This is a genomic window from Citrobacter sp. Cpo071, from assembly GCF_030332765.1.
GTDB classification, from domain to species: domain Bacteria; phylum Pseudomonadota; class Gammaproteobacteria; order Enterobacterales; family Enterobacteriaceae; genus Citrobacter; species Citrobacter portucalensis.
This window is the reverse complement of record NZ_JAOWHE010000008.1, coordinates 1-41,669: the sequence shown is the minus strand read 5'-3', so window position 1 is coordinate 41,669 and position 41,669 is coordinate 1. Positions and strand designations below refer to the sequence as shown.

Sequence of the window (41,669 nt, the reverse complement as noted above, 5' to 3'; positions counted from 1 at the left end):
GTCAGTGGAGGCGCATTATAGGGAGTTATTTCAGGCTGACAAGGGGAAATTTAAAATAATCTTCCGAGTGCGTATTTTTTCATCAAAACCACTTAAACTGACAGTTTTTCGAGCGTTTTAAAGCCATAGCGCTGTAGCACAGGCAATAATTGTTCAGCTTCTGTCGTCATTGCCATACAAAATGCAACGTTCTCATCGGTTGATTTCGCATCTGGCGCTTCATGCTCTAACAACCAGGCCGTGCGGCGCGCTATCGCGGCACCAGAATCCACCAGCCTCGTCCCCTCGGGAAGGACCTGTAAAAGTTCTTCCTGTAATAGAGGGAAATGAGTGCAACCGAGCACTACTGTGTCAGGTGGTTCAGACATCCGCAGCCATGGACGCAGAATACGCCGCAGTTCTTCCAGAGAAACTGTTTCACCGTGCAGCTTCGCTTCCGCCAGTTCCACCAGCTCAGCAGAACCCAACATTGCAATTTGGCATTCGTTAGCGAATCGCGCAATCAGCTCATGGGTATACGAGCGCTTCACCGTTGCACGTGTAGCCAGTAGCCCCACAACACCGTTCGCCGTGAGTCGCGCTGCCGGTTTAATCGCAGGCACCACGCCCACAACCGGGAAAGCAAATTTCTCACGTAACGCAGGGAGCGACACCGTGCTTGCTGTATTACACGCGATGACCGCAAGAGAAAGGGGATAGCGCTGCTGGACCGCAGTCACAATCTCAACAACACGCTCGACGATAAACTCCTCGCTCTTCTCTCCATAAGGAAAGGCGACGTTGTCAAAAGCGTAGATATAGTGGAGATCCGGCAGAAGACGCCGGATCTCGTCATAGACCGACAACCCACCGACGCCGGAATCAAACACCAGCACGGTGGGACGGGGATCAGAAGGTGTAGCTGCCAGACAAGGTGTATTCCCGTCCTGCAGTTGCGTAGCCATAAACTGTCTCGTAATCTTTATCGAACAGGTTGGCGATTTTACCACGAACTGTCAGCTGTGAGGTGATTGGATATGACACTCCGATATCCCACAAGCTGACGCCGCCCAATTTAACATCACGATTATTGTCGTAATCATTATCGTAACGTTCACCTATATATTGATAAGCAACGTTCCACCCCAAGTCCTGAACCTGCCCAGTTAACTCATACTTAACCTGCTGTTTTGCTCGGCGATAGAGTACCTTATTCGTATCATCATCCCGCGGGTCAACATACTGTAGCGTCAGGTGATGATCTACCGGGCCAGTCGTAACATTCCCAGTCCATTCCAGCCCTTTAATCGTGGCTGACTTAACGTTGACGTACTGGTTATTCTTGTAATCGATCAGGTTTTGAATTTCATAATGATATGCAGAAAGACGCCAATCAAGCGGCCCTGTCAATCCATCAATCCCTGCTTCCCACTGTTTAGATTCTTCCGGTTTCAAATTCGGGTTGGCTGCAATACCCGGCCCATAGGAAGAGGCAAAACGCGTAGCCCCGTATTGCTGACCAAGTGAAGGAGCCAGGAAACCTGTGCCATAAGAGAGCGTTGCACGGTAGCCATCAACAAACTCCCAGCCTGCAGCAGTCTGCCAGGTGCCATGCCAGCCGAATTGTTCATCATGATCTTCACGGCCTGAGGCTTCCAGCGTGACGCTATCAATTTGTTGTTGCCCAGTTAGATAAAGTCCGGTCGTATCACGTTTATAAGCGTCCGATTTCGTGGTACTACTGGAAGTCAGCTTTTCTTGTTTCCAGTCGACACCACCGCTAATCGCTCCATGCCCAACCTCAACGTTATTTCCCCACTGAATATAGCGCTGTTCCATATTATCCAGCGTAGCATCCCCTGCATAACGACCGAGTTGATTGCTATAGTTGTAATCTTTGAGATGCTGGTAGTTAGCAATCAGTTGGGCGGAATAGATACCTGAGCTGTAACGAAGGCCGGAATCCCAGGACTGAGTGTAATTCTGAGCTTCGTCATTACCGCCAGCATAGCCATAAGAGCCCTGATCGTAATCGCTATTCGCCGTGTAGCCGTAACCACGGAAGAAACCGGAGAAGTTATCGTTAAACTTGTGCTGCAAGCCGCCCCAGAACAGTTTGTTGCGATAACCATCGCGATCGCTGTCGCCGCTGTAAGGGGAATCAGGTTGAATGTTAAAACCTTTGGTCGTCTGGTAAGCGCCAGCCGCCGTCACCATCGTGTCACCAAATCGTTTATTTATCGTGCCGTCGTAGGTCTGATAACCATCAGTCCCCATACCTGCGTTGATCTGTGATTTCTCTTCATTACTCATCGTAATGATGTTCATCACACCACCGATCGCACCAGATCCGTACACAGCTGAACGCGGCCCGCGAATATATTCAACACGCTGCACCAACGATACCGGAATCTGACCAATATCAATCGCATTACCGATGCCCGCACGCGCCATCGGCACGCCATCAATCAATACCAGGACATGCCGGGACTCAGTACCGCGAACATACAGCGAGGAGCTTTTCCCCATACCGCCGCTTTGCGAAATATCTACGCCCGGCAATCGGCGCATGACATCATTGAGATCTTTTGACTGCCAGCGCTGAATATCTTCACGCGTCACCACATCAGTGGGGGCAAGGACAGTATTAACAGGCTGCTGAAAACGGTTGGCAGTAACGACGAGAGTATCTGGGCTAGTATCCTGTGCCCAACCAGAAAATGCCGTGACGGAAAGTGCCGTGCACAGCAACGATTTTTTAATCATTGTAAAGCATCCACAATATAAGAAGGATGCCGCAGGTCCCACCGATAGTACGCGATGATGAAAGCCAGATGCGACGTTAGCCGGCAGGTCTTCGGGCTTGGAGGCAACTTAAAGAGACGATGACTTCCCACGGCATGCCGCAGTGTCTGCACCAGGTGCGCTCATCCCCTACCTTCCTTACCGCTGCGCGTCAGCTCCAGATTCACACTGGATTCCCTTTTAACTCACAGGACCGGAAAACGGATGCTACAGTTTGTTACAACCCACTGTCCAGACTGCGTATCACAATATCGGAAATCATCAATGACTGGACATCTGATGAGCAATCCCTACAATCCCCGCGTACTTTTATTTTTCAGGACGCATCATGACCCCCGAACACCTTCCGACAGAACAGTACGACGCACAGTTAGCTGAAAAAGTGGTGCGTCTGCAGAGCTTAATGACGCCATTTTATGCACAGGCTCCGGAAGTGTTTCGCTCACCGGTCAGCCACTACCGTATGCGCGCGGAATTCCGTTTGTGGCATGACGGTGATGATCTGTACCACATCATGTTCGACAGCCAGACCAAAAACCGTATCCGTGTCGACAGCTTCCCGGCAGCCAGTGAGCTTATCAACACGCTAATGACGGCAATGATCGAAGGCGTTCGCAACAACCACGTCCTGCGTCACAAACTGTTTCAGATTGATTACCTCACAACCCTGAGCGGTCAGGCGGTGGTATCGATGCTGTACCATAAAAAGCTGGATGATGAATGGCGTCAGGAAGCTGAAGCGCTGCGGGATGCGCTACGGGCGAAAAACCTGAATGTGCATCTGATTGGCCGGGCAACCAAAACCAAAATCGAGCTGGATCAGGACTACATTGACGAACGCTTGCCGGTTGCGGGTAAAGAGATTATCTATCGCCAGGTTGAGAACAGCTTCACCCAGCCGAACGCCGCCATGAATATTCAGATGCTGGAGTGGGCGATTGATGTCACCAGGGGCTCAAAAGGCGACCTGCTGGAGCTGTATTGCGGCAATGGCAATTTCTCGTTAGCCCTGGCACAAAACTTCAACCGCGTACTGGCGACGGAAATCGCCAAGCCGTCCGTTGCTGCTGCACAGTACAACATTGCGGCTAACCAGATTGAAAACGTACAAATAATCCGCATGGCGGCCGAAGAGTTTACTCAGGCGATGAACGGCGTTCGCGAGTTCAACCGTTTGCAGGGAATCGATCTAAAGAGTTACCAGTGTGAAACTATCTTCGTTGACCCACCGCGCAGCGGTCTGGACAGCGAAACGGAGAAAATGGTGCAGGCGTATCCGCGCATTCTGTACATCTCCTGCAATCCGGAGACGCTGTGTAAAAACCTGGAAACGTTAAGCCAGACGCACAATGTTTCACGTCTGGCGCTATTCGATCAGTTCCCGTATACGCACCATATGGAGTGCGGCGTACTGTTAACCAAGAAGTAAGACAGAACGTAGGCTGGATAAGCACTACCTGTTCAGATTGCCGGATAGCGGCTTTGCCTTATCCGGCCTACCGCTACAACTGTTACTCCGCAATTTCCTGTTTACGGTTACGGACTTTAAAGCCGATCCAGAACACCAGAATCACCGACAGTACCGCCGGGAAGAAGTTAGAGCCGATATCCGGATATTCAGCGCGTACCACGGTGCTGTACAGCAAAACGCCGAGGATAAAGCAGGCGGCAGCCAGGCCCGGCAATCCCACAGGCATGGTGCGGTTCTGATAGCGTTGATGCAGACAATACACCGTCAGTACCAGCGAAATGATCGGGAATACTGAGAATGGCACAATGGAGCTAAACAGCGCCGCAAATGTACCATTGATCGATAAGCCAGCAACCAGCGCCAGCAGCAGCGTACCTTTATCTTGACCTGACTGTTTCATTGCTTGTCCTTCTCGTTACTCGGAGTGGTGCGTCATCTTCTCTTGTTCACGGCGGTACCAATAAAATGCGCCTTTCGCGATCATGCGTAGTTGCAATACCAGCCGCTCTTCCAGCTGTCGGCGCTGCTCAGCGCCAACATCCAGTGCTTCTGCCCCGGCGCTGAACACAATGGTTACCATGGCTTCGGCTTGTGCTTCAGTAAACGCACGAGGCATATGGTTTTCGAGTTCCAGATAGTCCGCAAGTTCCGCGATGAAGTGCTGAATTTCACGAGCGACCGCTGCACGAAACGCTGCGGATGTCCCCGAACGCTCGCGCAATAATAAACGGAAGGCGTTGGGATTGTTGCCGATGAACTCCATAAATGTTGAGACCGAGGTGCGGATCACACTCCCGCCCTTCGCGATACGCTGGCGCGCCTGGCGCATCAACTGACGCAGCATCAGACCGCTCTCGTCCACCATCGTCAGGCCGAGTTCATCCACATCGCGGAAATGGCGATAAAACGAGGTTGGCGCAATGCCCGCTTCACGAGCGACTTCGCGTAAACTGAGGCTGGCAAAACTACGCTCAGCGCTGAGTTGACTAAATGCGGCTTCTACCAGCGAACGCCGGGTTTTCTCTTTTTGTTGCGCTCTAACGCCCATCACGATGTCTGAATCCTTCCACATACCTTGCTGGCACTATACCAGAGATTAGGCGGTTGGCATGGCTTTGTGAATGATTGTTTACGCGCAGTTTGTGCTTCGACTTCGCAAAAAAGCACAACGATAATTGGGTTATCTCAACAACGATGTTACTATTCTGTTGCTTTTATGTATAAGAACAGGTAAGCCTGACCATGTCACATTCTTACGATTACGATGCAATAGTAATAGGTTCCGGTCCCGGCGGCGAAGGCGCGGCAATGGGTCTGGTTAAGCAAGGAGCGCGCGTCGCGGTAATTGAGCGCTATCATAATGTCGGCGGAGGTTGTACCCACTGGGGCACCATCCCGTCGAAAGCTCTCCGCCACGCCGTCAGCCGCATTATTGAATTCAATCAGAACCCACTGTACAGCGACCACTCCCGACTCCTTCGTTCTTCTTTCGCCGATATTCTCAACCACGCTGATAACGTTATTAATCAGCAAACGCGTATGCGGCAAGGATTTTACGAGCGCAACCACTGCGAAATTTTGCAGGGAAATGCCCGTTTTGTTGATGAACACACGATCGCCCTGGAATGTCACGACGGTACGGTGGAAACGCTGACTGCGGATAAGTTTGTTATTGCCTGCGGTTCGCGTCCTTATCGCCCTGTTGATGTCGACTTTTCGCATCCCCGGGTTTACGACAGTGACTCTATCCTGAGCCTGCACCACGAACCCCGTCATGTGCTGATTTATGGCGCAGGGGTCATTGGCTGTGAATATGCGTCGATCTTCCGTGGAATGGACGTCAAAGTTGATTTAATCAACACCCGCGATCGTCTGCTGGCATTCCTCGATCAGGAGATGTCCGACTCGCTCTCTTACCACTTCTGGAACAGCGGTGTGGTCATTCGCCACAACGAAGAGTATGAGAAGATTGAAGGTTGCGATGACGGCGTCATCATGCACCTGAAGTCCGGTAAGAAACTGAAGGCCGACTGCCTGCTGTACGCCAATGGCCGTACCGGTAATACCGATTCGCTGGCGCTGGAAAACATTGGTCTGAAAACCGACAGCCGCGGGCAGCTCAAAGTGAATAGTATGTACCAGACGGCGCTGCCGCATGTGTACGCCGTAGGGGATGTGATTGGTTATCCGAGCCTGGCATCGGCGGCCTACGACCAGGGACGCATTGCCGCCCAGGCACTGGTAAAAGGCGAGGCTACCGCGCATCTGATCGAAGATATCCCAACTGGGATTTATACCATTCCGGAAATCAGCTCCGTTGGTAAAACCGAACAGCAGCTCACGGCAATGAAAGTTCCATACGAGGTCGGCCGCGCCCAGTTTAAGCATCTGGCACGTGCGCAAATCGTGGGTATGAGTGTCGGAACGCTGAAGATCCTGTTCCATCGCGAAACCAAAGAGATTTTGGGGATCCACTGCTTTGGGGAGCGCGCGGCCGAAATTATTCACATCGGACAAGCGATAATGGAGCAAAAAGGTGGTGGTAACACTATCGAGTACTTCGTTAACACCACCTTTAACTACCCAACCATGGCAGAAGCCTATCGGGTAGCGGCGCTAAATGGCTTAAACCGCCTGTTTTAACGCACTGTCGAAATGGCCATCCATTGATCCACGGATGGCCTCTGCCAGCTGTTCATAACGGCTGCGCAGCGGCGAACCAGGACGGTACACCAGACCAATCGTACGACGCGGTTCGGGTTTAATGCATGGCAGATAAACGACACCATCACGCTTACGCTCCGGTGGAACGGCCAGCGCAGGCAGTAAGGTAATACCACTGCCTGCCGCCACCATGTTACGCAGCGTTTCCAGACTGGTTGCCCGAAAATGGGTATCTTCATCAGCACCCGCTTCAAAGCAGAAACCCATCGCCTGATCGCGCAGACAGTGGCCATCTTCCAGCATCAGCAGTTTTTCACCCGCCAGATCGGACATCGGTACACAGTCACGGTTTGCCCATGGGTGATCTTCATAGATCGCCAGCATCATAGGCTCATCAAATAACGGTACTTCGATGAACGCCTCACTCTCTTTGACCAGCGCCAGAATGACGCAGTCGAGCTTGCCGCTATCCAGTTGCGCCAACAGCTGATGTGTCTGCGCTTCATGGAGATACATCTCCAGTTTTGGGAAGGTCTGGTGCAACATCGGAATAATATGCGGCAGCAGGTATGGCCCCACCGTTGGGATCAAACCAATATGCAGCGGGCCAGACATTGTCTCGCCTTGTTGGCTTGCCATCTCCTTGAGCACTTTGACCTCGCGCAGCACGGTGCGCGCCTGATCCACCAGCAGCAAACCGGCCTGGGTGAACAGCACCTTGCGACTCGTACGCTCCAGCAACATGACGCCAAGCTCATCTTCCAGCTTGCGGATCTGCCCGCTCAGCGTGGGTTGGCTAACGTGACAGGAGTCTGCCGCTCGTCGGAAGTGACGATGTTCGGCTAGTGCCACCAGGTATTCAAGATCACGAATATTCATTATTCATCCTCCATCGCCACGATAGTTCGTAGCGATAGGTAGCATAGCAACGAACGATTATCCCTATCAAGCTTTCTGTTTAATAATGCACCACAGAAACGGAACGGTACCCCTTTAACCCTTGAAGCTACTGTCCGTTTGAGAGTTTCTCTCATACTCGAAATAACTAAAGCCAACGTGAACTTTTGCGGACCTTGAGTCCGCATTTTTTTTTGCATAAAAAAAGCCCGGCGTCGCAAAGCTCGGCCGGGTTATGGTTTGGTAGGCCTGATAAGCGTAGCGCCATCAGGCAGAACGGCGCACAGCGCCGGATGGCGGCTTCGCCTTATCCGACCTACAGGCGTGCCTTCGCGTAGTCGATCGCCTGCGCAACCTGCTGCGGCGACACGCCACCTTTCGCTGCACGTTTATCCAAACACGATTGCAACGAGAGGATCGGGTAAACGTCATCGCCAATCACCTGGCTGAACTTTTGTAAGTCGGCAAGCGACAGCGCTTCCAGCGGTTTGCCCTGACGAATCGCCTCGACCACCGTTTCCCCCACAATATGGTGCGCTTCGCGGAACGGGACGCCCTTCGCCACCAGATAATCCGCCAGCTCAGTGGCGTTAGCATAACCCTGCTGCGCCGCTTCCTGACAACGCGGACGTTTCACCTGGATTCCATCCAGCACCAGCGCGGCCATATGCAGACAGTCCAGCCAGGTGTCGAGCGCGTCGAACAGCCCTTCTTTGTCTTCCTGCATATCTTTGTTGTATGCCAGTGGAAGGCCTTTTAAAGTCATCATCATGCCGGTCAGCGCACCCTGCACGCGACCGCATTTGCCACGGATCAGCTCCAGCGCATCCGGGTTTTTCTTCTGCGGCATCAGAGATGAACCGGAAGTCACACGGTCGGAGAGTTCAACAAAGCCCGCTTCGCCGGTGTTAAAGAAAATCAGATCTTCAGCAAAACGCGACAGGTGTACCATGCCGATAGAGGCGTCGGAGAGTAACTCCAGCACGTGGTCACGGTCAGAAACGCTGTCCAGGCTGTTGCGCGTTGCCGAGGCAAAGCCCAACCAACCCGCCAACTGCTCGCGATCGATTTCATACGCCGTACCCGCCAGCGCGCCGCAGCCTAACGGACTGACGTCCAGGCGTTTGAGCGCATCCTGCAAACGGCTCTCGTCACGCGCCAACATTTCAACATAGGCCAGACACCAGTGAGCAAACGTCACCGGCTGCGCACGTTGCAGGTGGGTGTAACCCGGCATGACGGCGTCCTGGTTATTCTCCGCCGTCACCACCAGCGCAGTTTGCAACTGACGATTGGCCGACAGTAATTCGATAACCGTGTCTTTACACCACAGCTTAAGGTCGGTCGCGACCTGGTCATTACGGCTACGCCCGGTATGCAGTTTTTTACCAAGCTGGCCGACTTTATCAATCAGCTTACCTTCCACCCAACTGTGAATATCTTCGGCATCGCTTTGCAAAATCTGCTGAGGATTCGCGCGAACTTCTTCCAGCAGGTTATTCAGCGCCTCTTCCAACTGCAGCTGTTCATCGGCAGTCAGTACACCTACCGTTACCAACGCTTTGGACCAGGCCACAGAGCCAACAATATCCTGTTCTGCCAGGCGGTAGTCAAAACGCAACGAGTCGTTGAACTGTTTGAACCGCTGATCTGCTGCCTGTGTAAAACGCCCACCCCAAAGTGCCATAACGAATTTCCTTAATATGATATTTTTGCCCGGTGGCGCTGCGCTTACCGGGCCTACAAAACCCACGTAGGCCGGATAAGGCGAAGCCGCCATCCGGCACATTAATAGTTAAGCCAGAATACGCGTACCAATTGGCGTGCCGTTAAACAGCGCCGGAAGCTGCTCTGCATGACGCCAGGAGGCGATATCCACCGGACGGCCCAGCGTACGCGCGGCATCCAGCGCCGCATTCACCTTCACGATCATGCCATCGGTAATAATGCCCTGTTCAATCAGCTGTTCCGCTTTCGCTGCGGTCATTTCGGCAATGCGCTGGCCTTTGCCATCCAGAATACCGCTCACATCAGAGAGCAGGATCAGATCCGCACCCAGCGTTGCCGCCAGCGCCGTTGCAGCCTGATCGGCATTCACGTTCATCAGCAGACCATCATCAGTGACACCAATAGAGCTCACTACCGGCAGAAAACCGCTTTCCAGCAGCGTGTTAATCAGCTTAGGCGAACCCGGCTGCGCCAGTCCAACATGACCCAGTTCTTTATCGAGCGGCGTCACTTTTACGCTGTCGCCATCGCCAAGATACAGACCCACAGACGCGATGTGATGCTTTTTCGCCCAGGCCAGCAAGGTTTTATTCGCCGTTCCCGCCAGGGCACCGGTAATAATGTCAATTTGATCGGCAGGCGTGACGCGCAGACCATTTTTCTTTTTCACCGGCAGATTCAGCTGCTTCATCAGCTCGTCGACCACGCAGCCGCCACCGTGCACAATGACCAGCGGACGCTGGTGCGACTCACGATAATTCACCAGTGCGGTAAACAAGCGCTCCAGCGCCTCTTCACTATCCAGTAAAACGCCGCCCAGCTTGATAATTAATGGATTCATTGTTGCACCCTTAAATAAGAGACTGCGTTTGGGCAAAGCCAAAACGAATATTTGCGCACTGCATCGCCTGTGCCGCCGCGCCTTTCAATAAGTTGTCTTCCGTCGCCACAACGATCAGATGCTCACCCTGCACAGCAAACCCGATATCACAGAATGGTAATCCAACCACATTCTTCAGCGCTGGAACCCCTTTGTCATACAGACGCACCAGCGGTTTATCGCCATACGCCTGTTGCAGCGTCTGCGCTACCTGAGCATGAGTTACACCCGCTTTAAGGCGGCAAGTGATAGTTTCCAGAATTCCGCGCGGGAAGTTGCCCAGATGTGGGGTGAAAATCACTTCAGCCCCCAGATGAGTAGCGATTTCCGGCTGATGACGATGGGTAAACACGCCATATGGTTGCAGGCTTACTTCGCAAAAACTATTAGAGATAGCCGCTTTACGGCCCGCGCCGCTTACGCCGCTGGTCGCATTAATTACCGGCCACTGGCTGAGATCCAACAGCCCGGCGTCAATCAGTGGTTTCAGCGAAAGCTGCGCCGCCGTCGGGTAACAACCCGGCACAGCAATCAGATTCGCTTCTTTCAGTTGGTCTTCTTTCCATTCCGCCAGCCCGTAAACTGCCTGCTCCAGCAGATCGGGATGCTGATGGGTAAAACCATAATATTTTTCATAGAACGCGCCGTCATTTACGCGAAACGCGCCAGAGAGGTCAAACACCACGCAACCGGCCTGCAAAAACTGCGGAGCCAGGTCATGACTTACCTCATGAGCCGTTGCGAGGAACACAACATCCACCCCTGCGCTAAACTCGCTGATATCTGACATTGGCTGCAACGGTAAATCGACAATGCCTTTCAACTGCGGATGTAAATCGGAGATTAATTTTCCTGCATCATTGCTTTGCGCTGAGACGGTCAAAGCGGTTATGGTCATATCAGGATGGCGATTTACATAGGTCACAAGCTCTGCGCCGGCATAGCCACTGGCGCCCACAATCAGCGTATTCAACATCGGGGCTGCTCACCTTCTTAGATTCTGTTGCCAGGTATAAGCCTTTATCACCTCACCTTACACTTGGTGGGTTTTATTACGCTCAACGTTAATGTATTTTTATTCATAAATACTGCATGAATATTGATACTATCATGACCCGAGGTGTGTCAACAATGAAAAACAATTTACCGCCATTTATCGAGATTTACCGCGCTCTGATTGCCACGCCATCGATTAGCGCTACCGAAGAAGCGCTCGATCAAAGCAATGCAGGTTTAATCACTCTGTTGGCGGGCTGGTTTAAAGATTTAGGCTTCAATGTGGAGGTCCAGCCGGTTCCCGATACGCGGAATAAATTCAATATGCTGGCGAGCATTGGACAGGGCGCTGGTGGTCTGTTGTTGGCGGGCCATACCGATACCGTACCCTTTGACGACGGACGCTGGACGCGCGATCCGTTCACCCTGACCGAGCATGACAATAAGCTCTATGGTTTGGGTACGGCGGACATGAAAGGCTTCTTCGCCTTTATCCTCGACGCGTTGCGTGATGTCGACGTCACGAAGCTGAAAAAGCCCCTCTACATTCTGGCCACTGCTGACGAAGAGACCAGCATGGCGGGAGCTCGCTACTTCTCTGAAACCACTGCTCTGCGCCCAGACTGCGCGATTATTGGCGAACCCACTTCACTGCAACCGGTTCGCGCACACAAAGGTCATATCTCTAATGCGATACGCATTCTGGGACAATCGGGTCATTCAAGCGATCCGGCGCGTGGCGTTAATGCGATTGAACTGATGCATGATGCCATCGGCCATATCATGCATCTGCGCGATGACCTGAAAGCGCGCTATCACCATGATGCCTTTACCGTTCCGTATCCAACGTTAAATTTGGGCCACATCCACGGCGGCGACGCCGCCAACCGAATCTGCGCCTGCTGCGAACTGCATATGGATATTCGCCCGCTACCGGGTATGACGCTAAACGATCTCAATGGGTTACTTAACGAAGCGCTGGCCCCTGTCAGCGAACGCTGGCCGGGCCGCCTGACCGTATCGGAACTGCATCCACCGATTCCAGGCTATGAGTGTCCGCCTGACCATCAACTGGTTAAGGTGGTTGAGAAACTGCTGGGCGCACAGACTGAAGTGGTGAACTACTGCACCGAAGCGCCATTTATCCAGACGCTTTGCCCGACGCTGGTATTGGGTCCAGGTTCTATTAATCAGGCGCATCAGCCGGATGAATATCTGGAAACACGCTTTATTAAGCCAACTCGCGAATTAATCACCCAGGTTGTGCATCATTTCTGCTGGCATTAACTGCTTGTCACCCTACTAATCCTTTAGTGGTAAGCGGGGTGATTTTTTAACATTTCCATAAGCAACGCTTATTTGATTGGATGTGAATTAAATAACGTAAATTCACGGCATTTATTCGTTTGCTGAACCGATTTCGCAGCAATTGACGTCACGTGTTTTACGTGGCTTTATAAAAGACGGCTAAAAAGTTAAGTCCGCAAGATTTCGCGTGATAGTCAGGCGCGAAAGATACAGGACATATTCAAAATAGATGGGGTGTCTGGGTTAATATGAACGAACAATATTCCGCGTTGCGTAGTAATGTCAGTATGCTCGGCAAAGTGCTGGGAGAGACCATCAAGGATGCGCTGGGAGAGAACATTCTTGATCGCGTAGAAACAATTCGTAAGCTGTCCAAATCATCTCGCGCTGGCAATGAAGTTAATCGCCAGGAATTGCTCACCACACTGCAAAATCTGTCTAACGACGAGCTGCTGCCGGTTGCCCGCGCATTTAGCCAGTTCCTGAACCTGGCCAACACCGCCGAGCAATACCACAGCATTTCGCCAAAAGGCGAAGCAGCCAGCAACCCGGAAGTGATTGCTCGCACTCTGCGTAAACTGAAAGAGCAGCCCAACCTCAATGACGCCACCATCAAGAAAGCCGTAGAATCACTCTCTCTGGAGCTGGTACTCACCGCCCACCCGACCGAGATCACTCGTCGTACGCTGATCCATAAAATGGGTGAAGTGAACGCCTGCCTCAAGCAGCTTGATAACAAAGACCTCGTCGATTATGAACGCAACCAACTGATGCGCCGTCTGCGTCAGCTCATTGCCCAGTCCTGGCATACGGATGAGATCCGCAAACTGCGCCCGAGCCCGGTTGATGAAGCCAAATGGGGTTTCGCGGTAGTTGAAAACAGCCTGTGGGAAGGTGTACCGAACTACCTGCGTGAGCTGAATGAACAACTGGAAGAGCATCTGGGTTATAAGCTGCCGGTTGATTTTGTCCCGGTTCGATTTACTTCCTGGATGGGCGGCGACCGTGATGGTAACCCGAACGTAACGGCAGATATCACCCGTCACGTGCTATTACTCAGCCGCTGGAAAGCGACAGACCTGTTCCTGAAAGACATCCAGTTTCTGATTTCTGAGCTGTCGATGGTGGATGCCACGCCGGAGCTGATGGCGCTGGTAGGCGAAGAAGGTGCAGCTGAACCTTATCGCTATCTGATGAAAACCCTGCGTTCTCGTCTGATGGCAACCCAGGCCTGGCTTGAAGCCCGTCTGAAAGGCGAGAAATTGCCGAAACCTGCGGGACTTCTCACCCAAAACGAACAGCTTTGGGACCCGCTTTACGCGTGCTACCAGTCTCTGCAGGCCTGTGGCATGGGTATTATCGCCAATGGCGAATTGCTCGACACCCTTAGGCGCGTGAAGTGTTTCGGTGTACCGCTGGTGCGTATTGATATTCGTCAGGAAAGCACCCGTCATACTGAAGCCCTGGGCGAACTGACCCGTTATCTGGGTATTGGCGACTACGAAAACTGGTCGGAAGCGGATAAACAGGCTTTCCTGATCCGCGAACTGAATTCCAAGCGTCCGCTCCTGCCGCGTAACTGGGAACCGAGCAACGACACCCGCGAAGTGCTCGACACCTGTCGGGTCATTGCCGAAGCCCCATATGGCTCCATTGCCGCCTATGTTATCTCGATGGCGAAAACTCCGTCGGATGTGCTGGCCGTGCATCTGCTGCTGAAAGAAGCCGGAATTGGTTTTGCTATGCCGGTCGCTCCGCTATTTGAAACGCTGGACGACCTCAACAATGCCGATGACGTCATGTCTCAACTTTTAAATATCGACTGGTACCGCGGCTTTATTCAGGGCAAACAGATGGTCATGATTGGCTACTCTGATTCCGCAAAAGACGCGGGCGTGATGGCGGCCTCCTGGGCGCAATACCAGGCTCAGGACGCGCTAATCAAAACCTGCGAAAAAGCCGGTATCGAACTGACGCTTTTCCACGGTCGCGGTGGTTCCATTGGTCGCGGCGGCGCGCCTGCACATGCGGCGCTACTCTCTCAACCGCCGGGCAGCCTGAAAGGCGGTCTGCGCGTGACAGAACAAGGGGAGATGATCCGCTTTAAGTACGGCCTGCCGGAAGTGACCATCAGCAGCCTGTCGCTGTACACCGGAGCAATTCTGGAGGCCAACCTGTTACCACCGCCAGAACCGAAAGATAGCTGGCGTCATATCATGGATGAGCTTTCCGATATTTCCTGCGAGCTCTATCGTGGATATGTGCGTGAAAACAAAGACTTCGTCCCTTATTTCCGCTCAGCGACACCGGAGCAGGAACTGGGTAAACTCCCGCTCGGTTCACGTCCGGCAAAACGCCGTCCGACCGGCGGGGTAGAGTCTCTGCGCGCCATTCCGTGGATCTTTGCCTGGACGCAGAACCGCCTGATGCTCCCGGCCTGGCTGGGTGCAGGTACCGCGCTGCAAAAAGTGGTTGAAGACGGCAAGCAAAGCGAACTTGAAGCCATGTGCCGCGACTGGCCATTCTTCTCCACACGCCTTGGCATGCTGGAAATGGTTTTCGCGAAAGCAGACCTGTGGCTGGCAGAGTATTACGATCAGCGCCTGGTCAAAAAAGATCTGTGGCCGTTGGGTGCAGAGCTACGCCAACGCCTGGCAGCAGATATCGATGTCGTACTGGCGATTGCCAACGACTCACATTTGATGGCCGACCTGCCGTGGATTGCCGAGTCCATTCAGTTAAGAAATATTTATACTGACCCGCTAAACGTATTACAGGCAGAGCTGTTACACCGCTCACGCCTGGCGGAAGAGCAAGGCAATGCACCGGACCCACGCGTAGAACAAGCATTGATGGTCACAATCGCTGGTGTCGCCGCTGGTATGCGCAATACAGGCTAACGTCCCTCCCCCGTCGCCTTCGTGCTATTATTCGGAGGCGACGGCAAAAACCGCTGTTACAACCACTTCATTTTCAATATATTCCCCCTCGAATATATTCACCAAATGAATATAAAGATGGCAAAACACGATCCTAAGATCGTGATGCTTCAGTTCCTCTTAATGTTTAAGTGCTACTCTTGGCGCTACAATTAAAGACAGGCTTACATTATGCAATCCTTACACCCCCAGTCTAAACCTAAATTTAGCTGGAAAGCCCTGGGCTGGGCGCTCCTCTATTTTTGTTTTTTTTCCAGTTTACTCCAGGTCGTTATTCTCTTATCCGGCTATAGCGGAACTAATGGTTTACGCGACTCCTTGCTGTTCAGTTCGCTGTGGTTGATTCCGGTATTCTTATTTCCAAACCGTATCCGCGTTATTGCTGCCGTCATTGGCGTAATGCTATGGGCGGCCTCGCTGGCTGCTCTAAGCTATTACGTCATTTACGGACAAGAGTTCTCGCAAAGCGTTCTGTACGTAATGTTTGAAACCAATGCGAACGAAGCCAGCGAATATCTGAGCCAGTATTTCAGTCTGAAGATTGTCTTGATTGCGCTGGCCTATACAGCTGTGGCAATTCTGCTATGGACACGTCTGCGTCCTGTGCATATTCCATCGCCCTGGCGCTATCTGGTGTCGTTTGCACTGTTATACGGTTTGATTCTGCATCCGATGACGGTGAACACGTTTATCAAACATAAACCATTTGAAAAAACGTTGAATGGTCTCGCCTCACGCATGGAACCAGCTGCGCCATGGCAATTCATCTCCGGTTATTATCAGTATCGTCAGCAGTTGACCGCGCTGAACAGCCTGCTGAATGAGAACAATGCCCTGCCGCCGTTGGCCAACTTTAAAGACAGCTCAGGTGATGCACCGCGTACGCTGGTACTGGTGATTGGCGAATCAACGCAACGTGGCCGCATGAGCCTGTACGGTTACCCACGCGAAACAACGCCGGAACTGGATGCACTGCATAAATCCGATCCTAACTTCACCGTGTTCAATAATGTCGTGACCTCCCGTCCGTACACCATTGAAATCCTGCAGCAGGCGCTGACCTTTGCCAACGAGAAGAACCCGGATCTGTATCTGACTCAGCCGTCCCTGATGAACATGATGAAACAGGCAGGTTATAAAACCTTCTGGATCACCAATCAGCAGACGATGACCGCCCGCAACACCATGCTGACGGTGTTCTCTAAGCAGACGGATAAACAGTTCTATATGAACCAGCAGCGTACGCAAAGTGCGCGCGAATATGACAGCAACGTGCTGGCACCGTTTAAAGAAGTACTGGCCGACCCTGCACCGAAAAAGTTCATCATCGTGCACCTGCTGGGAACGCATATTAAGTACAAATTCCGCTATCCGGATGGTCAGGGTAAGTTCGACAATAATGTCGACAATGTGCCCGCAGGCCTGAGTGACGATGAGCTGGAAGCCTACAACGATTACGACAGCGCGAATGTCTACAATGACCATATCATTGCCAGTCTGATCAAAGACTATAAAGCGACCGATCCGAACGGCTTCCTGCTGTACTTCTCCGATCATGGAGAAGAGGTATACGATACGCCGCCGCATAAAACGCAGGGTCGTAATGAAGACAACCCAACGCGCCATATGTATACAGTGCCGTTCCTGCTGTGGACCTCGGAAAAATGGCAGGCCGCACACCCGCGTGACTTCTCACAGGATGTGAATCGTAAATACAGCAGCTCAGAGCTTATCCACACCTGGTCTGATTTAGCGGGCTTCACCTATGATGGTTTCGATCCAACTCGTGCCATTACCAGCCCGCAGTTCAAAGAGACGACCCGCTGGATTGGCAACCCGTACAAAAAGAATGCCCTGATTGATTACGATACCCTGCCTTACGGCGATCAAATCGGTAATCAGTAACAGTCTGCCGGATGCGCTACGCTTATCCGGCCTACAGCTCGCAAAGACTTGTAGGCCGGATAAGGCATTAGCCGCCATCCGGCAATAATCACTTGAGGGCGATTGTTTTCAACGTTACTGTTTCCCTGTCTGCTGCCTGCAAGGGATTAACATGTATCACGACATCAGCCACCTGCTCTCTCGCCTGATCAACGGCCCCACACCGCTGCGGCAGATTTACTTTGCCAGCACCAGTAGCTCAACGCCGGAACTGGCGTATCAGGTCGATTTTCCCCGACTGGAGATTGTGCTGGAAGGTGAATTCATCGATAACGGTGTTGCTGGCGCATCCGCGACGTTACAGCCTTGCGATGCCTTGTTCGTTCCGGCTGGTGGCTGGAACTTTCCACAGTGGCTCACACCGGTGACCACACTCAGTATCTTATTTGGCAAACAGCAACTGGGTTTTAGCATCGTTCAGTGGGACGGTAAGCAATATCAAAACCTTACCCGCCAGCACGTCGCGCGGCGTGGACCGCGTATTGGCTCATTCCTGCTGCAAACGCTCAATGAAATGCAGATGCAGCCGCAGGAGCAGCAAACCGCCAGGCTAATCGTTGCAAGCTTACTGAGCCACTGCCGCGATCTGCTCGGCAGCCAGATCCAAACCGCATCACGCAGCCAGGCGCTTTTCGAAGCCATTCGCAACTATATTGACGAACGCTACGCTTCACCGCTCACCCGAGAATCCGTCGCGCAGGCGTTCTACATCTCACCCAATTATCTTTCCCACCTTTTTCAAAAAACGGGCGCTATCGGTTTTAACGAATACCTGAACCACACGCGACTAGAACACGCAAAAACGCTGTTGAAGGGTTACGAATTGAAGATTAAAGAGGTGGCGCACATTTGTGGGTTTGTTGACAGCAACTACTTCTGCCGCCTGTTTCGCAAAAATACAGAACGTTCACCATCAGAATACCGTCGGCAATACCACAGCCAATTGACGGAGAAAGAAGCTAATCCAGAGTAAGATGTGTGTGCTGTGGTGCTGAAAGCAGCTTTCGCACGGCGCTCATCACCCGCTGCGGCTCACGCAGAAATGCGCTAATGCCCGACTGAACGTATCGGCTCTGCGTAAAACGCTCTGCTCCTGCCAGTTCAATATCAGTAATGAGCAACACCACATCAGCGCGGTTAATATCCTCTTCCGTCAGGCGATTTTCGGTACCCAATGCCCCTTGAGTTTCGATCTTGATGCTCCATTTTTCCTGCTGGCAGAGTTTCTCCAGCCGCTCAGCAGCCATATAGGTATGGGCTACGCCGCTTACGCACGCGGTGACAGCAACCAGATATCGTACAGGTGCGATGGTCATACTATCCTCCTACTGTTACCTGAAATCCGGCGCATTCTGCCATCTTACGTATAATATCCACCTCTTGCGCAGTCGGTACGGGCACTTCTTTCATCAACCAGGGCAAATCGAGCAGGCTGTATTTGGGCTCGCCATATTGATGAAACGGTAGCAGGTGTACCTGTTTTATGCCTAGTGATGACAACATCGTCAACACATGCTGCGTGTTATCTGAATTCATCGTAAAGCCCGGAATCAGCGGCAGGCGAGGTATGACATTAACCCCTTCCTCCACCAATAGCCGTAAATTCGCCAGTACACGCGGTAGGTTCATGTTGATGACCTCACGAGCCAGATCTCCATCCATTATTTTGAGATCGAACAACACCTCATCACACTCTTTTGCCAGCGATAACAAGCGACCGGCCGGCGCATCGCCAGCCGTTTCAATTGCACAGCGCACATCCCAGCGCCGCAGACGTTGCAGGAACCGTGTGGCAAAGGGCGCTTGCATCAGCACTTCACCGCCGGAAAGCGTTACCCCCCCACCAGAAGAGCGAAAGAAAATATCATCTTTCATCACTTCACGTTCCAGATCGTCCAGCGTGATATCACGACCAATACGTTCAAACGCCCCAGAGGGACACTCGTCGGCATCACGCAGACAGGGTGTACAGTGCAGACATTTACTCTCCCGCCGTACCGTTTCAATACGTGGTGAGAGTGATTCCGGGTTAGCACACCAAGGGCAGGTATGCGGACAGCCTTTAAAAAAGACGACCGTACGAATACCCTGCCCATCATTCAGTGAGTAACGCTGAATGTTGAATATACGCGCGACTTCCTCGCCTCGTGGGTCAATTACCTCACAGTTGATGCGCGGTGCGGCGAATGATGTCATCCTGGATCTCCTTCGACAACTCGACAAAGAAAGCGCTGTAACCCGCCACACGCACCACCAGCCCGGTGAAATCCTGCGGGCGCTGCTGCGCTTCGCGCAATGTGTCGGCATTCACCACGTTAAACTGGATATGCTGGAGTTTGAGCTGGGTAAATGCCCGCAGAAAATCCGCCAGCTTGCGTAAACCGGCCTCACCTTCCAGTGTGGCTGGCGTAAACTTCACGTTCAGCAACGTCCCATTGGAAAGCAGTGTGTTATCCAGCTTGCTGACCGACTTCAATACCGCCGTCGGTCCTTGCATATCCTGTCCCAGCATCGGCGACAGCCCCCCATCTGCCAGTTGCTCCCCGGCTAAGCGGCCATCCGGTGTTGCCCCAACGACCGAACCCAGCGGCACGTGTGCAGAGACGGTATACGAACCCGGCGTAAATTGCCCGCCGCGCGGATTCTGGTATTTCTCTACCTCTTTGCAGTAATGACGTAGCAGTTCGGCGCTAATGTTATCTACATCATCGATATCGTTGCCGTATTTTTCGAAGCGATTGATCAGCCTGGCGCGAACTTTCTCGCCTTCCGGGGTAGCAAAGTTATCTTTTAGCACCGACAAAAGTTCATCAAAAGATAAGCGCTGTTGTTCGAATACCAGCCCATTGAGCGCATGCAGCGAATCGCTCAGGTTTGCAATACCGATCCCCTGTACGCCGGAGAAGTTATAACGCGCACCGCCGTCGGTAATATCGCACCCTTTATCCAGACAGTCGCTAATAAACGAGGAGAGCAGCGGCACCGGCGCCCAGTCGCGGTGACCGATATCGCAGATATTACTGCCCTCCACCATCAACGTGATGTAGTGGCTGATTTTGGCACGAATATGCGCCAGGAGATCGTCGTACGTCAGAGTGCGGTTGCCTTCGTTCTCATGCAGACAAATTTCCATCACTTTCAGCAGATTAAACATAGCGATATCGTGCAAACCGTATGTTCTGCCTGGAATAGACAGCTCGACACAGCCTACTACCGCGTAATCCCGCGCATCTTCCAGCGAAACACCGCGATTCAGAAACGCGGGCACCACCACTTCATCGTTAAAGATTTGCGGGATGCCGGTACCAAGACGAATGGTCTGTGCTGTTTTCATCAGGAACGGTGTATCGATCAACGCATTCGTGCGCACACCGAGGTTTGGTTGTGGTAGCTGTACGTTCTGATACGCATCAAGACAGAGGAAAGACAATACATTTACCGCACTACGACCATTCTCCGTCAATCCCCCCAGTAGCGCGGTGTAGCCTGTTGGGAAGCCAGCGAAATAGCGCGCACTGCTGGTGGATCGCAGCAGTACGATGTCATTACATTTCACCCACAGGGATTCGAGGATCTCTTGTAAGAATGCTGGGTCTTCCCCCTGCGTCAGCGAAGCCTGATAAAACGGCAGCATATACTGGTCGAAGCGTCCAAGTGAAAGAGAACTGGCGTTGGATTCATATTGCAAAATAATGTTCATGTACCAGAACAGCTGACATGCCTGCCAGAAGGTTTGCGGCTTGCTTTGGGCGTTATGCCGAGAGTTTTCAGCAATCGTCAGTAATTCCTGGCGTCGCTGCGCATCCGGGCAGCTTTCCGCCATCTTCTCTGCCAGCATAGCGTAACGCAGAATATGGTTTTGCGAAGCCTCAAGCAGCAGCAGCGCAGCCTGATAAAAGTGATTCTCCGGCTGCTGCAGACAATGCGCTCGCATCTGCGCTACCAGTTCGCCAAGCCCATGATTCAACAGGCGTGGATAATCAATAATGATATGTCCCTGACCTTTGTCAGTCTGGTTAATGCTAAAAATCTGGGTACTGACGGCAGCTTTAACCTCATCGGTCATCTGACCGTTGATGAAATCTTTCATCGACCGCTTTTCCCAGTACGGATACAGCACATCGCGATAGAGATGTTTATCCTCTTCGCTGATGTCAAAACGGTCCTGCGGACGGGTTGGAAACTGCTCCAGCTCTTTAAGCAGCCAGTAAGGATCCATTTCCGGTGACATAATGCCCGCACGCGGTTTAACAGTACGGTTTCCGGCAATCAGTTCCTCATCACGAATCGAAATCTCAACGTGCTCAAGAATATATGCGGTGGCTTTCGCCCGACGCAGAATAACCGGCTCTCCCTCCGTCTGCTGGTGGCTGGCGGTATATAACAGCGCACGTTCAAGCGAAATTTCACGGTTGTTCTGAAACAGAGCGGTTTTTAAACGTTGGATACGGTTCGTCATGAGGAACTCCTGCGGGAATAGTTGCCTGATGGCGCTACGCTTATCAGGCCTACGCATCTGTAGGCCGGATAAGGCGAAGCCGCCATCCGGCAAACAAACGGTTAAGCGGTTTGCGCCAGATGCGCGCCAATCTTGTTCATGATGGCGTCGGCACGTTTCACTGCATCGCTGATGTTGACGCGAACGATAGTTTTGCCCGCAAAACGTTCTTCAAATTTAATACCAATGTCTTTGGTCAGAATGACCATGTCGGCTTCCGCTACATCCGCCGCGGTCAGTTCGTTTTCCAGACCGATCGAACCCTGAGTCTCAACCTTTACTTGCCAACCTTTAGCTTTAGCGGCGCTTTCCAGCGCTTCGGCTGCCATATAGGTGTGGGCAACGCCAGAAGGACATGCGGTTACTGCGATAATCTTGGTCATGACTCATTCCTCACTTAATTCATTTCAAAATCTAAATCCAGGTCATCTTCTTTCTGATCGACCTGAGACACTTTTTTCCGCGCCAGACTTTTCAGTACGTTAACGCACACGGCGGTCACTACAGCACCAATGGCAACCGCCGCGATATAACCCAGTTTTCCTTCCACTACAGGCAGAACAATCAGTCCGCCCCAGCCGGCATAACACTGCGCACCAAACAGGGCGGCGGTTACCGTGCCACAGGCGGAACCCACCATAATCGATGGAATGACACGCAGCGGATCGGCTGCAGCAAACGGAATCGCGCCTTCCGTTACGCCAACGCAGCCCATTACCAGCGCAGCTTTACCGGCTTCGCGTTCTTCAGAAGAGAAATTCTTACGACCAATCAGCGTCGCTAAACCTAAACCCAGCGGCGGTACGCAGATCCCTACTGCGGCGATTGCCACGACGGTATAAACCCCCTGCGCCACACAAATCAGCATGAAGGCGTAGGCAACTTTGTTAATTGGCCCTCCCATATCGAAGGCCAACATCAGTCCCATAATTACCGCCAGCAGCACAATGCTGCCCTGCTGCATACCCTGCAGCCACTCGGTCAGGCTAGTGGTTAACGCGCCAACAGGCTCCCCCAGCCCCCACATCATGATGCCTGCGGTGATAAAAGTGCCGACGATGGGAATAACGAAGATAGGCATTACCGAACGCAACACCTTATGTACGGGGATCTTCTTCAGATAATGGACAACGATACCGCCAATAATCCCAGCAATTAATGCGCCAAAGAAACCTGCACCGAAGCTGTTTCCCACCCATGCGCCAATCGCACAAGGGGCCAGAGCAGAACGTTCAGCGATGGAATAGCCGATATAAGCAGCAAGAAATGGCACCATCAAAGTCAACCCGGCGACGCCAATATCAAACAGCTTTTTAAGATTAGGATCGGTCGCAGCATCCGGTACCGCGCCTTTGCCATACAGCATGACGGAGACAGCCAGCAAAATACCGCCCGCTACGACGAAGGGGATCATATGCGAAACACCGGTCATCAGGTGCTGACGAGTATTTTTCAGGATTTGTACCAACTCTTTCATAAGTCGCTCCCGGGCTGCCTAAAGCCCATATCCATAAACTTGTTGCGGAAAACAATAGGCAATCTGACGCGACGCAAACAGTGGATAAAAAGGCCATTTGCTGGACTTTTGTAATATCAGTACAAAAATGCGATCCGCCTCATAACTTGCAGTTTCTCGGAATTTATAGTGGATACGCTGACTTGTGAGGGATGTCTCACTTTGATAGTTACATTACATTTATCCAGTTTTTGGCAGATTTGTCACATGGCAGGCTCAGGCGTTGCCCTTTTATCCTGTAGCGAGAAATCGTTATGGGAGATGAGGCTATGGCCCTGATTGTGGAATTTACCTGTGAGCTACCCAATGGCGTACATGCACGCCCGGCAAGCCACATAGAAACGCAGTGCAACACCTTTACCTCACACATTGAGTGGCACAACCTGCGTACCGAACGTAAGGGCAACGCTAAGAGCGCACTATCGTTGATTGGCACCGATACTCTGGCGGGTGATAGCTGCCAGTTGCTGATTTCCGGTACAGATGAACAGGCAGCCCACCAGCATCTGAGCCAATGGTTACGAAATGAATTTCCGCACTGCGATGCACCGCTAGCGGAAGCCAAAAACAACGAGCTGGAGCCACTTCCGGCATCGCTCACCCATTTAAATCCACAGCTTTTCCGCGCTCGCACCGTCTGCAGCGGCAGCGCAGGGGGCGTTCTGAGTCTGCTTTCTTCGCTGGATCTTAACGCGCTCAGTAACCTTCCATCCGCTCAAGATATTGAAACCGAGCAAGCGGCACTGGATAACGGTTTAACGCTGTTGATGAAAAATATTGAGTTTCGATTACTCGACAGCGACGGCGCTACCAGTGCGATTCTGGAAGCACACCGCTCGCTGGCAAGCGACCTCTCACTGCGCCAGCACCTGCTCGCCGGCGTATCACGCGGGTTAAGCTGCGCCCAGACGGTTGTCGAAAGTGCCGGACATTTTTGTGATGAATTCGCCCGTTCAAGCAGCAGTTATTTACAGGAGCGTGCACTGGATGTACGCGATGTTTGCTTCCAGCTTCTGCAGCAAATTTATGGGGAACAGCGCTTCCCTGCACCGGGAAAACTGACCCAGCCTACGGTTTGCATGGCGGATGAGCTAACACCGAGCCAGTTCCTCGAACTGGACAAAACATTGCTGAAAGGCTTGCTGTTAAAAAGCGGTGGTACTACGTCACACACGGTGATTCTCGCCCGGTCATTCAACATCCCTACGCTGGTTGGCGTAGATATTGAATCTTTGATGCCATGGCTACAGCAAACGGTTTATATCGATGGTAACGCAGGAGCAGTCGTCGTTGCCCCTGATGAATCCATCGTACGTTATTATCAGCAAGAAGCCCGTATCCAGGATGCCATTCGGGAACAGCAACGTATCTGGCTGACCCAGGAGGCACGCACGGCTGATGGCATCCGTATGGAAGTCGCCGCCAACATCGCCCACTCCGTGGAAGCACAAGCAGCTTTTAGTAACGGTGCGGAAGCGGTTGGCCTGTTCCGTACAGAAATGCTGTATATGGACCGTACCTGCGCCCCGGATGAGAACGAACTATACAACATTTTCTGCCAGGCGCTGGAACCCGCAAAGGGACGCAGCATTATTGTACGCACCATGGATATCGGCGGTGATAAACCCGTTGATTATCTGAATATTCCTGCTGAGACCAACCCATTTCTCGGTTATCGCGCGGTGCGTATTTATGAAGAATATGCCACGTTGTTTACTACGCAACTGCGATCGATCCTGCGCGCCTCAGCGCACGGTAGCCTGAAAATCATGATCCCAATGATCTCCTCGATGGAAGAGATCCTGTGGGTCAAAGAGAAACTGGCAGAAGCCAAGCAGCAACTGCGAAGTGAACACATTCCGTTTGATGAGAAGATCCAGCTCGGTATTATGCTGGAGGTTCCGTCTGTGATGTTCATCATTGACCAATGCTGTGAAGAGATTGATTTCTTTAGTATTGGTAGCAATGACCTGACGCAATACCTGCTGGCGGTCGACCGCGACAACGCCAAAGTTACCCGCCACTACAACAGCCTGAATCCGGCTTTCCTGCGCGCGCTGGATTACGCCGTGCAGGCAGTACATCGGCAGGGGAAATGGATTGGCCTGTGCGGCGAACTGGGTGCCAAAGGTTCGGTGCTGCCATTGCTGGTGGGACTGGGTCTGGACGAGATCAGTATGAGCGCTCCCTCCATTCCCGCCGCCAAAGCGCGGATGGCGCAACTCGACAGCCGTGCCTGCCGTCAATTGCTGAATCAAGCGATGGCTTGTCGAACCTCGCTGGAGGTCGAACATCTGCTGGCCCAGTTCCGCATGACCCAACAGGATACGCCTCTGGTTACCGCCGAATGCATCACACTGGACAGCGACTGGCGCAGTAAAGAAGAGGTCATCAAAGGGATGACCGACAACCTCCTGCTGGCAGGCCGTTGTCGCTATCCACGTAAACTGGAAGCAGACCTGTGGGCACGCGAAGCCGTCTTCTCTACCGGATTAGGTTTTAGCTTCGCCATTCCACACAGCAAATCCGAACATATTGAGCAGTCCACCATCAGCGTAGCGCGCCTGCAAGCGCCGGTACGTTGGGGTGATGATGATGCACAGTTCATTATTATGCTGACGCTCAACAAACATGCCGCAGGCGATCAGCATATGCGTATTTTCTCGCGTCTGGCGCGCCGCATTATGCATGAAGAATTCCGTAACGCGCTGGTTAGTGCCGCCTCAGCCGACGCTATCGCCAGCCTGTTGCAACATGAACTTGAACTTTAAAGAGGATGTTTTTGTATGGAACTTTACCTTGATACCGCCAACGTCGCGGAAGTTGAACGTCTGGCACGCATCTTCCCTATCGCGGGTGTTACCACCAACCCAAGCATTGTGGCGGCAAGCAAAGAATCTATCTGGGATGTACTGCCACGCCTGCAAAACGCCATCGGCGAAGAGGGTATTTTGTTTGCCCAAACCATGAGCCGCGAGGCGCAGGGCATGGTGGAAGAAGCCAAACGCCTGAGCAATGCAGTGCCCGGTCTGGTAGTGAAAATCCCGGTGACATCCGAAGGTCTGGCCGCGATTAAGATGCTGAAAAAAGAGGGTATCACCACGCTGGGAACCGCCGTATACAGTGCATCTCAGGGGCTACTGGCTGCGCTGGCAGGAGCTAAATATATCGCGCCTTACGTTAACCGTATCGACGCACAGGGCGGCGACGGGATTCGCACAGTACAGGAACTGCAAACGTTACTGGAGCTGCATGCGCCAAACAGCATGGTACTGGCAGCCAGCTTTAAAACCCCGCGTCAGGCGCTGGATTGCTTACTGGCAGGATGTGAAGCTATCACCCTGCCATTAGACGTAGCGCAACAAATGCTCAATACCCCTGCGGTAGAGTCAGCAATAGAGAAGTTTGAGCAGGACTGGAACAACGCATTTGGTCACATCAACCTGTGAGGGAAATAAAGTATGGATCGCATTATTCAATCACCTGGTAAGTACATCCAGGGTGCCGATGTTATTACCCGTCTTGGTAGCTACCTCAAACCACTGGCAGAACGCTGGCTGGTCGTTGGGGACAAGTTTGTCTTAGGCTTTGCCCAGGGCGCACTGGAAAAAAGCTTCCAGGATGCCGGACTGGCGCTGGAAATTGCACCGTTTGGCGGCGAATGTTCACAAAACGAAATCGACCGTCTGCGCGGCGTAGCGGAAAAAGCGCAGTGTGGCGCAGTACTTGGTATTGGCGGCGGTAAAACGCTGGATACCGCCAAAGCGCTGGCGCACTTTATGGGCGTGCCTGTCGCCATTGCCCCAACCATCGCCTCTACCGATGCGCCGTGCAGCGCGCTGTCCGTCATTTACACCGATGCCGGTGAATTCGATCGCTATCTGCTGCTGCCCAACAACCCGGACAGGGTCATTGTGGATACCAAAATTGTTGCGGGCGCACCGGCGCGTCTGTTAGCTGCGGGTATTGGCGATGCGCTGGCAACCTGGTTCGAAGCGCGTGCCTGTTCACGCAGCGGCGCAACCACCATGGCGGGCGGTCAGTGTACTCAGGCGGCGCTGGCGCTGGCAGAGCTGTGCTTTAATACGCTAATCGAAGAAGGTGAAAAAGCGATGCTGGCAGCCGAGCAGCACGTGGTTACACCAGCACTGGAACGTGTTATTGAAGCCAACACCTATCTGAGTGGCGTCGGTTTTGAAAGCGGTGGTCTGGCAGCGGCTCACGCCATTCATAACGGTCTGACCGCAATCCCGGATGCGCATCATTACTACCACGGCGAGAAAGTGGCTTTCGGTACGCTAACGCAGCTGGTGCTGGAAAACGCGCCGGTTGATGAAATTGAAACCGTTGCCGCGCTGTGCCATTCCGTTGGTCTGCCGATTACCCTGGCGCAACTGGACATCAAACAGGATATCCCGGCGAAAATGCGCATTGTGGCTGAGGCAGCCTGTGCAGAAGGCGAAACCATCCACAACATGCCTGGCGGCGCAACGCCGGACCAGGTGTATGCCGCCCTGCTGGTGGCTGATCAGTACGGTCAACGTTACCTGCAAGAGTGGGAATAACCTGCAAACAGAAAATCCCCGCAATCGCGGGGATTTTTTTATTCATACTATGCCGGATACGCGCAAGCGACATCCGGCATTAGCTGTTACAGCAGATCGAAACGATCCAGGTTCATCACTTTCACCCATGCGGCAACGAAATCTCTCACGAACTTCTCGTGAGCATCGCTGCAGGCATAAACTTCAGCCACTGCGCGCAGTACGGAGTTAGAACCGAACACCAGATCGGCGCGGGTTGCCGTGTATTTTACTTCACCGCTCAGACGGTCACGACCTTCGAACAGCTCTTTTGACTCATCAACCGCCTTCCACTCATGGCGCATATCCAGCAGATTGACGAAGAAGTCAGTGCTGAGCACGCCAGGACGATCGGTAAAGACGCCATGCTGGCTGCCGTCGAAGTTGGTGCCCAGTACGCGCATACCGCCCACCAGCACGGTCATTTCCGGTGCGGTCAGCGTCAGTTGCTGTGCTTTATCAATCAGCAGCGACTCGGTGGTCGATACGTCAGGACGGGAGCGGTAGTTACGGAAGCCATCGGCGATCGGCTCAAGCAGTTCAAACATCTCAATATCCGTTTGATCCTGACGCGCATCCACGCGGCCCGGCGCAAAAGGTACTTTGATGCTGACACCCGCAGCGCTAGCCGCCTGTTCTATACCGACAACACCAGCCAGCACGATAATATCGGCTAACGAAGCGGTATGGGCTGACTTATAGATGCCTTCCAGCACAGGCAGTACGCGTGCCGCGGTAGCATTCACATCCCAGCCACGCTGTGGGTCCAGCGCCAGACGCGCACCGTTAGCGCCGCCACGTTTATCCCCACCGCGGAACGTTGATGCAGAAGCCCACGCCACTGACACCAGCTCGCCCACGGACAACCCGGAAGCAGCAATGGTCGCCTTCAGTTTCAGGATATCTTCTTCGCTTGGGTTAAAGAACGCATGCGGCAGCGGGTCTTGCCAAATCAGATCTTCTTTTGGCACTTCCGGTCCGATGTAACGCGCTTTTGGCCCCATATCACGGTGCGTCAGCTTAAACCATGCGCGGGCAAACGCTTCGTTAAACGCCTGCGGATCGTTCAGGAAACGGCGGGAAATCTTCTCGAACTCCGGATCGAAACGCAGCGTCAAGTCGGTAACCAACATTGTTGGCTTACGTTTTTTCGACGGATCGAACGGATCGGGGATAATTTCCGGTGCGTCAACCGCTTCAAACTGAATAGCGCCTGCCGGACTGCGAGTTTGCACCCATTCATATTTGAACAGGTTCTCGAAGAAATAGTTGCTCCATTGGGTCGGCGTCTGCGTCCAGACCACTTCCAGACCGGAAGTAATTGCGTCTGCACCCGCGCCGCTGCCGTAGCTGCTGGCCCAGCCCAGGCCCTGCGCTTCAATTGGTGCGGATTCTGGATCGGCGCCTACGTGCGAAGCCGGCGCTGCACCGTGAGTTTTGCCCAACGTATGACCGCCGCCAATCAGCGCTACGGTTTCTTCGTCGTTCATACCCATGTTACCGAAGGTCGCGCGAATAGCCGCTGCCGCAGAAAGCGGTTCGCCGCTATGGTCCGGCCCTTCCGGGTTCACATAGATAAGGCCCATTTCGGTTGCGCCCAGCGGCGCTTTTGCCAGTTCTTCCGGATGACGGTGGGTCAGCCAGGCTTTTTCATCACCCCAGTTTACGTCGAGATCCGGTTCCCAGACGTCTTCACGACCGGCACCAAAGCCGAAGGTACGGAAGCCTGAGTTTTCCAGCGCCACGTTACCCGCAAGGATAAACAGGTCGGCCCAGGAAATTTTCTGGCCATATTTCTGCTTGATTGGCCACAGCAGACGACGCGCTTTATCCAGGCTGACGTTGTCCGGCCAGGAGTTCAGTGGTGCAAAACGCTGCTGTCCGCGACCCGCGCCACCGCGTCCATCGATGGAGCGATAGGTCCCTGCACCGTGCCATGCCATGCGGATAAATAATCCGGCATAGGTTCCCCAGTCAGCGGGCCACCACGGTTGAGATTCGGACAGAAGGGCTCTGAGATCCCCTTTCAGGGCAGAGTAATCAAGTTTGCTAAATTCTTTGCGGTAGTCGAAGTCCTCACCCAGCGGGTTGGAACGGTTGGAATGTTGGTTTAAAAGATCTACACGGAGTTGATTGGGCCACCAGTCGCGGTTGTTCGTTCCTGCTCCCGCGCTGTGATCCGGCCCGCCCTGATGAAAAGGACACTTACCGGCAGTTGATGCGTTCTGGCTATCGTCGGACATGCTCATCTATATGCTCCCTTTACAGTGTTCTGACTACGATATACACCACCAGAGATAAGATATAGTCGAAAAAACCCACAGATTCGATAGCTCATTCCTTTTATATTTAAAGTTACAGAGATGTAGATCAAAATGATCAATAAAAAACCCTCCGAAGAGGGCTGAGGCACTAATTATGCTGGTCTTACTCCCAGCGTGTGACAAATTGCGTAGCTCATCTCGGCACGGTTAAGGGTATAGAAGTGAAAATCTTTCACCCCTTCGCGACTGAGGATTTTCACCATGTCCATAGCGATGTTTGCACCTACCAGCTTGCGGGTTTCCGCATCATCATCAAGACCATCAAACATGGTCGACATCCAGGAGGGGATACGAACATTGGTCATATCGGCAAATTTTTTCGCCTGTTTAAAGTTGGAGACTGGCAGGATACCCGGAATAATTTCCACATCGATTCCCGCAGACACGCAGCGATCGCGAAAGCGCAGATAGCTTTCCACATCGAAGAAAAACTGAGTAATGGCGCGGTTTGCACCAGCATCAACCTTACGCTTCAGGTTCAGCAAATCGGCCTGAGCGCTCTTCGCTTCTGGGTGTACTTCCGGATAAGCCGCAACGGAGATATCAAAGTCCGCAACGTCTTTCAGCAGAGTCACCAGGTCAGAGGCATACATATCCGGTTTACCGCTTCCCGGCGGCAAGTCACCGCGCAGAGCAACAATATGACGAATACCGTTATTCCAGTAGTCCTGAGCAATGGTGCGCAGCTCATCGCGGGTAGCATCAATACAGGTCAGGTGCGGAGCTGCTTCAAGACCAGTGCGATCCTTAATGCCTTTAATAATGCTGTGCGTACGGTCGCGCTCACCAGAGTTTGCACCGTAGGTGACTGAAACAAACTTCGGCTTCAGGCTGCTCAGGCGATCGATGGAGTTCCACAGGGTTTGCTCCATTTCACTGGTGCGCGGCGGGAAAAACTCAAACGAAACGTTAATCTGACCCTGTACTTCCGCCAGGCTCTGATTCAGGGCTTCCCGCTGGTTGGCGTGAAAAAAGCTCATACCTTACCTCATCAATCTTTTGTCGTTATATGTTGTGTTGTGAACTGCTATACGTTTAGACGTCTAGATGTAAAAATGACGGAAAAGCACGCTGGCGTCAACACAAAAATCATCGTTAAAGGTGAGGAATACTCAGCCAACGTGAAAAAAATTCACATCAGCCTGAAATGATGGGGAATTGTGGCATGACCGTCTGCCAGCCGTTAACGAGAGCGGTGACAGACTCGCCTCTGGCCAGAGCGCGGGTAAGACGCAATACGGGTAGGTTTAACGCAGGATGAGAGCGTTGAAGTGATTATGCAGATGGCTGTTGACGTATTTTATCCGGCCTGGGTCACAAACGAACCGTCGGCCGGATCATCCGGCAACAAAAACTACAGCAGCTGCGCCAGACGGTTGATGTCTGACTGAATAGCGCCGGCGGTGACGTCACGACCTGCGCCCGGTCCACGGATCACCAGCGGGTTATCGCGATACCAGCGGCTTTCAATGGCGAATACGTTATCGCACGGCAGCAGCGCCGCCAGCGGGTGTTCAGGACGAACCGCTTCAACACCAACGCGCGCTTTACCGTTAGCATCAAAACGCGCCACATAGCGTAGCACCAGCCCCATTTCACGCGCCGCTTCCAGACGCTGCACCATCTGCTCGTTCAGCTCATCACCATTCTCAAAGAAATGGTCAATAGAGCCTTCTTCACAGTGCGCAGGCACCAGCGATTCCACGCGAACCTGGTCCGGTTCGATGTCGTAACCTGCTTCACGCGCCAGAATCACCAGCTTACGCATCACATCTTTGCCGGAAAGATCTACGCGCGGATCGGGTTCAGTCAGCCCCTGCTGCCACGCCTGATCCACCAGATCGGTGAACGGGACCGTGCCATCAAATTGCAGGAACAACCACGACAACGTACCGGAGAAGATCCCGCTGATCGACAGAATGGTATCTCCGCTATCAATCAGATCGCGCACGGTATGATTGATCGGCAAACCTGCGCCTACGGTAGCGTTATACAGCCAGTGGCGACCGGTTTTTTCAAAAGCGTCATGAATTTGGCGATAATTATGACTGCTGCTCGCCCCCGCCAGTTTGTTGGCGCTGATAACGTGGAAACCATGGCTGGCAAAATCCAGATACTGATCCGCAAGTTGCTCGCTGGCAGTAACGTCCAGCACCACTAAATCATCATACGGGTGAGCACGCATCCACAGGAATAGAGACTCTTCATCCTGCTCTACTGCCTCGTCATCAAAGAAAGCTAACGCGCGGCTGGCATCCAGCCCTTCGTAATTCAGCAGGCTACGACGGCTATCAACCACACCCGCCAGCACAAACTCTAATCCGGTGCGCGCCGAGAGCGTGCTCTGCTCGCGAGCGAACAGTTCCAGCCAGCGCGAACCAATGTTGCCTTTGCCGAACAACACCAGACCAATGCGTTTTTCCGCGCGGAAAATTGACTGATGCAGGCCCTGAATCAGGCTCTCTGTTGGCCCAGTACGCAGTACCGCGACCAGGCTGATACCCTCTTCCGATTGCCAGGTGAATTCAACCGGCTGACCTTTCAACTGTTGCCAGAAACGGTGGCAGTGCAGCGGATTACGGGTGACGCCCGCCCCGACCATCGCTACCAGCGCCAGCCCCTGGCGCAAACGCAGCTCGCCCGGCAGACCAGCTTCATCCAGAATTTTCAGTGCGCCGTCAGCGACTTCGGAGGTATAGCAAAATTGCAGCAGTTGGCGATCAGGATGCACACCCACTGCCAGCGGACGCACCTGGGTACGTTTTAAAACCTGATCAATCTCTTTATAAGCCAGCTTAAAGTCCTGGCCAGTCGGAACCAAAAACTCAATCAGGCAGACGTCATCATGACTGGTCACAATACGCGCCCCGGTACCGGAGGCCAGTACGCGTTCAATGCGCGTTGAACCCTGCTCCGGCGTATAGCTACAACGCAGTTGGAGATCGATATCGCTACCGGAAACCGGCTGTAAGGTACGGGCATGGAGAACCGGCGCCGCCAGACGCGCCAGTTCGCTGGCTTCATCCAGACGCAGCAGCGGCAGCAAACAGGCGTCTTTTACTTTACGCGGATCCGCACTGTAAACCCCGGCGACATCGCTCCAGATAGTTACGCGAGAAACGCCCGCCAGCGCGCCAACCTGCGTCGCCGAGTAGTCGGAGCCGTTACGCCCCAGCAGGACCGTTTCACCGCAATTGCTGCGGCTAATAAAGCCGGTAACCACCAGCCGTTTACCCGGATGCTGCGCCAGCAGTTGCTGTAGCAGTGGGTAAGAAAGACCTTCATCTACCTGCGGCTGGGCACCGCGTTCAGCACGTAAAAAATCGCGCGCATCCAGCCAGGCTGACTCCAGCCCCTGTTGGTTAAGGACCGCAGACATCAAACGCGCGGACCATACCTCACCATGCCCAACAACCTCAGCATAGACGGCATCGTTCACGCCACTGTCGAGTAATCCAGCCAGACGCTCCAGATCGTGAATAAACGCACCAATTAGTCCATCCGCTATATCAGGCGGTAACAAACCGCTGATAAGCTCGCTCTGATAGCGACGTAACGCCTGTTGAACCTGATGCGCAGAAAGGCGATCGGTCTGGCTTAATTTCAGCCAGCTAATCAACTGGTTAGTGGTACTGCCTGCGGCTGAAACAACCATCATGTCATCAGGCTGCGAGTACTCCGCCATAATGCCTGCGACACGCAGATAACATTTCACGTCTGCCAGACTACTACCACCAAATTTGTGCAGTTGACGACCCTTCGCCCCTGCCTGCGCAATCACACTCATGTTTACCCCTTGTTTGCAGCCCGGAAGCCATTTTCCAGGTCGGCAATTAAATCTTCGCCATCTTCAATACCGGTGGAGATACGCAGCAGCGTTTCGGAAATTCCGGCAGCAGCACGCGCTTCTGGCGCCATGCCCGCGTGTGTCATGGTTGCGGCGTGGGAGATCAGACTTTCAACGCCCCCTAACGATTCCGCCAGCGTAAACAATGACAACCCGCCGAGGAAGCGGCGCAGCGTTTGCTCATCACCATCCAGTTCAAAACTTAACATCGCGCCAAAGCCTTTTTGCTGACGTGCGGCAATCTCATGGCCCTGATTATCCGGCAATGACGGGTGATACAATTTTTTCACCAGCGGCTGAGTTTGCAGATAATCGACTATCGCCTGAGCATTACGTTGCGCCACCTCCATTCGAGGAGACAGAGTACGCAGGCCGCGCAACAGCAGATAACTATCAAACGCGCCGCCGGTCACACCAATATTATTCGCCCACCATGCCAGTTCAGTGACCGTTTCCGGATCTTCCGCTATCACAACACCAGCCACCACATCTGAGTGACCGTTTAAATATTTCGTGCATGAATGCAACACCAGATCGGCGCCCAATGCCAGTGGATTTTGCAATGCCGGGCTTAAAAAAGTGTTGTCGACCACGCTGACCGCGCCAGCTTCACGCGCCAGCTGGCAGATTTTCGCAATATCCACCACGCGCAGCAGCGGGTTGCTTGGGCTTTCTACCAGCACCAGTTTCGGTTTTTCTGCCAATGCGGCCTGCAATGCCTGCTCATCACCTTGATCGACAAACAGGACGCGGTAACAGCCACGCTTTGCCAGACTGTCAAACAGTCGGTAGCTCCCGCCGTAGCAGTCATGCGGTGCGACCAGCAGATCGCCTGGCTTGAGGAAGACCGTGGTCACCAAATGAATCGCCGACATGCCAGTATTGGTCAGCACAGCACCTGCACCGCCTTCCAGTTCCGCCAGCGCACGCTGAACAACATCGCGCGTTGGGTTGCCGCGACGCGAATAGTCATGGGCGCGAGGTTCATTAAATCCGGTAAAGTTATAGGTGCTGGAGAGGTGAATCGGCGGGACAACGCAACCGTACTGTTCGTCGTCATTTAACCCGCTACGCACTGCGATGGTGGCCTGTTTACGCGTCATATTGAGGAGATCCTGGCTGAGTCGGTGAAAAGTCAGACACCAGAGTAATCATAGTTACGATAGCCGTCAATACATCTGGACATCTAAACTTCTTTGCGTATAGATTGAGCAAACTGGAAATAGCCGTTAAAATTATATGCATTAGCGTACATCTGCGTCGGCTTACTTCGTGTCAGGGCCACGCCACTACGATAAACTACGCGCAATTATGGTCCGGGCTCAGGTTCTGGCCTCAATATTAATGACGAAGAGGATTAGGTATCTCATGGCTGAATGGAGCGGCGAATATATCAGCCCATACGCTGAGCACGGTAAGAAGAGTGAGCAAGTCAAAAAAATTACGGTTTCCATTCCTCTGAAGGTGTTAAAAATCCTTACCGATGAACGCACGCGTCGTCAGGTGAACAACCTGCGCCACGCCACCAACAGCGAACTGCTGTGTGAAGCGTTTCTGCATGCTTTTACTGGGCAACCCTTACCCAACGATGACGACCTGCGTAAAGAACGCAGTGATGAAATCCCGGAAGAAGCAAAGGTAATCATGCGTGAACTGGGTATCAACCCGGAAACGTGGGAATACTGATAGTTAGAACAGCAATGGGCGTGTAGAGGCGGGAATGCTCCCGCCTTTTCTCACAGTGTTACTTACTAATACCATTGAGTTTATTCAATGTTTCTTCCATTTTGAGCGTTTCCGTACGGTTCAATGGATAGAAATAAATCAGAATGACCGCCGCCAAAAACAGGCATAGCGCCGGCAAGAGATTCGCCATCGTATAAATATTTTCCTGCACAATGCTGGTTTGCACTGCACCACCTGTTGACGATGATTGATAGCCAATGATAGCCAACATAAAGCCACCAATCGCCCCTGCGCATGCCTGACCAACCTTGCGCGCAAAGAAGTTCACACCATAAACCGTGCCATCCTCGCGATCGCCAGTGACATACTGATGGTAGTCACAAACATCAGTCATAAACGCCCAAATCATCAGGTTGAATAACCCTGCACCCAGCGTCGCCAGGAACAAGAAAACCAGATAGACCTTTGCATCCGTAATGTGGACAAAGTACATAATCACATACATGACCACGGCAAAAAGCAACGCGCCTACACTGGCTTCTTTTTTACCAAACCGCTTCGTGAGCCAGGATGCCGATGGCGCCAGCAAAACCAGGGAACCAAAGGTAAACAGCAACGCGACTGACATCGCCTCTTTATTGTGGAAATAGTCATTAAACAGGTAAGTCATGTTGGTACCGGACAACCCCTGATTAATTACAATCAGCAAATCCACAACCACTAAAACAATCAGCGCCTTATTGCGTGCCAGTCCCTTCAGCAACACCGAAACGGGCATGCTCTCTTTTCTCTCCACGCGCACGCGCTCCGTCGTTAAATGACAGGTCAAGGATAAAAAGATCAAGCCCAGCACTGCGCAACCAATGGAAATCCAGAAGAAGTGTTGCCCGGAAATCACCTGGCTTCCATCCACCAGGGTGGTGTACATCAGGATTGGAATGAAAAAGCCAGTTGCCCCACCGCCAATTGCTGACCCAACGCTACGCCAGGTTGAAAGCGATACACGATCTTCAGGATTCGAGCTAATCGCCGCAGACATAGCGCCGTACGGAATACTCACGGTAGATAACAGCGAACCGTAAATGAAATAGGAGCAGCAGATGTAGATGATTTTCGCCGTATAAGAAAAATCATTCACAAACGGCAGGAACAGGACAACCGCAATGATGCAAAATGGATACTTCATACGACGCACCCACGGGTTGAAACGTCCATGTACCGTCAGTTTAGAGGTATCGCATAAGCGCCCTACACCAACATCAACAAACGCATCAAAGAGTTTGGTCACAAAATAGAGTGAGCCAACAATAACGCCGGAAATACCGAGGACGTTAGTGTAATAAATCATTAAAAAACTATTAACTAAACCAAGAATAAAACAGGTTCCGAGGTCACCACATAAATAACCAATTTTATCTCTAATTCCGAAAGGCCTGACGGCAGTGGTTTCATTATTTCCGATAATAGTTCCATCATTAGACATGATGTCAACTCCTTAGACATATTATTCACACAAACTATGCTTATCAACGTAATCAGCCGATACGAAAACTATTACCGATTAGAAGTTATAACCAAGACCGACACGATAACGGGTCTGACGATCGTCTGTCGTTGTTGTGTTATAACCCGAGGAAACGTTGCCAACCTCAACAAATGGAACCCAGGAGCCTAATTTGTACGCCACGCGGAAGTTATATTCATAATCATCTTTCCGGTTGTTATATAAATCTTCGCTATCGGCAATTTTATAAATACCATTTAGCTCAAACATCCAGTCATTGACGTTATAACCAAGCCAGGCTTCCGGACGATAGACCATGCGGTCATCTTTGCCGTCAGTGTTTCTGCGCATGTACTCCTGACGATAGCGGAACGCGGTCCACCAGTTGTCGTTGATGTTGTACTGTACGCGGATATAAGGCTTATAAATCGCGATATTATCGCCCGTTTCGATCGCAATGCCGGGCTGCCAGACAAGACCCTGCCAGGTGAACTGATAGCTTGCGGTATACTCGTTGCCGTTACTTTCCATATTATTCCACGCATCATTTGACTGCGTGTTTTCGGAACGAGAAATGGCTTCTACTGCCACACCAAAACCCGTGGCAAAACGGTGAGACATATACACACGATCGTAATTACGTCCATCGTCATAATATTCATGTCGGTAATCAACATAACCCGCCTGTGCGGCCGCAGAGAATAATGGAATCAGTAATAACGCAGATTTAAATTTCATGACAATCCCTCTTCACACTCAACAACGGAAATAATCCATCTCGTTTGTCCATAAAATGGGAAAACAAAAAGGCTTTTAGATTAATTTTATATTTCCACAAAAGTGTATTTTAGAAAGAAAACAGAAACCTTTGGTATTTTGCCAGGAGCTGGTAAAAGTGGCAAAAGACAGAAGATAAAAAGGACGCAGATCACCAGCTGCAATATTTTATCGAAAAAATAAAACGCCGTTTTATTTATTGAATAAAAGACACTATTCATTACATGAATGTTTTTTTCCTGACAGCAGTCATTTATATGCGACCAGAGATACTGAAATGCTTGTTGAAGCGTTCAACACGACCACTGATAGCACCATCACGCAGCTTGCCCGCCTTGACCAACAATTACACAGCCATCCGAGGGTACTATGTCATCAATCCCCCCTATAAACCTAATGGATCAGTCCAACTTACAGGATTTATGTATATACATATGGATTTACTCCCCCCCATCAACGCTATCATGTCTTGGGTGCTATATCGCCCCTGCTACGGGTCATAGTAACGGTTCCGGTTGTAATACACCCCCGTTTTTTCATCCTACTGCTGGCCCGGCAGGCGAATTAGCTGTTGCAGATTGTGCGGATTAACTTCCCGCAGCACATTGCCCCATTCGTCATACTCCGCGCGCCAACTGATAGCACCATCCTAGCTTATCAGCGCCAGCGGCAGGCCCCGGTGATCGCAGTGGTAAAGATGCTGTTTCTTTTGGGGGAGATATTTTGGCTTCAGTTATCCCGCCATCGGGTCCGTTGTCAGTCAGCATCCCGCACCATTGTCGACACCGCATTGCACCTCAGTTCCCCCTATAGCCTATCCAGTGCCGCCACTGTGCTGTAACGGTTAAAGACATGACCCAATATCTTTGCCATACACGTAAATTATTTCATTAACGTTTTGCTTACTAAAATACATGTGTTATTTTTCAAATCAACATGATAAACATACATTTTACCACCTCCACCTTGACTATCCATATCTTCATCAGATTCGAAAAAAATGATCTCAATAAAATATTTTTTATCTTCAATACTAGCTTTATAACTTTCAAATGACTCATTATCTGGCAGGCAATCAGATACAATTTTTAAGGATGATTGTTTTCTGCTTGTTAAATAAATCACATCCTCTCCAAAAGCACTGTATACTTTGCATAGTAAAAAAATAAAAAATTTCATATTATTTCATCTTAGAAATATTTCCGGTTTTTGGGCTGTATTTAAAATAGGTATTTTCTGATTCCCCCAGATAACTTGAATACTCTTTTTCTCCTTTAGCAAAAAAATCAGCACTGCTTTTATCTTTTGGTGAAAAATGTAAGCTATCATAAGCATCATTTTCCTTTAAAACCTTATTTCCTTTTGTATCAGAAAAATATCCATGTGTATGATATACGCCAACCCTTTTCTAGTCGTCAGGACAGGCTGCTTTGTATGAATTCACTCCTGCTACACTGCCTTTTAGAGGACCAGTATAAAAATAGCTCTTATCCTTTTTGCATATCAAACCGCCATATTCGCGATTATTTTCAATTGAGTCAGCGTTGCACATTTTCATAGCAAATAATCCGGCCTCATCTGCATTTGAAAATAAAAATTGATCTAAACCCAATGGGTCTATGTAACTAACCGGATCTAACGGATAAATGTATTGATTCCATCTCCCCATCAGCCCTCTCGGATCCTGGGTGATATACCGTCCCTGTCCCGGATTGTAGTAGCGGTGGCGGTTGTAGTGCAGTCCGGATTCGTCGTCATACTGCTGGCCCGGCAGGCGGATAAGCTGTTGCAGATTGTACGGATTATTCTCCCGCAGCACATTCCCGCATTTGTCATACTCGGCGCGCCAGGCAATGCTGCCGTCCGGTTTGACCAGCACCAGCGGCAGGCCCCGGTGGTACAAGTGGATTGTCCTCTCTGATGTGTATTCCGGCTCCATCTGGCCCTGTATCTGCGCCGGAGTCAGCCCGCACTCGCACAAAAATGTGCATTTTCTCAGACAGGAGTTTTATTTTTTCTCACTACGAAGCACCCCATATTCTATTTTCGTTACGCATTCGTAAGACTCATTTTTTTCAGGAAGATGCGCTGTCATGCGAGCATAAGTTGACTTCTCAGCTTTAAAATAAGTTACCATGATTGAGTTATCAAGAATTGCAAACAATGCTGAATCTCTGCTGTTTTTTTGATAGAAGCCCCCTCGGATATGACTTCTAATATTATTATCAACGATTGCGTCATCGAAAAATGCTGTTTTCTCAGCAGCATTTAGTAAATCCTGAAAAGATCCTTCAGTTGGAGGATTTTCCTTGGGGCGCAGTGTTCCAAGGTTAATTAAAAGCCTGGCACCATTAGGGACAAATTTATTATTTTTACATGTACCCAGTTCTGTTTGCCAGTAATATTCACCTATATCCTCACTCTGATACCATTTCCATTCAGGCTTATTGTTTAAAATGGGGAAAGCGGAATAGATGGTGCCCTTGGTAAAAATGGTCAGGCAAGCATGGTTTTTTGGCTGTATTTCACACGTAGCCATGGCATCAAAACTAATGAATATTATCGGTATAAAGAAAAAAAGTCGTTTCATTTTCTCCCTCCTCTCCTTGTTCTCTGTGATATTTTCCCCCATAACTCACCCAGATCATCTATCCCAGCCGTTGCTGGTCCACTGAGTTCATTGAGATCCGGGAATAAATAGGGTTCTGCACAAGAATATCCCTCTGGCAATTGATTTGCTGCCCAATTCTTCTTGGGTAGATAATCAATTGCTGTCTTTGTATCCATACCTGGATATTTTGGATCATCCCATGGTGTGCAAATCAGGCTCGGTTTCACCCACTTTTTACAATACAATGTGTAATCGTACGGGCTGAATCCATTAAAAAATGTTTTGAAAACGTTGGGTTCACTGCTGGCTTGGTCAATAGGATAATTTGGCATCAATTTTTCCGCTATGCCTGGCATTTTACCCGGGTTGGGCTTAGGTGGTGGGGGCGGTCTCGCTCCGTAGCCACCGTTCTTCATGTGCCCATATTTATTAGGTGCGAGACCCATCGAATCACTCCAGCTAACCGGATCCAATGGATACAAATACAGATTCCATCCACCCATCAACCCTATCGGGTCCTGGGTGATATACCGTCCCTGTCCCGGATTGTAGTAGCGGTGGCGGTTGTAGTGCAGCCCGGATTCGTCGTCATACTGCTGGCCCGGTAGGCGAATAGGCTGTTGCAGATTGTACGGATTATCTTCCCGCAGTACGTTGCCCCATTCGTCATACTCCGCGCGCCAGCTGATGGCGCCGTCCTGGCTTATCAGCG

General features: G+C 51.7%; 32 protein-coding genes, 2 pseudogenes and 1 riboswitch. Of the genes and pseudogenes, 10 read left to right on the top strand and 24 right to left on the bottom strand.

Annotation, left to right across the window (positions count from 1 at the left end; all coding sequences use genetic code 11):
- Nucleotides 1-92: 92 nt before the first annotated feature.
- Nucleotides 93-944: a glutamate racemase gene (gene murI / locus OGY09_RS00210; protein WP_003847829.1), complete on the bottom strand. Its 852-nt coding sequence runs from the start codon at nt 942-944 to the stop codon at nt 93-95.
- Entirely contained in the window at nt 889-2,745 is a 1,857-nt protein-coding gene (gene btuB / locus OGY09_RS00205; protein ID WP_032945649.1) for a TonB-dependent vitamin B12 receptor BtuB, read from the bottom strand. Before btuB ends, murI begins: the two co-directional genes overlap by 56 nt.
- Nucleotides 2,746-2,810: 65 nt before the next feature.
- Nucleotides 2,811-2,997: riboswitch (cobalamin riboswitch) on the bottom strand.
- Nucleotides 2,998-3,112: 115 nt separating this feature from the next.
- Here btuB and trmA point away from each other — a divergent pair.
- The gene (gene trmA, locus OGY09_RS00200; RefSeq protein ID WP_032945647.1) at nt 3,113-4,213 is read left to right on the top strand and encodes a tRNA (uridine(54)-C5)-methyltransferase TrmA; all 1,101 of its coding nucleotides are present in this window, start codon (nt 3,113-3,115) and stop codon (nt 4,211-4,213) included.
- A gap of 82 nt (nt 4,214-4,295) precedes the next feature.
- On the opposite strand, the gene OGY09_RS00195 is transcribed toward trmA, so the two are convergent.
- Both OGY09_RS00195 and fabR read right to left on the bottom strand, forming a co-directional pair.
- A complete protein-coding gene (locus tag OGY09_RS00195; protein ID WP_003825114.1) occupies nt 4,296-4,655 on the bottom strand; it encodes a YijD family membrane protein in 360 nt (119 codons plus the stop codon).
- Nucleotides 4,656-4,670: 15 nt separating this feature from the next.
- On the bottom strand, nt 4,671-5,306 hold the full coding sequence (fabR, locus tag OGY09_RS00190) for an HTH-type transcriptional repressor FabR (protein WP_003028862.1): 636 nt from the start codon (nt 5,304-5,306) through the stop codon (nt 4,671-4,673).
- Between the two features lie 191 nt (nt 5,307-5,497).
- Between fabR and sthA the strand changes: the two genes are divergently transcribed.
- The gene (gene sthA, locus OGY09_RS00185) at nt 5,498-6,898 is read left to right on the top strand and encodes a Si-specific NAD(P)(+) transhydrogenase (RefSeq protein WP_003028860.1); all 1,401 of its coding nucleotides are present in this window, start codon (nt 5,498-5,500) and stop codon (nt 6,896-6,898) included.
- Here the strand turns inward: sthA and oxyR are convergent.
- The 4 genes from oxyR to argC form a co-directional block, all read right to left on the bottom strand.
- Complete coding sequence (oxyR, locus tag OGY09_RS00180) at nt 6,881-7,798, bottom strand: DNA-binding transcriptional regulator OxyR (protein WP_008787060.1); 918 nt, start codon at nt 7,796-7,798, stop codon at nt 6,881-6,883. The two genes, sthA and oxyR, sit on opposite strands and share 18 nt — an antisense overlap.
- A 334-nt stretch (nt 7,799-8,132) precedes the next feature.
- Nucleotides 8,133-9,503: an argininosuccinate lyase gene (gene argH / locus OGY09_RS00175; RefSeq protein WP_032945646.1), complete on the bottom strand. Its 1,371-nt coding sequence runs from the start codon at nt 9,501-9,503 to the stop codon at nt 8,133-8,135.
- 108 nt (nt 9,504-9,611) lie between these two features.
- On the bottom strand, nt 9,612-10,385 hold the full coding sequence (gene argB / locus OGY09_RS00170; protein ID WP_003028854.1) for an acetylglutamate kinase: 774 nt from the start codon (nt 10,383-10,385) through the stop codon (nt 9,612-9,614).
- Nucleotides 10,386-10,395: 10 nt separating this feature from the next.
- Nucleotides 10,396-11,400, bottom strand: a complete 1,005-nt coding sequence (gene argC / locus OGY09_RS00165; RefSeq protein ID WP_032945645.1) for an N-acetyl-gamma-glutamyl-phosphate reductase — start codon at nt 11,398-11,400, stop codon at nt 10,396-10,398.
- Between the two features lie 155 nt (nt 11,401-11,555).
- On the opposite strand from argC, the gene argE reads away from it, so the two are divergent.
- The 4 genes from argE (at nt 11,556) to OGY09_RS00145 (ending at nt 18,584) form a co-directional block, all read left to right on the top strand.
- Entirely contained in the window at nt 11,556-12,707 is a 1,152-nt protein-coding gene (gene argE, locus OGY09_RS00160; RefSeq protein ID WP_032945643.1) for an acetylornithine deacetylase, read from the top strand.
- Nucleotides 12,708-12,976: 269 nt separating this feature from the next.
- Entirely contained in the window at nt 12,977-15,628 is a 2,652-nt protein-coding gene (gene ppc / locus OGY09_RS00155) for a phosphoenolpyruvate carboxylase (RefSeq protein ID WP_003825139.1), read from the top strand.
- 210 nt (nt 15,629-15,838) lie between these two features.
- A complete protein-coding gene (locus OGY09_RS00150; protein WP_008787054.1) occupies nt 15,839-17,572 on the top strand; it encodes a phosphoethanolamine transferase CptA in 1,734 nt (577 codons plus the stop codon).
- A gap of 151 nt (nt 17,573-17,723) precedes the next feature.
- On the top strand, nt 17,724-18,584 hold the full coding sequence (locus OGY09_RS00145; protein WP_032945642.1) for a helix-turn-helix transcriptional regulator: 861 nt from the start codon (nt 17,724-17,726) through the stop codon (nt 18,582-18,584).
- On the opposite strand, the gene OGY09_RS00140 is transcribed toward OGY09_RS00145, so the two are convergent.
- The 5 genes from OGY09_RS00140 to OGY09_RS00120 form a co-directional block, all read right to left on the bottom strand.
- The gene (locus OGY09_RS00140) at nt 18,571-18,927 is read right to left on the bottom strand and encodes a PTS fructose-like transporter subunit IIB (RefSeq protein ID WP_008787052.1); all 357 of its coding nucleotides are present in this window, start codon (nt 18,925-18,927) and stop codon (nt 18,571-18,573) included. The two genes, OGY09_RS00145 and OGY09_RS00140, sit on opposite strands and share 14 nt — an antisense overlap.
- Nucleotide 18,928: 1 nt before the next feature.
- Entirely contained in the window at nt 18,929-19,807 is an 879-nt protein-coding gene (locus OGY09_RS00135; protein WP_032945640.1) for a [formate-C-acetyltransferase]-activating enzyme, read from the bottom strand.
- Nucleotides 19,773-22,070 (bottom strand): formate C-acetyltransferase, encoded by a 2,298-nt coding sequence (locus tag OGY09_RS00130; RefSeq protein ID WP_032945638.1) that lies wholly within the window; start codon nt 22,068-22,070, stop codon nt 19,773-19,775. The genes OGY09_RS00135 and OGY09_RS00130 overlap by 35 nt, the downstream gene beginning before the upstream one ends.
- 101 nt (nt 22,071-22,171) lie before the next feature.
- Nucleotides 22,172-22,492 carry a PTS fructose-like transporter subunit IIB gene (locus OGY09_RS00125; protein WP_003825151.1) on the bottom strand — a complete coding sequence of 107 codons (321 nt, stop codon included), beginning with the start codon at nt 22,490-22,492 and terminating at the stop codon, nt 22,172-22,174.
- A 14-nt stretch (nt 22,493-22,506) separates the two neighbouring features.
- Entirely contained in the window at nt 22,507-23,586 is a 1,080-nt protein-coding gene (locus OGY09_RS00120) for a PTS fructose transporter subunit EIIC (RefSeq protein ID WP_032945636.1), read from the bottom strand.
- A gap of 308 nt (nt 23,587-23,894) precedes the next feature.
- Here OGY09_RS00120 and ptsP point away from each other — a divergent pair, with 308 nt between their 5' ends.
- Genes ptsP through gldA form a run of 3 tightly spaced genes read left to right on the top strand, consistent with a single transcriptional unit; the run spans nt 23,895 to nt 28,190 of the window.
- Nucleotides 23,895-26,396 carry a phosphoenolpyruvate--protein phosphotransferase gene (gene ptsP / locus OGY09_RS00115; protein WP_032945665.1) on the top strand — a complete coding sequence of 834 codons (2,502 nt, stop codon included), beginning with the start codon at nt 23,895-23,897 and terminating at the stop codon, nt 26,394-26,396.
- Between the two features lie 15 nt (nt 26,397-26,411).
- Nucleotides 26,412-27,074, top strand: a complete 663-nt coding sequence (fsa, locus tag OGY09_RS00110) for a fructose-6-phosphate aldolase (protein WP_020996106.1) — start codon at nt 26,412-26,414, stop codon at nt 27,072-27,074.
- A 12-nt stretch (nt 27,075-27,086) separates the two neighbouring features.
- Nucleotides 27,087-28,190 carry a bifunctional L-1,2-propanediol dehydrogenase/glycerol dehydrogenase gene (gene gldA / locus OGY09_RS00105; protein ID WP_003825158.1) on the top strand — a complete coding sequence of 368 codons (1,104 nt, stop codon included), beginning with the start codon at nt 27,087-27,089 and terminating at the stop codon, nt 28,188-28,190.
- Between the two features lie 86 nt (nt 28,191-28,276).
- Here gldA and katG read toward each other — a convergent pair whose 3' ends face one another.
- From katG to metB, 4 genes are all read right to left on the bottom strand, one after another.
- Nucleotides 28,277-30,457 carry a catalase/peroxidase HPI gene (gene katG, locus OGY09_RS00100; RefSeq protein ID WP_032945632.1) on the bottom strand — a complete coding sequence of 727 codons (2,181 nt, stop codon included), beginning with the start codon at nt 30,455-30,457 and terminating at the stop codon, nt 28,277-28,279.
- 167 nt (nt 30,458-30,624) lie between these two features.
- A complete protein-coding gene (gene metF, locus OGY09_RS00095) occupies nt 30,625-31,512 on the bottom strand; it encodes a methylenetetrahydrofolate reductase (RefSeq protein ID WP_008787045.1) in 888 nt (295 codons plus the stop codon).
- Between the two features lie 374 nt (nt 31,513-31,886).
- On the bottom strand, nt 31,887-34,319 hold the full coding sequence (locus OGY09_RS00090; protein WP_032945630.1) for a bifunctional aspartate kinase/homoserine dehydrogenase II: 2,433 nt from the start codon (nt 34,317-34,319) through the stop codon (nt 31,887-31,889).
- 2 nt (nt 34,320-34,321) lie between these two features.
- The gene (gene metB / locus OGY09_RS00085) at nt 34,322-35,482 is read right to left on the bottom strand and encodes a cystathionine gamma-synthase (RefSeq protein ID WP_032945628.1); all 1,161 of its coding nucleotides are present in this window, start codon (nt 35,480-35,482) and stop codon (nt 34,322-34,324) included.
- Between the two features lie 265 nt (nt 35,483-35,747).
- On the opposite strand from metB, the gene metJ reads away from it, so the two are divergent.
- On the top strand, nt 35,748-36,065 hold the full coding sequence (metJ, locus tag OGY09_RS00080; RefSeq protein WP_003825168.1) for a met regulon transcriptional regulator MetJ: 318 nt from the start codon (nt 35,748-35,750) through the stop codon (nt 36,063-36,065).
- A gap of 58 nt (nt 36,066-36,123) precedes the next feature.
- Here the strand turns inward: metJ and OGY09_RS00075 are convergent, their stop codons facing one another.
- The 7 genes and pseudogenes from OGY09_RS00075 to OGY09_RS00045 all read right to left on the bottom strand — a co-directional run.
- Complete coding sequence (locus OGY09_RS00075; protein ID WP_032945626.1) at nt 36,124-37,548, bottom strand: MFS transporter; 1,425 nt, start codon at nt 37,546-37,548, stop codon at nt 36,124-36,126.
- A 78-nt stretch (nt 37,549-37,626) separates the two neighbouring features.
- Nucleotides 37,627-38,307, bottom strand: coding sequence for an oligogalacturonate-specific porin KdgM family protein (locus tag OGY09_RS00070; RefSeq protein ID WP_003825173.1), 681 nt, complete (start codon nt 38,305-38,307; stop codon nt 37,627-37,629).
- A gap of 424 nt (nt 38,308-38,731) precedes the next feature.
- Nucleotides 38,732-39,079, bottom strand: a pseudogene (locus OGY09_RS00065) (RHS repeat-associated core domain-containing protein); the annotation flags it as partial.
- Between the two features lie 149 nt (nt 39,080-39,228).
- Entirely contained in the window at nt 39,229-39,525 is a 297-nt protein-coding gene (locus OGY09_RS00060; protein WP_032945624.1) for a hypothetical protein, read from the bottom strand.
- A gap of 424 nt (nt 39,526-39,949) precedes the next feature.
- Nucleotides 39,950-40,330, bottom strand: a pseudogene (locus OGY09_RS00055) (RHS repeat-associated core domain-containing protein); the annotation flags it as partial.
- A gap of 24 nt (nt 40,331-40,354) precedes the next feature.
- A complete protein-coding gene (locus tag OGY09_RS00050; RefSeq protein ID WP_032945620.1) occupies nt 40,355-40,936 on the bottom strand; it encodes a hypothetical protein in 582 nt (193 codons plus the stop codon).
- Nucleotides 40,933-41,669, bottom strand: a 737-nt coding sequence (locus OGY09_RS00045; protein WP_286589714.1) for an RHS repeat-associated core domain-containing protein, incomplete at its 5' end; no start/stop codon positions are given. The genes OGY09_RS00050 and OGY09_RS00045, both read right to left, overlap by 4 nt.

What these genes read in the sequence shown, in the direction of transcription:
- murI (WP_003847829.1), bottom strand. Translation starts at nt 944, where the DNA reads ATGGCTACGCAACTGCAGGACGGGAATACACCTTGTCTGGCAGCTACA.
- btuB (WP_032945649.1), bottom strand. Translation starts at nt 2,745, where the DNA reads ATGATTAAAAAATCGTTGCTGTGCACGGCACTTTCCGTCACGGCATTT.
- trmA (WP_032945647.1), top strand. Translation starts at nt 3,113, where the DNA reads ATGACCCCCGAACACCTTCCGACAGAACAGTACGACGCACAGTTAGCT.
- OGY09_RS00195 (WP_003825114.1), bottom strand. Translation starts at nt 4,655, where the DNA reads ATGAAACAGTCAGGTCAAGATAAAGGTACGCTGCTGCTGGCGCTGGTT.
- sthA (WP_003028860.1), top strand. Translation starts at nt 5,498, where the DNA reads ATGTCACATTCTTACGATTACGATGCAATAGTAATAGGTTCCGGTCCC.
- oxyR (WP_008787060.1), bottom strand. Translation starts at nt 7,798, where the DNA reads ATGAATATTCGTGATCTTGAATACCTGGTGGCACTAGCCGAACATCGT.
- argH (WP_032945646.1), bottom strand. Translation starts at nt 9,503, where the DNA reads ATGGCACTTTGGGGTGGGCGTTTTACACAGGCAGCAGATCAGCGGTTC.
- argB (WP_003028854.1), bottom strand. Translation starts at nt 10,385, where the DNA reads ATGAATCCATTAATTATCAAGCTGGGCGGCGTTTTACTGGATAGTGAA.
- argC (WP_032945645.1), bottom strand. Translation starts at nt 11,400, where the DNA reads ATGTTGAATACGCTGATTGTGGGCGCCAGTGGCTATGCCGGCGCAGAG.
- argE (WP_032945643.1), top strand. Translation starts at nt 11,556, where the DNA reads ATGAAAAACAATTTACCGCCATTTATCGAGATTTACCGCGCTCTGATT.
- ppc (WP_003825139.1), top strand. Translation starts at nt 12,977, where the DNA reads ATGAACGAACAATATTCCGCGTTGCGTAGTAATGTCAGTATGCTCGGC.
- OGY09_RS00150 (WP_008787054.1), top strand. Translation starts at nt 15,839, where the DNA reads ATGCAATCCTTACACCCCCAGTCTAAACCTAAATTTAGCTGGAAAGCC.
- OGY09_RS00145 (WP_032945642.1), top strand. Translation starts at nt 17,724, where the DNA reads ATGTATCACGACATCAGCCACCTGCTCTCTCGCCTGATCAACGGCCCC.
- OGY09_RS00140 (WP_008787052.1), bottom strand. Translation starts at nt 18,927, where the DNA reads ATGACCATCGCACCTGTACGATATCTGGTTGCTGTCACCGCGTGCGTA.
- OGY09_RS00135 (WP_032945640.1), bottom strand. Translation starts at nt 19,807, where the DNA reads ATGACATCATTCGCCGCACCGCGCATCAACTGTGAGGTAATTGACCCA.
- OGY09_RS00130 (WP_032945638.1), bottom strand. Translation starts at nt 22,070, where the DNA reads ATGACGAACCGTATCCAACGTTTAAAAACCGCTCTGTTTCAGAACAAC.
- OGY09_RS00125 (WP_003825151.1), bottom strand. Translation starts at nt 22,492, where the DNA reads ATGACCAAGATTATCGCAGTAACCGCATGTCCTTCTGGCGTTGCCCAC.
- OGY09_RS00120 (WP_032945636.1), bottom strand. Translation starts at nt 23,586, where the DNA reads ATGAAAGAGTTGGTACAAATCCTGAAAAATACTCGTCAGCACCTGATG.
- ptsP (WP_032945665.1), top strand. Translation starts at nt 23,895, where the DNA reads ATGGCCCTGATTGTGGAATTTACCTGTGAGCTACCCAATGGCGTACAT.
- fsa (WP_020996106.1), top strand. Translation starts at nt 26,412, where the DNA reads ATGGAACTTTACCTTGATACCGCCAACGTCGCGGAAGTTGAACGTCTG.
- gldA (WP_003825158.1), top strand. Translation starts at nt 27,087, where the DNA reads ATGGATCGCATTATTCAATCACCTGGTAAGTACATCCAGGGTGCCGAT.
- katG (WP_032945632.1), bottom strand. Translation starts at nt 30,457, where the DNA reads ATGAGCATGTCCGACGATAGCCAGAACGCATCAACTGCCGGTAAGTGT.
- metF (WP_008787045.1), bottom strand. Translation starts at nt 31,512, where the DNA reads ATGAGCTTTTTTCACGCCAACCAGCGGGAAGCCCTGAATCAGAGCCTG.
- OGY09_RS00090 (WP_032945630.1), bottom strand. Translation starts at nt 34,319, where the DNA reads ATGAGTGTGATTGCGCAGGCAGGGGCGAAGGGTCGTCAACTGCACAAA.
- metB (WP_032945628.1), bottom strand. Translation starts at nt 35,482, where the DNA reads ATGACGCGTAAACAGGCCACCATCGCAGTGCGTAGCGGGTTAAATGAC.
- metJ (WP_003825168.1), top strand. Translation starts at nt 35,748, where the DNA reads ATGGCTGAATGGAGCGGCGAATATATCAGCCCATACGCTGAGCACGGT.
- OGY09_RS00075 (WP_032945626.1), bottom strand. Translation starts at nt 37,548, where the DNA reads ATGTCTAATGATGGAACTATTATCGGAAATAATGAAACCACTGCCGTC.
- OGY09_RS00070 (WP_003825173.1), bottom strand. Translation starts at nt 38,307, where the DNA reads ATGAAATTTAAATCTGCGTTATTACTGATTCCATTATTCTCTGCGGCC.
- OGY09_RS00060 (WP_032945624.1), bottom strand. Translation starts at nt 39,525, where the DNA reads ATGAAATTTTTTATTTTTTTACTATGCAAAGTATACAGTGCTTTTGGA.
- OGY09_RS00050 (WP_032945620.1), bottom strand. Translation starts at nt 40,936, where the DNA reads ATGAAACGACTTTTTTTCTTTATACCGATAATATTCATTAGTTTTGAT.